This window comes from Ruegeria lacuscaerulensis, from assembly GCF_013034745.1.
Lineage (GTDB): Bacteria > Pseudomonadota > Alphaproteobacteria > Rhodobacterales > Rhodobacteraceae > Ruegeria > Ruegeria lacuscaerulensis_B.
Map to the genome: position 1 here is coordinate 397217 of NZ_WQGP01000002.1, position 55686 is coordinate 452902.

Annotated in this window: 60 protein-coding genes (1 of these 60 running past the window's edge); 28 read left to right on the forward strand and 32 right to left on the reverse strand. The window is 58.9% G+C overall.

Going from position 1 to position 55686, the window contains the following annotated elements:
* A protein-coding gene (locus tag GOV79_RS05475) for a sarcosine oxidase subunit beta family protein (protein WP_170788871.1) crosses the window boundary here: on the reverse strand, positions 1–484 show its beginning. 761 nt of this gene lie to the left of the window's left edge; 484 of the gene's 1245 nt are visible here — the first part of the coding sequence; it begins with the start codon at positions 482–484; its stop codon lies beyond the left edge, outside the window.
* A 196-nt stretch (positions 485–680) separates the two neighbouring features.
* On the opposite strand from GOV79_RS05475, the gene ccmI reads away from it, so the two are divergent.
* Genes ccmI through GOV79_RS05490 form a run of 3 tightly spaced genes read left to right on the forward strand, consistent with a single transcriptional unit; the run spans position 681 to position 2611 of the window.
* Positions 681–1901, forward strand: coding sequence for a c-type cytochrome biogenesis protein CcmI (gene ccmI, locus GOV79_RS05480; RefSeq protein ID WP_170788872.1), 1221 nt, complete (start codon positions 681–683; stop codon positions 1899–1901).
* A complete protein-coding gene (gene ruvX / locus GOV79_RS05485; protein WP_170788873.1) occupies positions 1898–2362 on the forward strand; it encodes a Holliday junction resolvase RuvX in 465 nt (154 codons plus the stop codon). Before ccmI ends, ruvX begins: the two co-directional genes overlap by 4 nt.
* A 15-nt stretch (positions 2363–2377) precedes the next feature.
* Positions 2378–2611, forward strand: a complete 234-nt coding sequence (locus GOV79_RS05490) for a DUF1289 domain-containing protein (protein WP_170770376.1) — start codon at positions 2378–2380, stop codon at positions 2609–2611.
* Positions 2612–2860: 249 nt separating this feature from the next.
* Here the strand turns inward: GOV79_RS05490 and GOV79_RS05495 are convergent, their stop codons facing one another.
* The 6 genes from GOV79_RS05495 to GOV79_RS05520 form a co-directional block, all read right to left on the reverse strand.
* Positions 2861–3589 carry a SpoIIAA family protein gene (locus tag GOV79_RS05495; protein ID WP_170788874.1) on the reverse strand — a complete coding sequence of 243 codons (729 nt, stop codon included), beginning with the start codon at positions 3587–3589 and terminating at the stop codon, positions 2861–2863.
* Between the two features lie 36 nt (positions 3590–3625).
* The gene (locus GOV79_RS05500) at positions 3626–4405 is read right to left on the reverse strand and encodes a phytanoyl-CoA dioxygenase family protein (protein ID WP_170788875.1); all 780 of its coding nucleotides are present in this window, start codon (positions 4403–4405) and stop codon (positions 3626–3628) included.
* On the reverse strand, positions 4405–5229 hold the full coding sequence (locus tag GOV79_RS05505) for a sulfite exporter TauE/SafE family protein (protein WP_170788876.1): 825 nt from the start codon (positions 5227–5229) through the stop codon (positions 4405–4407). The genes GOV79_RS05500 and GOV79_RS05505 overlap by 1 nt, the downstream gene beginning before the upstream one ends.
* Positions 5230–5268: 39 nt before the next feature.
* Entirely contained in the window at positions 5269–6264 is a 996-nt protein-coding gene (gene dusA / locus GOV79_RS05510; protein ID WP_331252361.1) for a tRNA dihydrouridine(20/20a) synthase DusA, read from the reverse strand.
* Positions 6265–6428: 164 nt separating this feature from the next.
* The gene (locus tag GOV79_RS05515; protein ID WP_170788877.1) at positions 6429–8486 is read right to left on the reverse strand and encodes an adenylate/guanylate cyclase domain-containing protein; all 2058 of its coding nucleotides are present in this window, start codon (positions 8484–8486) and stop codon (positions 6429–6431) included.
* 188 nt (positions 8487–8674) lie between these two features.
* On the reverse strand, positions 8675–9277 hold the full coding sequence (locus GOV79_RS05520; RefSeq protein ID WP_170788878.1) for a TetR/AcrR family transcriptional regulator: 603 nt from the start codon (positions 9275–9277) through the stop codon (positions 8675–8677).
* 142 nt (positions 9278–9419) lie between these two features.
* Between GOV79_RS05520 and GOV79_RS05525 the strand changes: the two genes are divergently transcribed.
* The 6 genes from GOV79_RS05525 (at position 9420) to GOV79_RS05550 (ending at position 16914) form a co-directional block, all read left to right on the forward strand.
* Positions 9420–9884, forward strand: a complete 465-nt coding sequence (locus GOV79_RS05525) for a (2Fe-2S)-binding protein (protein WP_170788879.1) — start codon at positions 9420–9422, stop codon at positions 9882–9884.
* Between the two features lie 3 nt (positions 9885–9887).
* Positions 9888–12074 (forward strand): xanthine dehydrogenase family protein molybdopterin-binding subunit, encoded by a 2187-nt coding sequence (locus GOV79_RS05530; RefSeq protein WP_170788880.1) that lies wholly within the window; start codon positions 9888–9890, stop codon positions 12072–12074.
* Between the two features lie 111 nt (positions 12075–12185).
* Entirely contained in the window at positions 12186–13505 is a 1320-nt protein-coding gene (locus GOV79_RS05535; RefSeq protein ID WP_170789004.1) for a glutamine synthetase family protein, read from the forward strand.
* A gap of 59 nt (positions 13506–13564) precedes the next feature.
* The gene (locus GOV79_RS05540; protein WP_170788881.1) at positions 13565–14245 is read left to right on the forward strand and encodes a type 1 glutamine amidotransferase; all 681 of its coding nucleotides are present in this window, start codon (positions 13565–13567) and stop codon (positions 14243–14245) included.
* On the forward strand, positions 14245–15603 hold the full coding sequence (locus tag GOV79_RS05545; RefSeq protein ID WP_170788882.1) for a glutamine synthetase family protein: 1359 nt from the start codon (positions 14245–14247) through the stop codon (positions 15601–15603). The genes GOV79_RS05540 and GOV79_RS05545 overlap by 1 nt, the downstream gene beginning before the upstream one ends.
* 6 nt (positions 15604–15609) lie before the next feature.
* The gene (locus tag GOV79_RS05550) at positions 15610–16914 is read left to right on the forward strand and encodes an NAD(P)/FAD-dependent oxidoreductase (protein WP_170788883.1); all 1305 of its coding nucleotides are present in this window, start codon (positions 15610–15612) and stop codon (positions 16912–16914) included.
* 110 nt (positions 16915–17024) lie between these two features.
* Here GOV79_RS05550 and GOV79_RS05555 read toward each other — a convergent pair whose 3' ends face one another.
* On the reverse strand, positions 17025–17894 hold the full coding sequence (locus GOV79_RS05555) for a formylglycine-generating enzyme family protein (protein WP_170788884.1): 870 nt from the start codon (positions 17892–17894) through the stop codon (positions 17025–17027).
* A gap of 214 nt (positions 17895–18108) precedes the next feature.
* Here GOV79_RS05555 and GOV79_RS05560 point away from each other — a divergent pair, with 214 nt between their 5' ends.
* Positions 18109–19323 carry a DegT/DnrJ/EryC1/StrS family aminotransferase gene (locus GOV79_RS05560; RefSeq protein ID WP_170788885.1) on the forward strand — a complete coding sequence of 405 codons (1215 nt, stop codon included), beginning with the start codon at positions 18109–18111 and terminating at the stop codon, positions 19321–19323.
* Between the two features lie 3 nt (positions 19324–19326).
* On the opposite strand, the gene GOV79_RS05565 is transcribed toward GOV79_RS05560, so the two are convergent.
* The 4 genes from GOV79_RS05565 to GOV79_RS05580 all read right to left on the reverse strand — a co-directional run bounded on the left by GOV79_RS05565 (position 19327) and on the right by GOV79_RS05580 (position 23159).
* Positions 19327–20082, reverse strand: a complete 756-nt coding sequence (locus GOV79_RS05565; protein ID WP_170788886.1) for a trypsin-like serine peptidase — start codon at positions 20080–20082, stop codon at positions 19327–19329.
* Between the two features lie 7 nt (positions 20083–20089).
* Positions 20090–20644 carry a polyhydroxyalkanoate synthesis repressor PhaR gene (phaR, locus tag GOV79_RS05570; RefSeq protein ID WP_170770347.1) on the reverse strand — a complete coding sequence of 185 codons (555 nt, stop codon included), beginning with the start codon at positions 20642–20644 and terminating at the stop codon, positions 20090–20092.
* Between the two features lie 134 nt (positions 20645–20778).
* The gene (locus tag GOV79_RS05575; protein ID WP_170770646.1) at positions 20779–21225 is read right to left on the reverse strand and encodes a phasin family protein; all 447 of its coding nucleotides are present in this window, start codon (positions 21223–21225) and stop codon (positions 20779–20781) included.
* Positions 21226–21356: 131 nt separating this feature from the next.
* Complete coding sequence (locus GOV79_RS05580; protein ID WP_170788887.1) at positions 21357–23159, reverse strand: PHA/PHB synthase family protein; 1803 nt, start codon at positions 23157–23159, stop codon at positions 21357–21359.
* Between the two features lie 111 nt (positions 23160–23270).
* Here GOV79_RS05580 and phaZ point away from each other — a divergent pair, with 111 nt between their 5' ends.
* Positions 23271–24542, forward strand: coding sequence for a polyhydroxyalkanoate depolymerase (phaZ, locus tag GOV79_RS05585; RefSeq protein WP_170770343.1), 1272 nt, complete (start codon positions 23271–23273; stop codon positions 24540–24542).
* 5 nt (positions 24543–24547) lie between these two features.
* Positions 24548–25132, forward strand: coding sequence for a DUF6151 family protein (locus GOV79_RS05590; protein WP_170788888.1), 585 nt, complete (start codon positions 24548–24550; stop codon positions 25130–25132).
* Here GOV79_RS05590 and GOV79_RS05595 read toward each other — a convergent pair.
* The 4 genes from GOV79_RS05595 to GOV79_RS05610 all read right to left on the reverse strand — a co-directional run bounded on the left by GOV79_RS05595 (position 25123) and on the right by GOV79_RS05610 (position 28273).
* Positions 25123–25839, reverse strand: coding sequence for an alpha/beta fold hydrolase (locus GOV79_RS05595; RefSeq protein WP_170770339.1), 717 nt, complete (start codon positions 25837–25839; stop codon positions 25123–25125). The two genes, GOV79_RS05590 and GOV79_RS05595, sit on opposite strands and share 10 nt — an antisense overlap.
* 69 nt (positions 25840–25908) lie before the next feature.
* Entirely contained in the window at positions 25909–26523 is a 615-nt protein-coding gene (locus tag GOV79_RS05600) for a hypothetical protein (protein WP_170789006.1), read from the reverse strand.
* A 20-nt stretch (positions 26524–26543) separates the two neighbouring features.
* Positions 26544–27527 carry an alpha/beta hydrolase gene (locus GOV79_RS05605; RefSeq protein ID WP_170788889.1) on the reverse strand — a complete coding sequence of 328 codons (984 nt, stop codon included), beginning with the start codon at positions 27525–27527 and terminating at the stop codon, positions 26544–26546.
* Positions 27524–28273 carry an alpha/beta fold hydrolase gene (locus GOV79_RS05610; RefSeq protein WP_170788890.1) on the reverse strand — a complete coding sequence of 250 codons (750 nt, stop codon included), beginning with the start codon at positions 28271–28273 and terminating at the stop codon, positions 27524–27526. The genes GOV79_RS05605 and GOV79_RS05610 overlap by 4 nt, the downstream gene beginning before the upstream one ends.
* Positions 28274–28489: 216 nt before the next feature.
* Between GOV79_RS05610 and thrS the strand changes: the two genes are divergently transcribed.
* From thrS to GOV79_RS05635, 5 genes are all read left to right on the forward strand, one after another.
* Positions 28490–30448 carry a threonine--tRNA ligase gene (gene thrS, locus GOV79_RS05615; RefSeq protein WP_170788891.1) on the forward strand — a complete coding sequence of 653 codons (1959 nt, stop codon included), beginning with the start codon at positions 28490–28492 and terminating at the stop codon, positions 30446–30448.
* 220 nt (positions 30449–30668) lie between these two features.
* Positions 30669–30971, forward strand: a complete 303-nt coding sequence (locus tag GOV79_RS05620; RefSeq protein WP_170770331.1) for a BufA1 family periplasmic bufferin-type metallophore — start codon at positions 30669–30671, stop codon at positions 30969–30971.
* A 72-nt stretch (positions 30972–31043) separates the two neighbouring features.
* Positions 31044–31901 (forward strand): MNIO family bufferin maturase, encoded by an 858-nt coding sequence (gene bufB, locus GOV79_RS05625; RefSeq protein WP_170788892.1) that lies wholly within the window; start codon positions 31044–31046, stop codon positions 31899–31901.
* On the forward strand, positions 31898–32656 hold the full coding sequence (locus GOV79_RS05630; RefSeq protein WP_170788893.1) for an HvfC/BufC N-terminal domain-containing protein: 759 nt from the start codon (positions 31898–31900) through the stop codon (positions 32654–32656). The genes bufB and GOV79_RS05630 overlap by 4 nt, the downstream gene beginning before the upstream one ends.
* Complete coding sequence (locus tag GOV79_RS05635) at positions 32656–33174, forward strand: DoxX family protein (RefSeq protein ID WP_170770325.1); 519 nt, start codon at positions 32656–32658, stop codon at positions 33172–33174. The genes GOV79_RS05630 and GOV79_RS05635 overlap by 1 nt, the downstream gene beginning before the upstream one ends.
* A gap of 1 nt (position 33175) precedes the next feature.
* Here the strand turns inward: GOV79_RS05635 and GOV79_RS05640 are convergent, their stop codons facing one another.
* The 3 genes from GOV79_RS05640 to GOV79_RS22490 are packed head-to-tail and all read right to left on the reverse strand — an operon-like array spanning position 33176 to position 34068.
* Positions 33176–33544 carry a hypothetical protein gene (locus GOV79_RS05640; protein WP_170788894.1) on the reverse strand — a complete coding sequence of 123 codons (369 nt, stop codon included), beginning with the start codon at positions 33542–33544 and terminating at the stop codon, positions 33176–33178.
* A 41-nt stretch (positions 33545–33585) separates the two neighbouring features.
* Complete coding sequence (locus tag GOV79_RS05645; RefSeq protein ID WP_170788895.1) at positions 33586–33903, reverse strand: ArsC/Spx/MgsR family protein; 318 nt, start codon at positions 33901–33903, stop codon at positions 33586–33588.
* Between the two features lie 30 nt (positions 33904–33933).
* Positions 33934–34068 carry a hypothetical protein gene (locus GOV79_RS22490; protein ID WP_269149773.1) on the reverse strand — a complete coding sequence of 45 codons (135 nt, stop codon included), beginning with the start codon at positions 34066–34068 and terminating at the stop codon, positions 33934–33936.
* Positions 34069–34118: 50 nt separating this feature from the next.
* Between GOV79_RS22490 and GOV79_RS05650 the strand changes: the two genes are divergently transcribed.
* Positions 34119–34325, forward strand: coding sequence for a cold-shock protein (locus tag GOV79_RS05650; RefSeq protein ID WP_008758035.1), 207 nt, complete (start codon positions 34119–34121; stop codon positions 34323–34325).
* Between the two features lie 76 nt (positions 34326–34401).
* Here GOV79_RS05650 and GOV79_RS05655 read toward each other — a convergent pair whose 3' ends face one another.
* Complete coding sequence (locus GOV79_RS05655; RefSeq protein ID WP_170788896.1) at positions 34402–34674, reverse strand: hypothetical protein; 273 nt, start codon at positions 34672–34674, stop codon at positions 34402–34404.
* Between the two features lie 87 nt (positions 34675–34761).
* Entirely contained in the window at positions 34762–35673 is a 912-nt protein-coding gene (gene thyX, locus GOV79_RS05660) for an FAD-dependent thymidylate synthase (protein ID WP_170788897.1), read from the reverse strand.
* 178 nt (positions 35674–35851) lie between these two features.
* Between thyX and GOV79_RS05665 the strand changes: the two genes are divergently transcribed.
* The 3 genes from GOV79_RS05665 to GOV79_RS05675 are packed head-to-tail and all read left to right on the forward strand — an operon-like array spanning position 35852 to position 37700.
* On the forward strand, positions 35852–36280 hold the full coding sequence (locus GOV79_RS05665; RefSeq protein WP_170770314.1) for a VOC family protein: 429 nt from the start codon (positions 35852–35854) through the stop codon (positions 36278–36280).
* The gene (locus GOV79_RS05670; RefSeq protein ID WP_170788898.1) at positions 36277–36981 is read left to right on the forward strand and encodes a DUF1194 domain-containing protein; all 705 of its coding nucleotides are present in this window, start codon (positions 36277–36279) and stop codon (positions 36979–36981) included. Before GOV79_RS05665 ends, GOV79_RS05670 begins: the two co-directional genes overlap by 4 nt.
* Complete coding sequence (locus GOV79_RS05675; protein WP_170788899.1) at positions 36978–37700, forward strand: DUF1194 domain-containing protein; 723 nt, start codon at positions 36978–36980, stop codon at positions 37698–37700. The genes GOV79_RS05670 and GOV79_RS05675 overlap by 4 nt, the downstream gene beginning before the upstream one ends.
* Here the strand turns inward: GOV79_RS05675 and GOV79_RS05680 are convergent, their stop codons facing one another.
* From GOV79_RS05680 to GOV79_RS05690, 3 genes are all read right to left on the reverse strand, one after another.
* Positions 37701–38198 carry a MarR family winged helix-turn-helix transcriptional regulator gene (locus tag GOV79_RS05680; protein ID WP_170782692.1) on the reverse strand — a complete coding sequence of 166 codons (498 nt, stop codon included), beginning with the start codon at positions 38196–38198 and terminating at the stop codon, positions 37701–37703.
* Positions 38199–38276: 78 nt separating this feature from the next.
* Positions 38277–38534 carry a succinate dehydrogenase assembly factor 2 gene (locus GOV79_RS05685; RefSeq protein ID WP_331252364.1) on the reverse strand — a complete coding sequence of 86 codons (258 nt, stop codon included), beginning with the start codon at positions 38532–38534 and terminating at the stop codon, positions 38277–38279.
* Positions 38531–38923: a helix-turn-helix domain-containing protein gene (locus tag GOV79_RS05690; RefSeq protein WP_170770305.1), complete on the reverse strand. Its 393-nt coding sequence runs from the start codon at positions 38921–38923 to the stop codon at positions 38531–38533. Before GOV79_RS05690 ends, GOV79_RS05685 begins: the two co-directional genes overlap by 4 nt.
* Before the next feature lie 91 nt (positions 38924–39014).
* Between GOV79_RS05690 and GOV79_RS05695 the strand changes: the two genes are divergently transcribed.
* Both GOV79_RS05695 and GOV79_RS05700 read left to right on the forward strand, forming a co-directional pair.
* Positions 39015–40217, forward strand: coding sequence for a pyridoxal phosphate-dependent aminotransferase (locus GOV79_RS05695; protein ID WP_170788900.1), 1203 nt, complete (start codon positions 39015–39017; stop codon positions 40215–40217).
* A 16-nt stretch (positions 40218–40233) separates the two neighbouring features.
* The gene (locus tag GOV79_RS05700) at positions 40234–40629 is read left to right on the forward strand and encodes a hypothetical protein (RefSeq protein WP_170788901.1); all 396 of its coding nucleotides are present in this window, start codon (positions 40234–40236) and stop codon (positions 40627–40629) included.
* On the opposite strand, the gene GOV79_RS05705 is transcribed toward GOV79_RS05700, so the two are convergent.
* A complete protein-coding gene (locus GOV79_RS05705) occupies positions 40626–41987 on the reverse strand; it encodes an MATE family efflux transporter (protein ID WP_170788902.1) in 1362 nt (453 codons plus the stop codon). The genes GOV79_RS05700 and GOV79_RS05705 overlap by 4 nt on opposite strands.
* Positions 41988–42089: 102 nt before the next feature.
* Complete coding sequence (ppk2, locus tag GOV79_RS05710) at positions 42090–43013, reverse strand: polyphosphate kinase 2 (protein ID WP_170788903.1); 924 nt, start codon at positions 43011–43013, stop codon at positions 42090–42092.
* A 127-nt stretch (positions 43014–43140) separates the two neighbouring features.
* Here ppk2 and GOV79_RS05715 point away from each other — a divergent pair, with 127 nt between their 5' ends.
* Entirely contained in the window at positions 43141–44034 is an 894-nt protein-coding gene (locus GOV79_RS05715; protein ID WP_331252367.1) for an alpha/beta fold hydrolase, read from the forward strand.
* On the opposite strand, the gene GOV79_RS05720 is transcribed toward GOV79_RS05715, so the two are convergent.
* Positions 44014–44622 (reverse strand): carboxymuconolactone decarboxylase family protein, encoded by a 609-nt coding sequence (locus GOV79_RS05720; protein WP_170788904.1) that lies wholly within the window; start codon positions 44620–44622, stop codon positions 44014–44016. The genes GOV79_RS05715 and GOV79_RS05720 overlap by 21 nt on opposite strands.
* Before the next feature lie 154 nt (positions 44623–44776).
* On the opposite strand from GOV79_RS05720, the gene GOV79_RS05725 reads away from it, so the two are divergent.
* The 4 genes from GOV79_RS05725 to GOV79_RS05740 all read left to right on the forward strand — a co-directional run bounded on the left by GOV79_RS05725 (position 44777) and on the right by GOV79_RS05740 (position 49029).
* Positions 44777–45331: an NYN domain-containing protein gene (locus tag GOV79_RS05725; protein WP_170788905.1), complete on the forward strand. Its 555-nt coding sequence runs from the start codon at positions 44777–44779 to the stop codon at positions 45329–45331.
* A 109-nt stretch (positions 45332–45440) separates the two neighbouring features.
* The gene (parE, locus tag GOV79_RS05730) at positions 45441–47399 is read left to right on the forward strand and encodes a DNA topoisomerase IV subunit B (RefSeq protein ID WP_170788906.1); all 1959 of its coding nucleotides are present in this window, start codon (positions 45441–45443) and stop codon (positions 47397–47399) included.
* Between the two features lie 16 nt (positions 47400–47415).
* Positions 47416–48636 carry a restriction endonuclease gene (locus tag GOV79_RS05735; protein ID WP_170788907.1) on the forward strand — a complete coding sequence of 407 codons (1221 nt, stop codon included), beginning with the start codon at positions 47416–47418 and terminating at the stop codon, positions 48634–48636.
* A 111-nt stretch (positions 48637–48747) separates the two neighbouring features.
* On the forward strand, positions 48748–49029 hold the full coding sequence (locus GOV79_RS05740; protein WP_170770289.1) for a DUF1496 domain-containing protein: 282 nt from the start codon (positions 48748–48750) through the stop codon (positions 49027–49029).
* An 18-nt stretch (positions 49030–49047) separates the two neighbouring features.
* On the opposite strand, the gene GOV79_RS05745 is transcribed toward GOV79_RS05740, so the two are convergent.
* From GOV79_RS05745 to GOV79_RS05765, 5 genes are all read right to left on the reverse strand, one after another.
* Positions 49048–49818, reverse strand: a complete 771-nt coding sequence (locus GOV79_RS05745) for an alpha/beta hydrolase (RefSeq protein ID WP_170788908.1) — start codon at positions 49816–49818, stop codon at positions 49048–49050.
* Positions 49819–49876: 58 nt separating this feature from the next.
* A complete protein-coding gene (locus GOV79_RS05750; RefSeq protein WP_170782701.1) occupies positions 49877–51022 on the reverse strand; it encodes an iron-containing alcohol dehydrogenase in 1146 nt (381 codons plus the stop codon).
* Positions 51019–52401, reverse strand: coding sequence for an aldehyde dehydrogenase family protein (locus GOV79_RS05755; RefSeq protein WP_170770283.1), 1383 nt, complete (start codon positions 52399–52401; stop codon positions 51019–51021). The genes GOV79_RS05750 and GOV79_RS05755 overlap by 4 nt, the downstream gene beginning before the upstream one ends.
* Before the next feature lie 93 nt (positions 52402–52494).
* Entirely contained in the window at positions 52495–53856 is a 1362-nt protein-coding gene (locus tag GOV79_RS05760) for a glutamine synthetase family protein (protein WP_170788909.1), read from the reverse strand.
* A gap of 56 nt (positions 53857–53912) precedes the next feature.
* On the reverse strand, positions 53913–55598 hold the full coding sequence (locus GOV79_RS05765; protein WP_170788910.1) for a Na/Pi cotransporter family protein: 1686 nt from the start codon (positions 55596–55598) through the stop codon (positions 53913–53915).
* Between the last annotated feature and the right edge of the window lie 88 nt (positions 55599–55686).

Genomic DNA, 55686 nt, shown 5'->3' on the forward strand with positions numbered 1-55686 from the left:
GATTGATGATCGGCACCAGCTCTTTGACGCGCTCGGGCGTGATCCACTCGGTCTTCACTCCTTGCAACGCGTTGGCATGGGCCGTGCGTTGATAACCGCGGATCTCGTGCTGTGTCTGCGCCAACATGATTACGCCGCGCGGGCTGAACATGATATTGTAGTTCAGATCCTGGCTCAGATCCTCGTAGAGGCTGCGTGCCTTTTCGTACAACGCCGCCGACGGATCCTGCAAATAGTTCGACCGGATGATGGTCGTGTTCCGGCCGGTATTGCCGCCACCCAGCCAGCCTTTTTCGATCACGGCGACATTCTGAATGCCGTAGTTTTTACCTAAGTAATACGCCGTAGCCAAACCATGACCACCGGCACCGACGATGATCACGTCGTATTTCCTCTTAGGCTCGGGCGAACGCCAAGCGCGTTCCCACCCGGTGTGATAGCGCAGCGCTTCACGCGCCACAGCAAAGGCTGAATAGTGTTTCATAAGCGAATCCATCCGGTTCGGTGATTGTGCGAAGGTATGCCGCGTAACGACACTATACCCCTGCCGTTCAACGCCGTAATATCGCACTATTGCGACATAGCGCCCAATATTGCGTGTTGTAATCGTCTCGCGGCCATTTGTCCCTTTTTTCTACGCGCCTGCAGGTCTAAGTCAGGGCAGCTATACTGGAGCTGTCATGACTTTCTGGGCCCTCTTGATCCTCACCGCGCTGCTGATTGCCGCGTTCCTTGGCTATGCGATGTTCAGGGGGCGTAAAAACCGTGAACCCGCCGCAACCTACGACCTGCGTGTGTATCGCGAGCAACTGGCAGGTGTTGATCGCGATCTGGCGCGGGGCGTCGTCAGCGAAGCGGACGCAGAACGTGTGCGAACCGAAATCTCGCGCCGCATTCTGGCCGCTGACGCGCAGATGCAGGCGCAAACGGATCAGGATGGACCGCCGCTCTGGGCCAATGTCGTCGCAATCTCGGTCGTTGCTGCCGTTTTAGTAGGCGGCGGATTCTGGATGTATCGCCAGATGGGCGCGGCCGGACTACCGGATCAGCCACTGGAGCTGCGCAAGGAGATGGCCGAAGCCTTACGGGCCGACCGCCCCAGCCAGGCTCAGGTCGAGGCCGACCTACCCGCCGCTCCACAGCCGCAACTGGACGAAAGCTACGCTGCCCTACTGGAGCAATTGCGTGAAACAGTCTCGACACGCCCCGACGACCTGCAAGGCCATATCCTGCTGGCGCAACATGAGGCAAACGCAGGGAATTTCCGGGCTGCCTACGCCGCGCAGCAGCGGGTGATCGAACTTTCCGGTGACGCCGCTCCGGCGGATGCCTATTCGCATCTGGCCGAGATGATGATCCTGTCGGCCAATGGCTATGTCTCGCCTGAGGCGGAAGAGGCGTTGAAGCAGGCATTGCAGCGTGATCCGCGTCATGGCCCTGCAAACTACTATCTGGGGCAAATGATGGTTCAGGTCGGACGTCCTGACATCGGCTATCGCATCTGGATCGACGCCCTGCGCGTCGCCCCACCCGGCGCGCCTTGGGTCGAGGCCATCTACGCCCAGCTTGACGATCTGGCTTTCCGGGCAGGCGTGTTTAACCCGCCAAATATCCCGGCACCGTCCGGCCCTAGCCGTGAAGACATCGACGCCGCCGCGGCTTTGACGCCAGAGGAACGGCAAGAAATGATCCAAGGCATGGTCAACCAGCTGTCAGATCGTCTGGCCACCGAAGGCGGTCCGGTCGAGGATTGGGCGCAGCTTATTGCCGCTTTGGGGGTTCTGGGTGAAGGCCAGCGCGCGATTGATATCATGAAAGAAGCCGTGGACATCTTTGCAGGCGATACCGAGGCGCTGGAACTGCTTGACGCAGCCGCGTTTCAGGCCGGGATCGCGCAATGATCCACGACGCGTTTGAAGATTTCGCATCGGCTCTTGCACCAATGACGGCGCTGATGGGGCTGGATCTGGGGGAAAAGACCATTGGGGTCGCGGTCTCGGACCGGATGCGCGGCGTGGCCAGCCCTCTGGAGACTGTTCGACGCAAGAAATTCACGCTCGATTCCGCACGCCTGCTAGAGCTGATTGCAGAACGTGAAATTGGCGGAGTTATTCTGGGCCTGCCAAAAAACATGGACGGATCCGAAGGCCCCCGGTGCCAGTCGACCCGCGCTTTTGCCCGCAATATGATGCGTCTGACCGATGTCCCCATCGGGTTCTGGGACGAACGCCTCAGCACTGTTGCGGCAGAAAAAGCACTGCTTGAGGCGGATACGACACGAAAACGTCGCGGACAGGTTATTGATCACGTCGCCGCCGGTTATATCTTGCAAGGAGCGCTGGACAGGCTGCGCTTTCTGTAAGGACGGATGACGCCTATGACAAACATGGTCTGGAAACGGAATGAGGTCGAAAGCCCTTGTGTCCAGATTTGCGTCGTGCACCCGACAGAGCGGATCTGCACCGGCTGCTATCGCACCATCGACGAGATCTCGCGCTGGTCCAAGATGGACAGTTCCGAACGTGCCGAGATCATGGAGTCCCTGCCCGACCGCAAGCCGCAGCTTGCAAAACGGCGGGGCGGACGGTCGGCGCGTCTGAACAAATCCTGACCCTACCTCCCCGGTTCCCGACCCCTGTGCCGCGCCAGCGCCGTTGCAGGTTGGTCTGAACTCCGAGGGGGTCAAGTTCGAAGACATTTTGTGAGTGAGTGGCAACCCACAACGGCGCGTTTCGGCATTTTTGTTGCCCCGCGTGGTCGACGGGGCAAACATTGGGACACTAGATTTATTCTGACTGGTCAATCAAGAACAACATGTCGCCAAATGGGCTGACTTGGCGTCAATCCGCCGATCCTGACACTAGCCAGCGGCAAGCCAGGTCTTTGCGTTATCTATCTCTTCTGCCGGGAAAAACTGGGTACGCGCACCCAGCACATGGCTTGCGACGCGTTGCGCCAGATGTTGCCATGCCTTGTCGCCCACGATAGCCGCGCGATCCAGCCGTCCGATATGGCCGCTTGCCAGTCGGAAATGCGCAGCTAAAGCCGTAAGGCCCCGCCAGCCGTCAAAAGCGCTGAGGTCGATCAGCAGACGAAACCCGGTCTTGTCGCGCAGCAGATCGTCCAGATGCGCCCCGGCCTTTTGGTATTCGTCGGGGTCCAGCTTGCCCAACAGGCTGATCTGAACACAGGGTCCGCCCAAATCGGTAACATGGATCGAGCCCAAGGATTCGCGCAACCACCGCCGCGCCTCTTCGATATCGGCCAGTTCGAAAACCTGCATTGGACAGGGCATGATCGGCGCGGCCAGACGAGTGCTGGTCTGCACCCACCCCTGATCAGCCACCACGGCGATCCGATCAAAGCCGCGCCAATGGCTGAGACCCAGCTTGGTATCCGACCACGCCGCCCCCAGGTCATAGCCCTTGAACTCGGGCTGAACGACGGCCATCAGGCGCACGTTCTCATGCTCTGCCAGCGCCGATTCGATCGCTGGAACAAGCGTTTCGCTGTAATCGGTGCTGGTGACTTCGCCGGACAGCTCGACCTCAATCTGCGCGCCGTCCGAACTTGTGTGAACCGTAATCATACCCCTAAACCTCCAAACCAAAACAATGGCGGCAGGTTACGGAGATTCGATCCACTCGGCCACACCCCCTGCGCATTCGGGGCGGAAATAGGCAATCATCCGACCGTCCGGCCCGGCATTTGCACCATCCGGCCACGGCGCGACCCCGTGCAGGCAATGGCGATGCAGCAAATACGCCTCGCCAGGTTTGGCGGGCAGTTCGATACGCGGGCAGGTGTCGAACACCTCGCGTCGGGTGGTTTGGTAGATGTCGGTGATATCCACCTCGTGCAGCCTGTCGCGGGGGTGATCCATCAGCCCTTCTGCAAAAGCGGTGCGCAGGATTTTGTGGCTGCCCTCCCACAGAACCATGGGTGAGGCATCAGCACTGGCATCGGTCAGCGGTATTCCCAATATCCACGCGTGCGGCTCATCCACGCGGCGGCGGCGGTCCGGTCCCGTCGGGCGCAGACCATCCACATGCGCCGCATCCCGATTGCGTCGATACCGCGCTGCGGCCTCATTCTCGCCCCGGCGCGGTTTGGGATAGCCGGGATAGATTATCGAGACCTGACCTTTGTGCAGCGGCAGCGTTCCGTACTGTTCGACAATAAACCCCATGGCCTGCCCGGACAGGATATCCGACTGCCCGACCCGTCCCTGCGCATCATTGTCCAGCGCATCGACGCCGATGAACCAAGTGCCCTCGCAATCCACCCATTGGGCATGGGCCGGGTCCGCCACCGAGGCGCGCGCCTGTGGTAAAGCGTGCCGCACCCAGTCAGCCAAAACCGGATCATACGGAAACTTCACCCAGCCCCTCTCGTGGAAATCCATCAAAGCCCCACCGCCTTGCGCAGCATGTTCAGCGCGACCAATGTCAGAAAGACCGCAAAGACCCTTTTGAGTGGTTTCGGGTCCATCGCATGGGCCAGTTTTACGCCCCAAGGCGCCGTAATCATGGTCATTGCGACCACGATGGCGAAAGCAACCAGATTGACCGCGCCAATGGTCAGCGGCGGGCGGTGTTCGGGCGCGATGCCCAGAAACAGAAAGCCGATGACCGACGGCACGGCGATGATTACACCAAACCCGGCAGCCGTCGCGACCGCACGGTGAATTGGCGTGTTGAACAGGCTCATAAGCGGCACGCCGAAACTGCCCCCTCCGATGCCCATCAGGACCGACAGGAACCCAACGCCCGGAGACAGGACCGCACGCCGCACGCCCTTGGGCATCGCGTCACCTAGCCGCCATTCCGACTTGCCCAACCCCAAATAGGCCCCTATTACCATCCCAAGTACGCCGAACAGCGCCTGCAAAGCCTCGGTTCGCAGGGCCGACGCCACCATCACGCCGAGGATTGCGCCCAGCGCGATGCCCGGCCCCCAGCTTTGCAGGATCGACCAATCCACCGCACCTTTCTTGTTATGGGCCAGAACCGAGCGGATTGACGTGACAATGATTGTGGCCAGCGAAGTTGCAAGACACAGCTGCATCAGTTGCGGACCGCCATAACCAAGCGTTTGAAACGCATAGAAAAAGGCCGGAACCAGAACGATCCCACCGCCAACACCCAGCAATCCGGCCAACACGCCCGCGAACGCTCCGATCACAAGCAAAAGTGCCAGCATCTGAACCAGCAATATCGTCTCTGGCATCTTTCCCCCATCCCGACCCAAAGGCCGCGTTTTGAATTCTCACGCGTCAGTCAAAGGCGCAACGCGGTCGAGCGCCTGCAACATGACCTCAGGCCCTGCCCCGTCCTGCACGGCCCCTTCGGACAAGGCCCGTCGCCAGGCACGCGCGCCGGGACGCCCAGCGAACAGACCCAGCATATGGCGGGTGATCTGATGCAAACGCCCCCCCGCGGCAAGGTGTTGCTCGACATAAGGCACAATTTTTTGAACCACATCGACCGGATCGGCGGCCTGCCCGACTCCGTAGATCAGCGGGTCCGCCTCTGCCAGAATATCGGCGGGCTGGTGATAGGCAGCTCGGCCGATCATGACACCATCCAGCCCTTGATCCAGATGCTCTTGCGCCTGTTTCAGCGAGATGATGCCGCCATTGATCGACACATGCATATCGCTGAACTGCGTCTTCATCCGGTGCACCAAATCATAATCGAGCGGCGGGATATCGCGGTTTTCCTTGGGGCTGAGCCCCTGCAGCCACGCCTTGCGCGCATGAATGGTGACGCGTTCGCACCCTGCCGCGCGGATGGTCTGAAGAAAGGCGGGCAGAACCTGCTCCGGGTCTTGATCATCAACGCCGATCCGGCATTTGACCGTGACCTCGACATCGACCGCCTCGCGCATCGCGGCCACGCATTCGGCCACGCGGGCCGGGTCTTTCATCAGCACCGCGCCGAATGTGCCCGATTGCACGCGGTCCGACGGGCAGCCGCAGTTCAGATTGATCTCATCGTACCCGACCTCGCCCCCCAGACGCGCGGCTTTCGCCAGTTCGGCGGGGTCCGACCCACCCAGTTGCAGCGCTACGGGATGTTCCTGTGGGCTATAGTCCAACAGATGCAGCGCCCCGCCGCGTACCAAAGCGGGGGCCGTGACCATCTCGGTGTAAAGCAGGGTCTCGGCGCTCAGCAGACGGTGCAGATACCGGCAATGGCGGTCTGTCCAATCCATCATGGGGGCCACGCTCAGGCGCGCTGCATTTCGTATTTCGTTCGTCACCAGGTTCGCCTTACACGCTCAAGAAAGGCACCTTTACAAAACATTTGGTGCCGAATTGCCGATTCGAGTGCGGCACCCTTTATCACATACGCTCGAAACGAACAGCAGCAGGCGACGAAACGCGGCCGCATTCGATCAAGGCCGGTCAACAGCCGAAAAGCGCGTCAGTTCTTTTCCGTATGGGTCACAGCGCGCCACCCCTTGGGCAAAGGGGCGCTCAGCAACTCATGCGCGCGGGTTTTCATGACTACCGACGCGGGGTCGCCGCCACGCAGTTGATCTGCCGCCTCAAACGCTGCAATCGCCTGCTCGAACCGTTTGGCCCGGTAATGTGCCAGCCCTTGTTCGTAGGCCACAATCCAGTCGTCAGGGGCGTCGAACCCATCTCGCATGCCGATCAGCTCATAAACCACCAGCTCCTGATCCCGCCCAAAGAGGGTCAGTGTGTCCAGTTCCCGCACGACAATCGCATCGCCCGACTCGCGCCGCGTTTCCGGGCCGATCAGGATCAAAGTACCAAAAGACCGGTTCGCCCCTTCCAACCGGCTGGCCACATTCACCACATCACCGATGGCCGTATAGTTGAGCCGCTGCTCCGAACCGATATTGCCCACCAGAGCTTCACCGCTGTTCAAACCGATGCGCACACGCAGGGGGTGCCCAGCGTCGTCCACGATACCGGCCTCATCGACAGCGGCGATCAGGTCCAACGCGGCGCGGCAAGCATTTTCGGCGTGATCGGCATCGGTACGCGGAGCGCCCCAGAACGCCATTACCGCATCCCCCATGAACTTGTCGATGGTGCCGTCATGGCGAGTAATCGCGGTAGATGCCGCGCTGAAAAACGGCTCCATCAATTGTACGATGCGCGGACCCAGCTTTTCGGACAGCCCAGTGAAGCCGGTCACATCGCAAAACAGGACTGAGATCCGTTTGATGTCCCCACCCGGTTGCGATTTGATGCCCTCGGCAACCAGCATGCGCACCAGATCGGTCGGGACATATTTGCGAAAAGCCGACAAACCGGCCGCCATGCTCGCAGTTGCAGCAGACAGATTGGCCAGTTCGGACAGCTTTGAGGGCCTGCGCGAGATTTCTTCGACGTCAAATCGTTCGATTTTGTTTAGGTCTTCGGCGATGCGCGCCAGCGGTTTGGCCACAATGCTGCGCGCCAGCCAGATCGTCGACCCGATGGCCAAAGTCACCACGACGATAAGAATATACAGCAGGTTGATCAGCGTCTTGTCGATCCCCGACAAGAACGCAGATTCCGGGATCACCGTGGCCACCCGCCAGCCATAAAACCCCAGCGGGGTCAGTGCGACCGCGTAGGGAACCCCGTCGATCACCACCCTCTGGTTCTGGCTGCCCGCCGCTTTGGCCTTGGAGCCGCCTAAAAGCTGTTCGCCCGAGATCATGGCAACTTCGTAAAGTTCGCCTTCGCCCATCCGCGCAGGCGTCACCTCATCCGCTTCTTGATCAGGAACAGCGATGACCTTGCCATCCGCGTCCAGAATAAAGGCCGCCCCGAACTCACCGGGGTTCAAAGTGGCCAGAAAGCGCGAAAGCCGGTCCGTTTCGATCGCGACGGCCAAGACACCTTCGCGTCTGCGGTTAACATCGACAGGTCCAGCAAACGCGTAAACGGTTTTGTTGCTGCCCGGCAAATCACGTGCTTCGATCCACCCCTGAGAGTTCAGACCCATGAAATTCCCAAACCACGCGTGGTCACGGGGGTCATAAGTGGTCTCCGAAAAGGTGCGCGCCTCAAACTGAATGTCGCCGGGGATGAAAATATACTGGTCCTTTCGCAACATGCGGTCGTGGATTTGGTCGTCAATTTCGACCATCTCAAGCCCACCATCACCCAGACGATGCGAGGCAAAGAAATTGCCGTCCGGCCAGCCAAAGAAAATCCACGAGATGTTGGGCTGTGCCTGCAATTGCGACAGAAACACGAATTCGCGCTTATCGGCCTGACGGGTCTCAATAACGTTTTGCACAAAGATCGTACGTACCGCGGCCCAGGCGGCCTCGGCCGAGCCCAGCGTCGCGCCCACCTCGGTACGCACGGTATTGGCGATCTGCGTGTTGATTTCTGCAGCCAGCATGCGGCTGTTATCGCGCGCCGTCGTCCACCACAAGGAATGGACCACAAACGTCGAGACGCCGATCGAGAAGGCAACCAGGATTGAGACAGCGATGCCGACGCTAAGTCGCATGAACGCTCCGAAAAAGTAACGTTTGACACAGTATTCCGTTCAGAACGGAAAAGAAGCAAAGCTTACTTTGATTTTGCGCGAAAATCTCACGCAAGTGTTAAAGATGCGTCATCACGCGTCATCGGCAAACCTGCAAGCAGAGGTAGAAACACCCGCGCAGGATTGCCACGCCGCAACCGCGCTGTGGATCACTGGCCATAGCGGCTCAGGATCATCTCAACGCTGCTGTTGATCGTGTCGGTCATTTCGGCCTCGCTCAGGACACTGCCGGTGAACACCATCGGCCAGAACGCCCGCGCCTTGATCAATCCGATGAACTCCTGACCTGCGGCGTCGGGGTCGTCGATTTGCAACTGGCCGTCCTCTGCCGCGTCCCGCAACATCCGAATGAACACCGAGGTCTTGTCCAGTTTGCCCTGCGCTGCCGCCGCAAGTTCGGGGCTGCGCAAAACTTCGCTGATCACCATACGCGACATTGCCATCACCTCGGGCAGCATCAGAATACGCCCTTCGGCCCAAGCCAGTTCAGTCAGTTGCTCGCGGATATCGCGGCCCTTTTCATAGCGGATATCCAGCACACCGGCGAACCGGTTCGACAGCTCCACAACGATGGACCGGAACAAATTTTCCTTGCTTTCGAAATACTTGTACAATGTGCGCTTGGACACTTCGGCGCGAGCAGACACACGGTCCATACTGGCCGCCGCGAACCCCTTTTCCTGGAACTCGGCGACGGCAGCTTCGATGATCTGAGCGTGTTTGGCCGCATTCGGCGCGCTTATGTCGTTCATATCTGCAAGCTATAAGCCCATTGACAGAGCAAGGTCAAACACTAGGTAAACGCATGGGTTTACAGAGATTGGAACGTCACCTATGGTAAACCCGCAAGTTTACCGATTCAGGTAGCCAGCCCAACATGGAGTATCTCCCCTCATGTCACTGACCTTGAAACTGAACGGCCAGACCCACACGGTCGACGCCGAACCCGGCACGCCCCTTCTGTGGGTGATCCGGGATGAATTGAAGCTGACCGGAACCAAATTCGGCTGCGGCGTCGCGTCCTGCGGTGCGTGCACCGTGCATCTGAATGGCGAGCCCGTGCGCTCGTGCCAGACCTACATCGAAGACGTCGAAGATGCTGAGGTCACGACGATTGAGGCCGTGGGCGACGACAAAATCGGCGCCGCAGTCCAGCAGGCCTGGGTCGAGCTGGACGTGGTCCAGTGCGGCTATTGCCAGTCGGGTCAGGTGATGTCGGCTGTCGGGCTTTTGTCCGAAAACCCCAAACCCTCGGCCGAGGAAATCGACGAGTACATGTATGGCAACGCCTGTCGCTGTGCCACCTATCAACGCATCCGCGCCGGCGTCCAGCGCGCATCCGAGATTCTGGAGGCCTGATCTATGACCATCAACACCTCTCGCCGTGGATTTCTGAAAGGTGCCGCTGCTGCCGGTGCCGTGCTGCTGGTCGGTGCCCGCCCCGATGGCGCTCTGGCGGCAGCTTCGTCCGAGACCGCTCAGTTCAACCCATTCGTGAAAATCGACGCGGATGGCACCGTAACCGCCATCGTAAAGCATTTTGAAAAGGGTCAGGGCCCGGCCACCGGCCTGCCGACGCTGATCGCCGAGGAAATCGGCCTGACCATGGATCAGATCGAATATGAATTCGCGCCCTCTGATCCGAATGTCTATAACAACCTGCTGTTCGGCCCGTTCCAGGGCACAGGCGGATCGACCGCGATGGCGAATTCCTGGCTGCAATATCGTCAGGCCGGTGCTGCCGCACGCGAGATGCTGATCAACGCCGCCGCCCAAAGCTGGGGCGTGGATTCGTCGGGCATCACCATCGAGGAAGGCATCGTCAAGGCCGGTGAAAAATCCGCTCCGATTGCGGAGTTCGTGGCGGCCGCTGCTCAGCTTGAGGCCCCGGCCGAGCCACGCCTGAAAGACCCGTCCGAATTCCGCCTGATCGGCAACGCAGCCGTGCGCCGCAAGGACTCGGCTATCAAGGGCAACGGTCAGGCGATGTATGCGATGGATGTGCATCTGCCGAACCAAATGGTCGCGATGATCAAGCGTCCTGAATCCAAGGGCGGAATCGCACTTGGCTTTGATGACAGCGCATCGAAAGAGGTCAAAGGTTATATCAGCGCCGCTGTTCTGCCCAATCAGGCAGGTGTTGCGGTCTATGCCGAAAACACTTGGGCCGCGATCCAGGCGCGCGACGCGCTTGAGGTCGACTGGGACATGTCGGGCGCAGAGACCCGCGATTCAGATCAGATCAGGTCCGAGATCATGGCCGCGCTGGATGCAGAGCCCACTTACAACGTGAACAAGGCGGATGTTGCAGCGGTTTCAGCAGCCATCGATGGCGCGGATAAGGTGGTTGAAAAAACCTTCTACTTCCCACTGCTGGCTCACGCACCGATGGAGCCGTTGAACTGCACCATCGAACAAACTGCTGAGGGTGACATCGTCCTGCATGACGGCGCACAGATGCCGACGGGCCCTCATATGGCCTATCAGCAGATATTCCAGCTGCCACCCGAGAAGATCCACATCAAGACCATGCTGGCTGGTGGTTCCTTTGGCCGTCGCGCCACGCCCGATGCGGACTATCAGGTCGAAGCCGCGCTGGCCTTTGTAGTCACCGATCGCTCGCGCCCAGTGAAACTGGTCTGGACGCGAGAGGATGACATTCGCAGCGGTTACTATCGCCCCGCCTTTGGCCATAAAGTCCGTGTGGGTCTGGATACGGACGGCAATATCGTTGGCTGGCAACATCAGATCGCCGGGCAATCGGTGATCAAGGGCACCGCGTTCGAGGCCGTTCTGGTGCATGACGGCGTCGATCACAGCTCGGTCGAAGGTGTGGCTGACAGCCCATATGCCATCCCTGGAATGGCCGTTGGCCTGACCGACACACCCAAGGCGACAACGGTTTTGTGGTGGCGCTCGGTGGGTCATACCCATACAGCCTATGCGATGGAAACCATGATGGACCTAGTGGCCGAAGCCGCAGGTCGTGACCCGGTTGAATTCCGTCTGGCCCACCTCTCCGACAGCACAAACCCCGATCAACAACGTAAGGCCGCCGTTCTGAAACTGGCGGTCGAAAAGGCGGGTTGGGGCAACGTACCCGCGGGACGCTCTCAGGGGATAGCGGTGCATAAATCCTTTGGGTCTTATGCGGCTGAAGTCGTTGAAATCTCGGGCGATCCGGAAAACGGCATCAAGATCGAAAAGGTCACCTGTGCCGTGGATTGCGGCATCGCGGTGAACCCCGACGTGGTCAAAGCGCAGATGGAAGGCGGCATAGGCTATGGCATCGGCCATGTGATGCGCGACCAGATCACGCTGACAAGCGGGGCGGTCGATCAGTCCAACTTCCCGGATTACGAGCCGCTGCGCATCAGTGATATCGCCGCCATCGACGTGCATATCGTGCCGTCCGCCGAGGCGCCGACTGGCGTGGGCGAACCCGGAACGCCCCCGTCCGCACCGGCGCTGGCAAATGCGATCCACGCGATGTCAGGCGTTCTGGTGGCCGAGCATCCGATGGCTGAAAACGGTGTCAGCTTCGCCTGACCCCCTGCCCCGCGCCGCCTGAACCCGGCGCGGGCTTAATTTGATCAAATTTCGTGACAAGGCGCGCCGTGTCGACTAAACCTCGGGAGAACCACAATGATGGAGCCCCCGATGGACCTGAGCGCCTTGCACAGTTTTCGCGTTGCAGCCTGTGACCTAAACGGTCAGTTGCGGGGCAAACGCGTGCCGCCCTCGTATTCCGACAAGCTGGACAAAGGCTCCGTGCGGATGCCGTTCTCGGCGCTGAATGTGGATCTGTGGGGCGCGGATATTGACGGCAGTCCGCTGGTGTTTGAAACTGGTGACGCCGATGGTGTGCTGCTGCCCACCGATCGCGGCGCGGTCCCGATGCCCTGGCTTGAGGTGGAGACCGCACTGGTGCCGATGTGTCTGTACGACGACCACGGCACCCCGTTCACCGGAGACCCCCGCCACGCGCTGAGCGCTGTGCTGGACCGTTATACCCAGCGCGGCTGGTCGGTAATCGCGGCGACCGAGCTGGAATTCACTCTGCTCGATTCCTCGGGCGCGCAGCCACAACCGCCGATGAACCCCATTACCGGGCGCAGGCTGGTGGATGAGGCTGTTCTGTCCATGGCCGAGATGGACGCGTTCGATGCCTTTTTCACCGAGCTTTACGATGGCTGCGCCGCGATGGGCATACCCGCCCAGACCGCCATTTCCGAAAGCGGCATCGGCCAGTTCGAAATTAACCTGAACCATCAGGATGCGATGCGTTGCGCCGACGATACATTGCTTTTCAAGGTATTGACGCGCGGACTTGCCCGCAAGCACGGGTTTACCGCAACGTTCATGTCCAAACCCTATGCTGATGATGCGGGCAATGGGATGCATGTGCATTTCTCGGCCGTGGATCAGGCCGGTCGGAACGTCTTTGACAATGGCGGCCCCGAGGGGACGGACACGCTGCGCCACGCAGTTGCAGGGTGTCTGGCGGCGATGCCCGGTAGCACGCTGATCTTTGCGCCGCACGGCAATTCCTACACCCGGCTCGTGCCCGGTGCCCACGCGCCCACCGGTGCAAGTTGGGCTTACGAGAACCGCACCGCTGCCCTGCGCATTCCCGGCGGTGCCCCTGCCGCCCGCCGGATTGAACATCGCGTGGCCGGTGGCGACATCAACCCCTACCTGATGCTGGCCGCCGTTCTGGGTGCCGCGATGAACGGGATCGAGGACGCAGCTCAGCCGCCCGCCCCGATCACCGGCAACGCCTATGAAATCGGTGGCCTGCCCCAACTGGCGGGCGATTGGGAGGCCGCGATCACTACCTTCGAATCCGACCCCAAAGTGGCGCGCATCTTCCCTGCTGATTTGATCCGCTTTCTGGCGATGACCAAACGGCAGGAAGTCCGACGCTTCGCCGAGCGTCCCCCCGAAGAGCACTGGCTAAGCTACGTCGAGGCCGTCTGACCCCCCTTGCCCGGCCCCTTTGGGTTCGTTAGAATGAATTTGATCAAATTTGGTGACTCATGAAAATCGGCATCCTTGTAACCGGCCACCCCCCGGACGAACTGTACGGTGAGTTCGGCACCTATGACGGCATGTTCCGTGCCTTGCTTGGGGGGAACGGGTTCACGTTCGAAACCTACAACGTCGTTGATGGAGAGTTTCCCGCCAGCACGGATGCGGCTGAGGGCTGGGTCATCACCGGCTCGCGCCATGGAGCGTATGAGGATCACGCGTGGATACCCCCGCTGGAAAATCTGATCCGCGCGATCCGCGACAAAGGCCAGCCGCTGATTGGCGTCTGCTTTGGCCACCAGATCATCGCACAGGCGCTGGGCGGAAAGGTTGAAAAGTTCACCGGAGGCTGGGCCGTTGGGCGCACCGACTATGACCTTGATGGCCAGACAGTTACCCTGAATGCGTGGCATCAGGATCAGGTCGTCGCCCTACCCGACGGCGCGCGCGTCACCGGTACCAACGATTTCTGTCGCAACGCCATGGTGGCTTATGGCGACACGATCTGGACCGTACAGGCCCACCCCGAATATGGTGACCGTTTTATCCAGGGCCTGATTGAGACACGCGGCAAGGGCCTTGTGCCTGACGAATTGATGCAAGCGGCCACTGACCGCCTGCCTGCCAATGACGACAACCCCAAGATCGGGCAATTCATGGCGGAGTTTTTGAAGAAAGAGAGGGCCTGATGGCCGACTGGACAGACCAACTGCCGCAGGCAGCCCGCAGCTATTTCGACGGCCACCGATTGGATGAGGTCGAATGCATCATCTCGGACCTGCCCGGCATCGCGCGCGGCAAGGCGGTACCCGCCTCGAAATTTGCCAAGCAATCCTATTTCCACCTGCCCGACAGCATCTTTTACCAGACCATTACCGGCGATTGGGGTGAGGCCGCGGGTGAGGATGGGTTTATCGAACGGGACATGATCCTGAAGCCTGATTTCACGACCGCATCCGCTGCACCGTGGACGGGCGACTGGACGTTGCAAGTGATCCATGACGCTTATGACCGTGACGACAACCCGATACCGTTCAGCCCGCGCAACGTGCTGAAACGCGTGGTGCAACTGTATCACGACAAGGGCTGGAAACCGGTCGTCGCCCCAGAGATGGAGTTCTTTCTGGTTGCCCCCAACGTGGATCCCGCGCAGGAAATCAAGCCGATGATGGGCCGCTCGGGCCGTCCGGCGGCGGCGCGGCAGGCGTACTCGATGACAGCCGTGGACGAGTTCGGACCAGTGATCGACGACATCTATGATTTCGCCGAACACCAAGGGTTCGAGATTGACGGCATTACGCAGGAAGGCGGCGCGGGCCAGCTGGAGATCAACCTGCGCCACGGCAATCCCGTGAAGCTGGCCGATGAGGTGTTCTATTTCAAACGCCTGATCCGCGAGGCGGCGTTGCGCCACAACTGTTTTGCTACTTTCATGGCGAAACCGATCGTGGATGAGCCGGGTTCGGCCATGCATATCCATCATTCGATCATCGACATGGAGACCGGGCAGAACATTTTCTCGGGCCCGCAAGGGGGCGAAACGGACGCATTCTATCACTTCATCGCCGGGTTGCAGAACCACCTGCCCTCGGGTCTGGCGGTGATGGCGCCCTATGTGAATTCCTATCGCCGCTATGTGAAAGATCACGCCGCGCCGATCAATCTGGAATGGGCGCGCGACAACCGCACCACGGGCATCCGCGTACCGCTGTCGGGGCCCGAGGCGCGCCGGGTCGAAAACCGCATCGCCGGGATGGACTGCAACCCCTATCTGGGCATCGCCCTGTCGCTGGCCTGCGGCTATCTGGGCCTGGTCCAACAGGAACGCCCGCGCCGTCAGTTCTATGGCGACGCTTACGAAGGCGACGGCGATATCCCGCAGGTCATGGGCAATGCTCTGGACCTATTCGATGAAGCGACCGCCTTGCATGAGGTTCTAGGCCCCGAGTTTGCCCGCGTCTATGGCATCGTCAAACGCGCCGAGTATGAAGAGTTCCTGCAGGTTATCTCTCCGTGGGAGCGTGAGCATCTGCTGATGAATGTCTGAACTGCGATGAACCTGCTTTATTCCAACGACCGCAAGGCTGAATATCCAGCCAGCTGGTACGCGGCCACGGTCAATCCTATCGACCGGTTTCCCGCGCTGACTGGCAATGAAAAGGCGGATGTCTGCGTGGTCGGCGGCGGCTATACTGGCCTGTCCGCAGCGCTGCATCTGGCCGAGGCCGGGTTCAGCGTGGTGCTGCTTGAGGCGCATCGCGTGGGCTTCGGTGCGTCGGGCCGCAATGGCGGTCAGTTGGGCAGCGCACAACGGATGGATCAGGAAGACCTTGAGCGGCTGGTTGGTGATGACGATGCGGTGAAGCTGTGGGATCTTGCCGAGGATGCGAAGGCACTGGTCAAATCGCTGATTGCGAAACACCAGATCGACTGCGACCTGAAACCGGGCGTTGCCGTTCTAGGCCTGTCCAGCGGAGAACAGCAGGAATTGCACGATCACGCGGCTCACTTGTCTGACCGCTATGGCTATGACCAGATGGAGCTGCTGGACGAAGGCGCGGGCCACGGTCTGTGCCCCTCGCCCGCCTATCGCGGAGGCTATCTGGATATGGGTGCGGCGCACCTGCATCCGCTGAACTACGCGCTTGGACTGGCGCAGGCGGCGGCCAAGGCAGGCGTGCGGATTTATGAGGGCACCGAGGTGACGGGAGTCGAGGAAACCTCGCCCGCCATCATCCACACCGCGCAGGGCAAGGTCACTGCCGATCACGTCATTCTGGCCTGCAACGGATATCTGGGGGGCCTGAACAGCAAGGTCGCTGCGCGGGTCATGCCGATCAACAATTTCATCGCTGCGACCGAACCTTTGGGCACAGATGCTGCCCGTGTTCTGACCCGAGACGTAGCGGTGGCCGATACGAAATTCGTGGTGAACTATTTCCGCCTCAGCGCCGACAACCGGCTGCTATTTGGTGGCGGCGAAAGCTATGGTTACCGCTTCCCTGCGGATATCGCCGCCAAGGTCCGCAAGCCGATGGTCGAGATTTTCCCGCATCTGCGCGACGTCAAAATCGACTATGCCTGGGGCGGCACGCTGGCGATCACCATGCGGCGGATGCCGTATCTGGCGCGGGTTGCGCCCAATATCCTGTCAGCCTCGGGCTACTCTGGTCACGGGGTCGGAACTGCCACCCATGCGGGGCAATTGATGGCGCTGGCCATTCAGGGACAGGCCGAAGGCTTCGACACCATGGCGCGCGTCCCCGCCCTGCCCTTCCCCGGAGGCCCCTCCCTGCGCAGCCCCCTGCTGGTTCTGGCGATGACATGGTTTGCGTTGCGCGATCGGTTGGGGGTGTAATTGCGGATCGGTTAATTGAGTTTCAGTAAGCTACCGAAATCGCGTAGCACCCGAAATCCGGCAGACATTGTGCCTCCGTCCAGATGAATCTTGCCTCGAACTCCCGCGCGTTAAAAATCCATCGCAGTCCAGAAGGCCCCACCTCGACCTACCCTTCTAGCGCAGTCCCTAGTCATGGCTTCTTGAAAATAGATGCTGGATGAATTCCACGCTTCGTGCCTTTTGCTCCAACAAGACATCGTGGCTTCTGATACATTTCCCGACATATGCCGCAATCCCCACGCATTTTCGGCGTCTAGTTCATCCACTCGAACCGGATGGCCTCGCCCCGCCAGATCGGGGCGCTTCACACCCAGCATCTCTTCGGTCGGCTTGCCGTGAAAGTTGACCTGATCGGTGGTGACTTCCTCACCCTGAGCAAAGGGCGTCTGCGTCCCAGCGCGGGCCGCGTATTCCCACTCTGCCTCGGTTGGCAGGCGATAAACTTCGGCCCCCACTTTCTGGTTGAGCCACTTTGTATATGCAAGCCCGTCCAGATAAGACACATCGACGACCGGGTAATTACCGCGAATGTCTATGCACGGCCCATCAATGCGCGGTGTGCAAGCACGCGGGATATGCCCCCCGCAACCTCCGTCGTTGACGCAGGCCATCCATTGACCATGGGTCACCTCGCTGCGGCCCATTGCGATGGGCATGTCGATCGTCACCGGGTGAACCGGCCCTTCGTGGTGGGCAATATAGGGCTCTTCCGGTGTCGCAAGGCGAAATCCCTTTTTGTCCCAATGGAAGTTGCGCTTGGATTCTCCCGGTGGAGCACCCATCAGGAACTCTCCCAACGGCAACACGATCATCTCGGGGCAGACGTCGCATTCCTGAAACATCTCAAGCGGCGCGACTTCGGTTCCGTCGGACAGGACGTATTGCGCCTGAGCTGGCAGAGCGAGAATAGACAGTGAAAAAGAAAGTCTAGCAAGCATGATGGGAACAATCCGGACCGTGAAATGCAATGTGTAGATTGTCCCATTGCCACCCGGATTCCCCTACGGATGCAAGACGCAATCCGGCGGTCGGGATGCAATTGCCCTCAAATACAACAGTTCGGTGAAATTTCGCGGCATGGTAACGTAGGGGCTTGGATTGAAGTTCTTTTAGCTTTATCTTTTCCAAAGATAGAATTTGGGAAAATCAAATATGACGCTTCCTCCTAACGTTCATGACGCCGAACCCATCCCCGCAGCCGCACGTGAGGCCATTGACGCCCTGATGCAGTCGGGCGACCTCTTTCGCTATACCGCGCCGCAAGATGCGCCGGTTGCGCTACTGGAAAGTGAGTTCGCGGCCCTCTTGGGGTCGAAATACGCGCTGGCGGTATCGTCCTGCTCGGCGGCCTTGTTCCTGTCGCTCAAGGCGTTGGGCCTGCCGCGGGATGCGCGGGTGTTGATCCCCGGATTTACCTTTGCGGCCGTGCCGTCCTCGGTCGTCCATGCGGATTGCATTCCGGTTTTGTGCGAAGTGGGCGAGAATTATCGCATCGACATGGCCGATTTCGAGGCCAAGTTGGACAGTGTTCAGGCCGTCATCATCAGCCATATGCGCGGCCATACATCTGACATGGACGCAATCATGGCGTTGTGCGATGCGCGCGATATTCCCGTGATCGAGGACGCGGCCCATTCGCTGGGCACCACCTGGCATGGGCGTAATATCGGCACGATTGGCAAGGTCGGCTGTTTCTCATTCCAGTCCTACAAAATGATCAACGCGGGTGAAGGTGGTATCCTGATCACGGACGACGCCGACCTGGTGGCCCGCGCCGTGATCATGTCGGGCGCGTATGAGCATAACTGGAAAAAACACAAAGGCCCGAATGGCGACAACTCGCCCGAATTGGAGCAAGCCTTTTCTCGCTGGCAGAACCAATTGCCGCTGTATAATTTGCGGATGAGCAACCTCAGCGCCGCCGTGATCCGGCCGCAGATCCCTGAGCTGGCGCGCCGCGTCAAAGACGGGCTCGCCAATCACGACTACGTGGCCGACCGTCTCAACACCTCACCCTATATCGACGTTCCCGCCCCGCTTGCACCGGAACAACGTGCACCGGATTCGATCCAGTTCAACCTGGTGAACCTGAGCGATGATGATATCCGGGCCTTTGCGGAAGCCTCTGAGGCGCGTGGCGTCAAAGTTCAGGTCTTTGGCCTGAGCGAGGACAACGCCCGCGCCTTCTGGAACTGGCAGTTTCTGCCCGAGCAGGTCGATCTTCCCCAAACACGCGAGATGCTGATGAAAGCGTGCGATGTGCGCCTGCCCGTCCGCCTGACACGGGAAGAGCTGGACGTGATTGCTGACATTCTGCTGGCCTCGGTCGGCGAGGTCACCGCCCCCGAGATGGCGTTCGGCACCTGAGCGTCAGCGCGAGGGTACGTAGACAACTCGACTGGACAAAAACAGCGCCGCGATCCCTTCGGGGGTTGCGGCGACGCGCGATAAGACACCAGCCACAGCCAGCCCCGATGGCGTGTCAATCAATAAGGGCGCGCCGGAATCCCCCATCATTACAGGGCAACGCGCGGTCATCAGCGCATCAGTCCGCCGAACAACCGGACATGGGTTCGCACGGCTGAGGACATGCGGCCGCACCCCAGCATAACCCGCGACCGATCCGGTCAACATATCCTGCTCTGTCAGAGGAAAAGAACCCAACGTCCGGCCAATCGGGTTCTCCAGTTCAAGCACCGCCCAATCCAGTTCAGGTCCGTAATTGAATGCAGTGCCTTGGCCTTCGGGCAGGACATAGCGCTTGGCGGTCGAGACCGCGGAGGCCTCCCCTCGCTGATACCCAGCAGCAAAGCGGATACTGGATGGCGGGATCCAGCGCTGACGCGCGGCATTGTAAAGGCAATGCGCGGCGGTCAGAACCAGATCATCCGCGACCAAAACGCCGGTGCAATGAGATCGCTGGGCCCTGCTGGCAAAATTGACTCGTCCGATTGCGCGCCATGGCGGTTCAGCCGCATCCAGTATTTCGCGGGCACGGATATCTGCGCAACCATCATCCGCAGCAGACCCAAGCGTGCAGATCGGCGACCACGGCTCAGAAAACTGCCCTTGCGCATAAACGAGCGTTGCCCAACACAGCACAACGCCCGTCAGCACCCAGCGCATGGCAGGTTCAGTTCAGTTTGGATAGTTTCTGCTGAAGCTCGGCAAGCTGCTTTTTGATGTCGTCCAGATCTTCTTTCGGTTCGGATTTGGCCTCATCTTCCTTGTCGGGGCCAGACCACTGGCCAGACAATCCGCCGGTCATCGCCTTCAGAAAAGCCTGTTGCTGCGCCTGCATCGCCTCGAACCCGGGCATCTGGGACATCGGGTTCATGGCGTTCATGTTTTCCATCATCTTGGACTGGCTTTCGCGCAGCATATCGAACGAGCTTTGCAAGAACTGCGGCATCATTCCACCTCCCGGCAGCATGTAACTGCGGACCAGATCGTTCAGCACGTTCACCGGCAGCACGTTTTCGCCCCGGCTTTCATGTTCCGCAATGATTTGCAGCAGATATTGCCGGGTCAGGTCGTCCCCGGTCTTCAGATCAATGATCTGCACTTCACGCCCATCGCGAATAAATACCGCGATATCTTCCAGCGTGACATAGTCACTGGTCTCAGTGTTATACAGCCGACGGCTGGCATAGCGTTTGATCAGCAACGGTTTTTCTTGTTCTGACACCGTTAACCCTCCCCAAGGATGATGCGTTGCAGCAGAGATTATGCGAGTGCAGAACAAAAAGAAAGGGCAGGTCTTTCGACCTGCCCAACGCGATTGCACCAGATGGGAGGAATGGGTGCGCCTCGCGGCCTTACTTACTTGGCAGCTGTTGCTTTCTTGGCAGCAGCAGTCACCTCGTTGGTGGCTTTCTTGACAGCAGCAGTTGCGTCTTCTGCAGCGTCTTTACCGGCAGCCATCAGAAGCTCGACGGTTTCGCTCTGAACTTTTTTCGCGATTTCAGCGAAAGCAGCCAGGTTTTCAGCGGCAACTTCAGCCGACGCGCTTGCGAAGTCGGTTGCGGCTTTTGCGTAGTCGGCAGGCTCTGCCTTTGCTTTCGACATCTCGGTCAGTTTGGCCAGAGTGTCTTTGGTCCATTTGTTCGAGATTTCTGCCGATTTCTCTGCAGCTTCCAGAGCAACACCCGACAGTTTTTCGTTCAGGGTTGCGGTCGACTTGAAGGCACCTTCCAGAGCGGAAGTGTCAACGGGGAATGCGCCCATGATGTCTTTCAGGGTCGCGGTGAAGTCAGGGGTCTTTGCCATTGTCCAAATCCTTTTTGCCGAACCGGGCCCGCCCCGGTTTTCATCAGCTTGAGGACAATATGATTGCTGCATCGCAGCATTGCAAGATTTTTTTGCTGCAACGCAGAAAAAACTTCGGATTCCATTATTAATCAACCAGTTGCTTTGGCCAAAACATAGGTACCGGGCGCGGGACATAGAGACGGGTGGTTCGAATCGCCCGGCTCACGCGCCGGAATCTGCTTGCCGGACCGCTTTCTCAACCACGCTTCCCAAAGCGGCCACCAGGACCCTTCATGGAAATCGGCATCCTTCATCCAGCTGTCAGCGTCCAGCTGCATGTCCGGGTTGGTATAATGCCCGTATTTCTTTTTGCTGGGCGGATTCACGATGCCTGCGATATGACCCGATTCCGACACCACAAAAGTTTTCGACCGTGACCCCATCTGCTGCACGCCGCGGTAACAGTCTTTCCAGGCCGCGATATGATCAGTCTCGCAGGTAATTGACATTAACGGCACGTCGACATCCCGGATATGCAGCTTGTGCCCCAGCAGTTCAAACCCGTCCGTGACAAAATCATTGCTTTGACACAGCCCACGCAAATACTCGACCGCCATGCGGCCCGGCAGGTTGGCCCCATCTCCGTTCCAGTACAGCAAATCAAACGCCGGAGGTGTTTCGCCCATCATATAGCTGCGGATTGCGGGGCCGTAGATCAGGTCGTTGGAGCGCAGGAAGGACATGGTTCGCCCGATGACCCAGGCTTTCAGCACGCCATCCTTGCCGATCTGGTCTTCGATGCCGTTGACGAAGTCGTTTTGCAGAAACGGGGTGAACTCTCCCTGTTCGCCAAAATCGGTCAGAGTGGTGAAGAACGTGGCCGATTTGATCGACTTGTCCCCGCGCTGCTTCAACAGCGAAAGCGTCAGGCTTAATGTGGTGCCCGCGATGCAATAGCCGACCGCATTGACTTGCTTGACCTTGCAAATGCCCTTCACCTGCTCGATCGCGGTCAGGTAACCTTCTTCGATATAGTCCCCCATGCCGATTTCGGCGTGGGACGCGTTCGCATTTGCCCAACTGACGACAAATAGGGTGTAGCCCTGCTCTGTTACCCATTTGATCAGGCTGTTCTGGGCCTTGAGGTCCAGAATGTAGAATTTGTTGATCCAGGGCGGGAACAGGACAATCGGCGTTTCATGCACTGTCTCGGTTGCCGGTTTGTACTGGATCAGCTCCATCAACCGGTTGCGATAGACCACCTCTCCCGGTGTCGTGGCGATATTGCCGCCCACTTCAAAGGCGCTGTCATCCGCCAGTCGAACAACCATCTCGCCATCATTGGCCTCCAGATCGGAAACAAGGTTCTCCAGCCCTTTGATCAGCGACTGACCTTCAGTCTCCACCGCTTTTTCCAGCGCATCGGGGTTTGTGGCCAGAAAATTTGTCGGAGACATCATGTTGATGATCTGTTGCGAAAAAAAGTGAAGACGCTGCTTGTCTTTGGCATCCATGTCATCGACCGAGGCCACTGCTTCTGAAATCGCATCGGCATTTGTCTGGTATTGCTGGCGGACGAAGCGGAAATAAGGGTTAGTCTCCCAAAGCGGATTGGCAAAACGTTTGTCTTTGGCTACTGGTGCCGCCCCCTCAACTTCGCCCGTTGTCAGCGCCTGCTGCGCTTCGGCAAAGTTCATGACAGACTTGCTCCAATAGGCAATCTGGTGTTCCAACAGCTTGGCGGGATTTTGCCAAGCCTCGGCCATATATGCCGTTGCTGCTTTTGCGAAAAGCTCTTGATTCGGGCCGTCCAACGCGGGGGAATGCGCCTTCTTCCCGGCCATGACCTCGACCAGCCGCTTCGACAGCTCTTCGACTTTGTTCATATTTTCTTTAAGCCGTTCAAGATGTTCTGCGGACAATTCCTGCGCCTGGTCTTCACTTGTTGTCATTTTAACAATTCCCCCGTAATCTTGCTGCTATGCAGAATAACGTCGCGGCAGCCGCAGCGCAAAGCGACGAATGGTCCGAAGTTTAGGGCTGTCACTCAGGAGGTTCGCCCGATGCGCTACATGATGACCTATGATCTGATGGAAACCATGCGCAACACCAATCAATGGATGGGTGCGACCGCCAGTGCGATGGCCTCTTACCCGTTGTTTTCGATGGTGCCGAACCCTGCGTTCAGCATGATGGCAGCCTGGGGCGAGGTCACGGAACGCACATTCCAGCGCATGATTGTCAAGCCTGACTGGGGCATTCGCACCTTCACCTGCGAAGATGGCAAGGACCATCTTGTCGACATCGTGCCGGTGGTCGAGCGTGCGTTTGGCGACCTGATCCACATCCGCGTCAACGGTCGCGAAGAACAGCCGCGCAAGGTTCTGCTGGTTGCCCCAATGTCGGGCCACTATGCGACGTTGCTGCGATCGACAGTCAAAAGCCTGCTGGTCAATTGCGAAGTTTATGTCACCGATTGGCATAATGCGCGCGATATCCCTGTGTCCGAAGGCAAGTTCGATGTCGAGGACTATACACTCTACCTTGTCGATTTCATGAAAGAACTTGGCCCGGAAACACATGTTGTTGCCGTATGCCAGCCCGCGCCCCTTACCCTGGCTGCCACGGCTTACCTGGCCGAGGTGGAACCCAAGGCACAACCCAGCACTCTGACACTGATCGGTGGGCCGGTCGATCCAGACGCGACTCCGACGGATGTCACCGATTTTGGCCGCCGCGTTACAATGGGCCAGCTGGAAGAAACCATGATCCAGCGTGTGGGCTTTAAGTACAAAGGTGTCGGCCGCATGGTCTATCCCGGCCTGTTGCAGTTGGCCTCGTTCATGTCGATGAACGGAGAGCGCCACAGCAAGGCCTTCACCGACCAGATCCAGCGTGTCATGCGGGGCGAGGCCTCGGATCATGACGCGCACAACCGTTTCTACGATGAGTATCTGGCAGTGATGGACATGACGGCCGAGTTCTACCTGTCTACCGTCGAACGCATCTTCAAAAACCGCGAAATTGCGCGGAATGAATTTGTGGTGGCCGGGCACAAGGTGGATATAGGCAAGATCACCGATGTCGCGGTAAAATCAGTTGAGGGCGCGAATGACGATATATCGGCCCCTGGCCAATGTATCGCGGCCCTTGATCTTTGCACCGGTCTGCCCGATGCGAAAAAGGCCAGCCATGTGGAACCCGGCGCGGGGCACTACGGTATTTTTGCGGGCCGCAGCTGGCGCGACAATATCCGCCCGCTGGTGATCGACTTCATGAACGCCAACACACGCAAACCGCGCCGCCGGGCTGCCAACAAGAACAAAGTCGCCTGAGGCGCATGGTTCAAAGCCCGGCCAAGGACACTACCTTCGCCTGCACCTGCGGTGCTTTGAGGGGGCGCATTTCAGCCGCAGGGGTCGCTTCGTCCACACATGTGGAATGCTTTTGCCACGATTGCCGGGCCGCGCAGCTTTATTTTGGACAACCCGACCCTGCCCCTGGCCCGGTCGACGTGCTGCAAATGCTGCCCGAGGAGATCGTTTTTGAACACGGCGCAGAACACCTTGCGCTGATGCAGCTCAGCCCCAAAGGGATGTTGCGCTGGTACGCCAGTTGCTGCAACGCCCCGCTGGCCACCACTTCACGTACACCGAAAATTCCTTTCGCCGGGTTCATCGTGAACCGCATCCCGGACCCAAGCGACCTAGGGCCCGTACGTACACGCGGCTTTGTTCCTCGCCCCGGCGGAAAGCAAGCGCATGAAGGCTTGGGCCCTGCGGCAATTGGTCTGGTGACGCGCGTGCTGAAGTCCCGTTTGTCTGGCAGTTGGAAGAACACGCCTTTCTTCGATGCCTACACCGGGGAAACGTCGGCCAAACCGACCGTCCTAACGAAACCCGAGCGCGCAGCCCTCTACAAGTAGGCCAAACGCGCCGGAATGTTCAGCCAAGCCTCCAAGGCTTCGGTCACCGCGGCGGGGGCCTCGAGCGGCACCATATGGCCCGCCTCCTCGATCACACGCAGTTCGGCATTCGGGATCATCTCAGCCATGAAACTATGTTTGCGCACTGGAGTGATTTGGTCATGGGCCCCACACAAAACCAGAGTTGGCACGTTGATATGCCGCAACCCCCCTTGCTGGTCCGGTCGGCGCTGCATGGCTCGCATTTGACGTTCGAACATATCCGGCCCTTGATCAATGGCCATGGCCATCACTTCGTTCAGGACGGGCACCCGCTCCGGCCCCGGCGCCAACGTGTCCGAACCGATCATGCGAGTCATCACATCCTCAAGCCGCCCGGATTTTGCCCCAACGATCAACTCTTCACGTCCCGCCGCGATCTGAGGGGTATCGGCCTGTGCATCGGTCGCCATCAGGCACAACCGAGAGACCCGGTCAGGCGCGCGGCGCGCGATCTCAAGCGCCACAACCCCGCCCATGCTGAAGCCGCCCAATGCAAACCGATGCGGCAACTGGTCCAGCAAGCCTGAGGCGATCTCTTCTATCCGTTCGCCGACCGACAGGGGCGCAACCGTCACCGCGCGGTAATGAGACAGGTACAAAATCTGAGCCCCGAACAGGCGCGCATCGCACATGAAACCGGGCAGTAAAACCAACGGCTCAATCACACAGAGCCTCCACAATAATCAACTTTTCCTGCAGGATGAGCGTTTTTCAGCACCCGAGCAAGGGAAAGTTCAGGGATAGTCGATGCCCCGAAAGGGTGGGAAATCCGCATAGCGCGCTTGCCGCTTTTCCCGGGGCTCATCAGGTTCTGTCCCCGCCCGTAATAGGCATCCGCGTGGCGCGATATAGCTATCGATCCGGCGATGCGGATTAGGTCTCCAGACCAGATTGAACGCGCAGAGCTTGGGAAAGAACCAGATCTCGGAATAGTCCAGATGATCATGCATCCACCACGCAAGATCGCGCCAATCGCGTCCGGTTCCATATTGATCCGCGAACCACGGAATCACGATCGACGCCCCCGCAATCCGGTTCTCGCCCGTGCCCCGATCCCAGATATGGCATTCCATCGGGTTATCATTGCGGGCACAGTTCAGTTTGTTTTCGTTGCCGAACCGGTTCAGCGACGGCGCGCGATAACCCGAGCGTACGGCGACGCGCCCAAAGGTCTCTTCCAAAGGGTCCAGCAGGGTTTGGCAAAAAGCGCGCCCCGTTTCGATGGCTAGATCAGGTTTTTCGGGGATGTTCTGTATCCCATGAAAATTCCCGATTTCGGAATATAGGAAGTCCCGCATGAAGAAATGCCGCGACAAGCGCACCCGGCCCAGCGTCTCAAGGCTCCACATACTGGCCGGTTTACGCATCGCTATTCGATCCCCACCGAGCGTAGCCACGCGAGCATGCCATCCACGGTGACTTCGGTCTGCCCCGGCGACATCAGCCGCCCGGCCACAACATGCGACGCAGGATCGTCATCTGCTCCCATCGTAACCAGATGAACCGTCGCAGGCCCGCCCCACGCCTGCGCCACTTCATGAGTCCGATCCGGTCGTACCACCTGATCGTCATCCGAGAACCAGAACAGCGCCGGAACCTGTGCTTGCGCAAAATCCTGCGCGTTCACCACATCGACCAGCCGGGTCATGGGAACAACGGCCTCCCACGGATAGCTCAGCGACCAGTATTTGTTCCGCTCCGGGTCGGTATCAGACACATCGCGGGTTTCCCCCATCAACAGCGGCAACCACTGCCGTGCCCAGGGCAGGCCGGGTATCCAAGCCCCCGGCGTATTGACCCCGAAATTCGGCGAAACAAAGATCATCGCGCCGACACCCTGCACCATCTCGGCAGCCAGCGCGGCAGCCGCAGCCAGCGTCCCCCCAGTCGAGGTCGAGATCACAACCACCCGGTCGCCAACCGCGCGTGCCGCAGCCAGACCTTCGACCATGTCCAACATCCAACCCGAGGCCGTCGCCTCAGCCATGGCCGTACCGCTGCGACCATGGCCTTGCAGACGCGTGTAGACCAGATTGGCACCCAACGCCTCTGCCAACAGATCCGGCACCGGGCGGATTTCCTCGGATGAGGCCGAGAATCCGTGAACATAAAGGATCGACACCGGTGTTCGCTGTTCCTTGAATCCCTCTTGCCAGATCACCCGCTTTTCGACACCGGGAACGATGTCTTCGAAGGCGGATTCGACACTCTCGAAATAGACCTGCACCCCCTCGCCAAATTTGCGCGGCTCAAACGTGGGATGAAGGTCAACCTCTTCGCGCGGCCCCAACCAAAAGATCAGTCCGCCCAGAGCTGCCAGCACGACAATGAAACGCAGAACCAACCGGGTCATTCGGGGGCAAGCACATCAAGCACGGCGCGTTCAATAATCTCCAGGCAAGGCCCGTCCGAGAATCTGTGATCCGCATCCTTGACCAACAGCAACCGCATATCCGGTCCACTGGCATGGTCCAGCAACCGCACAGCCGTCTCGATTGACACCGCTGTATCCGCCGTGCCCTGCAAAAATCGCACGGGAAATGGCAAAGCCAACGGATCGCGCAGAACCAATCGCGTGCGCCCATCTTCGATCATGCGCTTGGTAATGATGTAAGGCTCCATGTAATCCGAGGGCAATTCCACATGCCCCACCGTCTCCAGAGCCGCCTTCTGTGAATCGCTGAACGAGGCCCAATAGCCATCTTCGGTAAAGTCCGGCGCGGCAGCGATTGCAACCATCCCGACAATTCGTTCCGGCATTGCCTTTGCCAACAACAACGCCTGCCAGCCACCCATGGACGACCCGACCACAATCAAGGACCCTTCGGTCAGCGCCTTTACCGCGGCAACGGTATCCTCATGCCAATCGCCAATGCAGCCTTCCTCAAACGTACCGGAACTCTCCCCATGCCCCGAATAGTCGAACCGCAAAAACGCCTGCCCACGTGCCTTTGCCCATGCTTCAAGATGCACCGCTTTGGTGCCCTCCATATCCGACTTCAACCCGCCCAGAAAAACCATTGTCGGACCAGTGCCTTCGCTCTTGTGATAGGCCAACCGTCGCCCCTGCGCTGTGTCCAGAAAACTCGTCGCTGTCATGAAAACCTCTTTTCTTTCCGACATCATGCACGCCCCACCCACAAGTGCAATTCCCCGATCCGCCCTTCATCTGGCCAAAAATATCCCGGGGAGCGCGAGGGGCAGCGCCCCTCGCTCCCGCACTTGACACACGCGCACCCACCTGCCAAAGCAGCCAAACGCAAATAACCCGCAACCGGGCGTTCAGTGGGCGCCAAACCGACGAGGAGAGCCGACATGGCCCTGGATTCAAAATCCGTCTCACTCACCTTCCCCGATGGCAATGCACGTTCCTATGACGCAGGCGTCACACCTGCGCAGGTGGCTGCCGATATCTCGACCTCGCTGGCCAAAAAAGCAATCTCGGCCACGGTCGACGGCAAGCACTGGGATTTGCAATGGCCTATTGAGTCCGACGCCCAAATCGCCATCCACACCATGAAGGATGAAGATCAGGCCAATGAGCTGATCCGCCACGATCTGGCGCATGTCATGGCCCGCGCGGTGCAGGAAATCTGGCCCGCGACCAAAGTCACCATCGGCCCCGTGATCGACAATGGCTGGTACTACGACTTTGACCGCGAGGAACCCTTCACCCCCGAAGATCTCGGCCTCATCGAGAAAAAGATGAAAGAGATCATCAACAAGCGCGACCCCGTCACCACCGAGGTCTGGGACCGCGACCGCGCGATCGAATTCTACAAGGCCAATAACGAGCCCTATAAGGTCGAGCTGATCGAAGCCATTCCGGGCGATGAACCGCTGCGGATGTACTGGCACGGCCACTGGCAGGACCTGTGCCGCGGTCCGCACCTGCAGCACACCGGCCAACTGCCCGGCGATGCGTTCAAACTGATGAGCATCGCGGGCGCCTATTGGCGCGGCGACAGCTCGCGCCAGATGCTGCAACGCATCTACGGTGTGGCCTTCACCGGCAAGGAAAAGCTGAAAGCCCACCTGCATATGCTGGAAGAGGCCGCCAAACGCGACCACCGCAAGCTGGGCCGCGAGATGAACCTGTTCCACATGCAGGAAGAGGCCCCCGGCCAGATCTTCTGGCATCCGAACGGGTGGAAAATCTACACCACCCTTCAGGACTACATCCGCCGAATGCAGGAGCGTGACGGCTATGTCGAGGTCAACACCCCGCAAGTTGTCGACCGCAAACTGTGGGAGGCCTCGGGTCACTGGGACAAATATCAGGAAAACATGTTCATCGTCGAAGTGGATGAAGAACATGCCCGTGAAAAGGCGATCAACGCGCTGAAGCCGATGAACTGCCCCTGCCACGTGCAGGTGTTCAATCAGGGTCTGAAATCCTATCGCGACCTGCCCCTGCGCATGGCTGAGTTCGGATCGTGCGCACGCTATGAACCTTCGGGAGCATTGCACGGCATCATGCGGGTGCGCGGTTTCACGCAGGACGATGGCCACATCTTTTGTGCCGAAGATCAGATCGAATCCGAGACCGCCAAGTTCATCGCTTTCCTATCCAAGGTCTATGCCGATCTGGGCTTCCACGACTGGACGATCAAACTGTCCACCCGTCCCGAAAAGCGGATCGGGTCCGATGAAAGCTGGGATCTGGTCGAAAAAGCCTTGGGCGATGCCTGCAAAGCCGCCGGGTATGACTATGAGATCCTCGAAGGCGAAGGCGCGTTTTATGGCCCCAAGCTGGAATTCACTCTGACCGACGCCATCGGTCGGACCTGGCAATGCGGTACGCTGCAGGTTGACCCCAATCTGCCCGAACGTCTGGATGCCAGCTTCATCGGCGCAGACGGCGCCAAGCACCGTCCGTTCATGCTGCACAGGGCAACGCTGGGCTCGTTTGAACGTTTCATCGGTATCTTGATCGAAGAGCACGCCGGCAAGCTGCCGTTCTGGCTGGCCCCGCGTCAGGTTGTCGTGGCCTCGATCACTTCCGAGGCGGATGATTATGTGGCCGAAGTGGTGGAAACGCTCAAAGCCGCCGGGGTTCGGGCCGAAGCGGATATCCGCAACGAAAAGATCAACTACAAGGTCCGCGAGCATTCTGTCGGTAAAGTGCCCGTGATTTTGGCCGTCGGTCACCGCGAAGTCGAAGACCGCACCGTCAGCGTGCGCCGTCTTGGCGAAAAACAAACACAGGTTCAATCACTTGAGGCTGTAACAATTGAGCTATCCAAGGCGGCGACCCCCCCCGATCTGCTGTAACATTCGGCGTCAATTCGCCTGCGATCCGGCCCTAAAACAAGGGCCGAATTGAAATATTTTCCATTTTCGATTTCAAAAACAATATGTTAACCTGCAAGAGGGCATGACAGTGCCTGACGGGGTTGTGAGACACGGGCTCGTGAATTTAACTGTCGCCTCTGAACGACTACCTTTGTCATTGTCAACACAGACATACGCAGTCACCAAAAGGATTACCGAGATGTCGAACACAGCTAAGTCCCTCGTTATCGCAAGCGCCGTTGCAGCCGCCGTATCGGGCATGGCCACCACCGCAACCGCACAAGCCAAAGAGAAATGCTATGGCGTTTCGCTGGCAGGCGAAAACGATTGCGCCGCAGGCCCCGGCACCACCTGCGCCGGTACCTCGACCGTTGATTATCAGGGCAATGCCTGGACTCTGGTCGACGCAGGCACTTGCGCCGATATCGAGCTGCCTAAAACCGCAGACGGTTCGGACCGCAAAGGCTCGCTGGAGCCGCTGGACCGCGATCTGCCGGCATAAGCCCGCGCTTAGGAAAACCGAAGGGGCGGGCCTTGTCGCCCGCCTCTTTGTCGTGAACCGGAGACTATAACGATGCTGGACAATGCTATTCGTTCAAACAGACTGCCCGCCGCGCCGGGTGTCGGATATAAGCCCCAGCATTTTCAGCAAATTCTGGATCACGCGCACCCGGTGGCATGGCTGGAAATCCATGCCGAGAATTACATGGGCGATGGCGGACGCCCGCTGGCGCAACTGCGCCATTTGTCCGAACAATTCCCCATCTCTGTCCACGGTGTCGGCCTGTCCATTGGCGGCGAAACCCCGCTGGACCCCGATCATCTGGCCCGGTTGAAACATTTGGTTGGCTGGCTGAACCCTGCCAGCTTTTCGGAACATCTGGCCTGGTCGACCCATGACAGCCATTTCCTGAACGACCTGCTACCCCTGCCCTACACCGACGCAACTTTGGACCGGGTTTGTGAGCATATTGATCAGGTGCAAGAGGTTGTCGGGCGGCAGATGCTGCTGGAAAACCCCTCCAGCTATTTGGCGTTCGAGGAGAGCACCTGGTCCGAGCCTGATTTCCTACGTGAAATCGCGCGTCGCACGGGCTGTGGCCTGTTGCTGGACGTGAATAATGTGTTCGTGTCGGCCACCAATCTGGATTTCTCGCCGCAAGGCTATATCGACGCCTATCCGCTGGACAAAGTGGGTGAGATTCATCTGGGCGGCCACGACGAGGATGAAGACGACCACGGTCGCCCCCTGCTGATCGACAGCCATGGGCGCGAGGTTGTGGACCCTGTATGGACGCTGTTAGATTACGCTCTGGACCAGTCCGGCCCCCAGCCCATCTTGATCGAATGGGATACCGACGTTCCCGACTGGCCTGTACTGCGCGCCGAGGCCGATAGGGCTCAGGCGGCTTTGGACCGCGTTCCAGCATGAGCGTTTCTCAGACAACCTTCCACACGGCGCTTTTGGACCCGTCACAGGCGGTGCCCGACGGCCTTGTGGACGCGTCGGAACACCCTGCGGGACGTCGTTTCAGCGTCTATCGCAACAACGTCGCCGTGTCGCTGACCGAGGCAATGCATCAGGCCTTTCCGGTGATTACCAAACTGCTGGGCACGCAGAATATGGATGGTCTATCGGGTATTTTCCTACGTCAGCATCCTCCGACCTCGCCCATGATGATGTTCTATGGCGAAGCATTCCCCGAGTTTCTGGCCGGGATGCCGCAGCTTTCGCATCTGGGCTACCTGCCCGACATCGCTCGGCTGGAACTGGCTCTGCGTCAGTCTTACCACGCCGCCGACAGCACCCCAGCCCCAGCGGATGCGCTGGCAGTTGCGCCTGATGAGGTGATGCAGGCCACGCTTGAATTTGCGCCGTCGATGCGGGTGATCCGCTCGGAATGGCCGATTTATTCGATCTGGCGTTTCAACACGCTAGAAAACGCACCCAAGCCACAGGCTGGGGCCGAAGGCGTGTTAGTAACACGACCGGAATATGATCCCGCTCCGCATCTGCTGCCTGCCGGTGGTGCGGATTGGATTGCAGAGATGATGGCCGGTCAGACGATCGGTCAGGCGTTTGAAAACACCTCTGCAACCACCCCCGAGTTTGACCTTGGGGCTACTCTGGCGCTGCTGCTTCAAGGCGGCGCTCTTACTTCTGTGACTATCGAAAGGCTGGCATAATGACTGCCCTGATCTCTCTTCACAATAACGTCCTGGGACGGCTCGACAGTTCGGCCAATTGGCTGACCCCGACCCTGGCGCGGCTTGTTTTTGTTGCTGTATTGCTTGTGTATTACTGGAACTCGGCCACCCTGAAGATTGACGGGTCGATCTTCTCGGCGTCAGCCGGTGCCTTTGGCCAGATCTTCCCCAAAGCGGCTGAAGCCGTTTTGTACGACGTCACCCAGATGACCTTTTTCCAGCGCATCGTGATCTTCTTCGGCACCGTGGCCGAATTCGTCCTGCCTGCGCTTCTGCTGGTTGGTCTTCTGACACGCGTTGCTGCCCTGGCCATGATCGGGTTCGTCTGGGTCCAGACCATCGTTGATGTCGCCGGTCACGGCGTGAAACTGGGTGGATTGTTCGACAACGCCATCACTTTGATGGATCAGCGTGTGATGTGGACCTTCCTGTTCCTGGTCATCGTGATCAACGGCGCAGGCCCGATTTCCATCGACCGCGTCCTGCGCTTAAAATGATCTAGAAATGCGCCTTGGGCTCGTCCGGTTTACCTGCGGCCAGCCCGAGGACCCCTGCCACCCCAGCGAATGCGACGGGGAACATGGTAAAGGCATTGAAACCAAACGCGTAATACATGCCGCCTGCTGAGACCAGCAACAATAGCCCCCCAACCAGTGCCCGCGCCTTGGCCATGGCGCCACCGGCAATCGCCAGCAGAGGCGCAAGGATCGAGGTCGTCTGGATCAGTTGCGCGTTGTCGACCTGCTCGGCCAACCCGTCGATCTCACCGAACCGGTCGATCAGTTCGACATAGCCATAGCCGACAAAGCCGACCAACATGCCGATTAGCCCGGCAATCACACCCAAAATCATCGCTGCGTTACGCATCCTTCGCCCTCTTGCTTGCGCCCTTGCAGATAAGCATCCGCTCAGCCGACGCCAAGAGCCGCCTTCGTCGCCGCCGTCCAGCCGAGAAAAAGCTCCCCGTCACGCTCGATCAGCGGGCGTTTCATTAAGGTCGGATGATCGCGCAACAGCTCCAACGGTGCACGCGCGCGTTCGTCTTCGCTTAGGCCCCGCCAAGTCGTGGACCGGGTGTTGAGCAAAGCCTCGCCGAAATGTATAAGAGCCTTTGAGAGCACTGTTTCAGGCACGTCATCAGCGCGGACGTCGATGAATTCGACATCCTGCAATGACTTCAATGCCTTACGGCAGGTGTCACAGTTCTTAAGTCCATATAGACGCATTTTCGGGGGCTTCCTGTGCTTGTGCGAATTTTAGGCAATTTCGCCAACGTGTTCCGGTAATTCTTGATTTTTTACTTCACCGTGCAATGTTGAAAAAGACGAAATACGCAATTCGGGCCGAAGCGTGTGGGCGCGGCGGTGATGAAAGGCGGTGGCGTCAATCACTTCCCCCACCAATTTGTGGGACAACGTGTAAGTAGAAGGAGACACGGGAAATGCCAACTGGCACCGTGAAATGGTTTAATACCACTAAAGGCTATGGGTTTATTGCCCCTGATGAAGGTGGCAAGGACGTATTTGTACATATCTCGGCTGTTGAACGGTCAGGTCTGACCGGGCTCGCAGACAATCAGAAAGTCTCATACGAATTGCAGGACGGACGCGACGGTCGCCAGATGGCCGCCGATTTGAAACCGTTGTAAGGCCCCCTCCCGACGGGAAGACAAAGCAGGGCAACGGCCAATTTCCGGCCGTTGACCAATAATGGTTCGACCAATGTTAACCGCGCGCCGGATCTGCGTCGACGTGCGTTAACCAGTCTTGACCCATCGCAACGATGCAGGACGTGCCGGTCGAATAAGTGACAACCATCGTCCAATCACCTTTCTCGCTAGTCCAGACTTCCATGATCTGCTCAGGGCTGCGCACCCCAGAGGCTGCGCGTTGCGAGTCGAACTGACGTTCCAGCTTGTCATGCAACCGGGACGTCGGCTCACACAGCACCTCAGCAATAGGGGATTTGGCCAAAGCCGGAGCGCCAAGCAACGACATCAAGCACGCGTATCGGATACAGGAAAGAAAAGCCATGAAGCCAGTGTAACAGCTTCATGACAATACGTATAGACAAACGATATGCGTTTAGTTTTCGCGAATGACCGCTTCGAACTCGCGCCATTCGCGGGCGGTCATGCCCGAGGTTTCCTGCGTCACGGCCTCTCCGGCGAGCATCCGCCGCAGGCTGTCGACCATCTGTGCCGACAGATTCACCGCGCCCAGACGATAATCTTCAAAGGCTTTGTAAGCGAATGGCACCCAATCGGCGACGATCTTGCACATCATATCGGCATATACCCGGATTTCGTACTGCGCATGCGGGTCGGCCCGTAAACGCAGGAAGTGGAAAAGGTTGTGCAGGTCCACCTTCCAATACCACTGGGTGTAGATATTCGCCGGCAGGTTCATTCGCGCCAGTTCACGCGCCAGACCCTGCTGACCGTCCTGACTGATCATCGCCTCGTAATTGTCATAGCACCGGGCGCTGTCAGCCTTTAGTATCTCCAGAACCCGCGCGGACTCTTCACCTTGTAAGGCTTCGCCCCGACCCTGGTTATTCACCTCGGACTGCGCCGCCACATGGTCGGGCGCGGGAATATAGAACTCCCGATCCAGGATTGAGTAGCGCGCGGAGTATTCATTCACATTCGCCGTCCGGTGCCGGATCCATTGACGGGCCACAAAGACAGGCAGCTTCACATGCAACTTGATTTCGCACATCTCGAACGGGGTCGAATGCCAGTGACGCATCAGATAGCGGATCAGGCCTTCGTCATTCTGCACCGACTTAGTGCCTTTGCCGTAAGACACCCGCGCCGCCTGACAGATCGCGTTATCATCGCCCATATAGTCGATTACGCGCACAAAGCCGTGGTCCAGGACTTGATGAGCGGTGTACAAATGATCTTCCATCCCCGGAGCCACAACACGACGCGTTTGATGCGATTGCGCCCTTTGCGCTTCGATCTCGGCCAGTTGGTCAGAGGACAGCGGCATGAAATTTCCTTTCCATCGAATGAGTCGGCGACCACTATATCTCGGCAATGCAGCGACCGGAACCGCGATATGTACGCTTGTTTGTGCATTTTCCAAATTGTGTCCGCCGCGCCTCTCGACAGACTATGTTAGCGCGCTAAGGTGCTTGTCATCACCTGAACAAAAAAAGGAAACCGCAATGGGGCTGACATACCTCCACACCATGGTCCGTGTGAAAGATCTTGAGAAATCCATGGCGTTTTACGAACTGCTGGGGCTGCAAGAAACCCGCCGGTATGACAGTGAACAGGGCCGGTTTTCGCTGATCTTCATGGCGCCTCCGGGGCAAGAAGATCGCCCGATCGAACTGACATATAACTGGGATGGCGACGACGGATTGCCTAGCGATAGCCGGCATTTCGGTCACTTGGCCTACGGTGTCGATAATATCTACGAAATATGCCAACTACTTCAGGACAATGGCGTCGTGATCAACCGGCCGCCGCGTGACGGGCGCATGGCGTTTGTGCGCTCGCCCGACAATATCTCGGTCGAGCTGCTGCAAAACGGTGACGCGCTTGATCCGGCCGAACCCTGGGCCAGCATGGAAAGCACCGGCCACTGGTGATCCGCTGGCTGACAATAGCGGGACTGACCTTACTGGCCAGCCCTCTGCGGGCCGAGACCTGCAGGCTGGCGCTCGCCTTGGCGATGGACATATCGACCTCGGTAGACGCATCCGAAGACACGCTGCAACGGCAGGGCCTGGCCGCAGCACTCGTCGCACCCGAGGTGACCGAGGCGTTTTTCTCGTCCCCCATGCCCGTCGCGCTGACCGTCTATGAATGGAGCGGGCGCAGCACGCAACGCGTTATTCTGAATTGGTCGATGATCCGCACGCGGGCAGACTTGCTGGCAGCGGCGACGACGGTGCAACAGTCGGTGCGGTCCGACAGCGGGTCAGCCACCGCGATGGGATATGCGCTGGCCTTTGGCGCGACATTGATGCAGCAAGCCCCGCCCTGCCTGTTCCAGACCATCGATCTGTCTGGGGATGGGTCGAACAATGACGGGTACGGACCAGACTCGGCCTATCGCCACTTTCCATTTCAGGACATCGTGGTGAACGGGCTGGTCATCAACGCCGCCGATTTTGAGGGTGAGCTGTTCTTGATCCCGTTTTTTGAGAACAATGTGCTGCATGGCCCCGGCGCTTTTTTGGAAGTTGCGCAAGGGTTTGAGGATTTCGAGCGCGCCATGCGCCGCAAACTTGAGCGGGAATTGCAGGGCCTGCAAATCGGCGCGCTATCTGGTGATGCGTTGAAATGATCCGCTACCTTGCCGCTGCCGCAACCCTTTTGGCAACGCCTGCGATGTCTGAGTGCAGGCAAGCGCTGGCCCTTGGGCTGGATGTCTCTGGTTCGGTCGATAGTACCGAATACCGGTTGCAGCTTGGTGGTCTGGCCGCTGCCCTGCAACGACCCGAAGTCAAGCAACTGCTTCTTTCGGGCCTTGGCCCTGCGGTGCGGCTGGCGGTATTCGAATGGAGTGAGCCCGGTCATCAACGCATGTTGCTAGACTGGACAGAAATCCGATCCGAGGAACAATTGGATGGTATTTCAGACCTGTTGAACTCCGTGACGCGCAGCTCGGCGCCGCAGGGAACGGCGGTCGGATCGGCGATGCAGTTTGGCGCCGGTCTGCTGTGGCAACAACCTGAGTGCTGGAAGCACACGCTGGACCTGTCTGGCGACGGCAAACACAACATTGGACCCCATCCCCGCGAGGCCAAACAGGCGCTGCAAGCCAGCGGGATCACCATCAACGGTCTGGTGATCGGCCCGGATGACGCCAATGTTGGGGACAAGCGCGACGTGCAGATCAGCGAGTTGTCCGCCTATTACAATGCGTGGGTCATTCTGGGCCCCGATGCCTTTGTCGAGGTTGCCGTAGGGTTCGAAGCCTATGAGGACGCGATGGCCCGCAAGCTGATCCGCGAGCTTGAAGGCCTGGTCCTGTCCGATGCCGGGCCCTACACCCGGCCCTGATCAGTAAATATAGCGGATCTGATCCGTCCAGTAGCGTTCAACCCGGCGGAGGGAAGTGGTGATGTCCTCAATCCCTTCCAGCTCCAATACGCCACGTGATTGCAACCCACCTGCGTGGCGCGCGAACAGTTCGGATACGATATCGCGGATCTCACGCCCCCGCGGCGTCAGACGCACGCGCACCGAGCGGCGGTCAATCTCGCAGCGTTGGTGGTGCATATAGCCCATCTCAACCAGCTTTTTCAGGTTGTAGCTGACATTACTGCCCTGATAGTAGCCCCTGCTTTTCAATTCGCCCGCCGTGACCTCATGATCGCCGATATTAAACAGCAACAAGGCTTGCACGGCGTTGATCTCAAGCACGCCGACACGCTCGAACTCGTCCTTGATGACGTCCAGCAGCAGGCGGTGCAGCCGTTCCACCAGCGCAAGCGCCTCAAGATAGCTGGTCATGAAGCCCTTGGCCCCGTGCGCGGAGACCTGCATTTCCATACTCATCCGATCCTCCGATTCAATCGCGCCGTTTCAGGCAGCATGAATCGAAAAACCGAATATTCAGTTAAGCAGATTTCGCCCTTACTTTTGAAAGGTTTGCGCAATATCCGAAATCAGATCTGCGTAGGGATCGGGCGTGGAAACCTGTCCTGTCACCCATTGATACAGGTCCTGATCATTCTCGTGCAGCAGGGCGTCGTACAGGTCCAACAACGCCTCTTCCATGCTGCCAAGATTGCGATCGGCATAGGCCGACAGGATCAGGTCCATCTCTTTGATGCCCCGGCGCATCGAACGCATTTTCAACCGCTTGATCCGCGTGTCCCGCTGCTCGGTCACTGGACTTGCTCAGCCATCTGTCGCAGACGCTTTTCCAGTTTCGCGGCTCGTTCCGCGCTGGCTCGCATCTCGCCCCGGATCGAGCGTAGCTCGGCCACGATATCCACAAGTTCGGGCATGGGTTCTTCAGCTTCCGAGGGCGCATCCATGCCCTCGCCTTCCCCGGTCAGCAGCCACATGATCGAGACATTGACCATCCCGGCCAGCATCGACAGGCGGTTGGCGCGCGGCTCGGACAGGTCGTTTTCCCAATCCGCGAGGGTTGCTTTTTTCACGCCCAACCTGCGGGCCAGTTGTGACTGTGTCATCCCCGCAGCTTCACGCGCACCTGCCAGACGGTCGCCGAATGTCGCTGAATCCGGGCCGTACCAGTCGTTTTCGTCGTTCATCGGGGTCTCCAATTCCACAATTCATATCGCTTGATCGTCGTTCGGGCGCACCCTATGACAGACAGGTTGATCATTCAAACCGAGGGCCCCCATGAGTTTCCTGTCTGCGACACTGTCACGCGTAAAACCGTCGCCTACAATCGCCATGACGGCCAAAGCGGCCGAATTGAAGGCCGCGGGACGCGACGTTATCGGCCTGAGCGCCGGAGAACCCGATTTCGACACGCCGCAGAACATCAAGGATGCCGCCGTAGCCGCGATTGCGGCGGGCAAAACCAAATACACCGCACCCGATGGCATCCCCGAGCTGAAACAGGCCGCCTGCGCGAAGATGAAGCGCGACCACGGGCTGGACTATACGCCTGCGCAGATCTCGGTGGGCACGGGCGGCAAGCAAACGCTCTATAACGCGCTGATGGCGACGATGAACGACGGCGACGAAGTGATCATCCCTGCGCCCTATTGGGTCAGCTACCCCGACATGGTGCTACTGGCCGGAGGCACGCCGGTTGTTGTGGAAACGACGCTCGAGAACAGCTTCAAACTGACCGCCGACCAGCTTGAGGCCGCTATCACGCCAAACACCAAGTGGTTCATCTTCAACTCTCCCTCCAACCCAACGGGCGCGGGCTATAGCCGGGCCGAACTGAAGGCATTGACCGATGTGCTGATGCGCCATCCACATGTTTGGATCATGTCTGATGATATGTATGAGCACCTGGCCTATGACGGGTTCGAGTTCTGCACCCCGGCCGAGGTTGAACCCGGCCTCTTTGAGCGCACTCTGACTTGCAACGGCGTGTCCAAGGCCTATGCCATGACCGGTTGGCGGATCGGCTATGCGGCGGGTCCGGTCGAGTTGATTGCCGCGATGCGCAAGATTCAATCTCAGTCGACCTCGAACCCCTGCTCCGTCAGTCAATGGGCGGCAGTCGAGGCGCTGGAGGGCACGCAAGACTTTCTGGCCCCCAATGCCGAGACATTCAAACGCCGCCGCGACTTGGTAGTGCGGATGCTGAACGAGATTGACGGTGTATCCTGCCCCACTCCCGAAGGCGCGTTCTATGTCTACCCCTCGATCGCAGGGCTGATCGGCAAGACTACTCCGGCAGGCACGGTGATCTCATCTGATGAAGCCTTTGCCACGGCATTGTTGGAAGAAGCCGACGTGGCCGTCGTTTTCGGGGCTGCCTTCGGTCTGTCCCCAAACTTCCGCGTCAGCTACGCAACCTCGGACGCTGCGCTGACCGAGGCCTGCACCCGCATTCAGCGGTTCTGCGCCGCACTGACCTGATCGGAGGCTCTGAGCCGTGGATTTGCCCGAATATTACTTTCGCGTGCGCGAGAATGGGGCGGCGGTTTTTCGGATCGACACCGAAAACCGCCAACGCCGGATCGAGATGGACCAGATCGCGGTCATCAACATCCGCAACGGTGAGGTCAAGCCGCAGGGGCAGCGCACCCTGACCGAGACCGACCAGGCCGCTATCACGCGTTGGATCGAGGACCGCACAGCCCTTTTGGCACAGCGTGATATGGATGACATTCACCGGGCCGTGGACTACCTAAACCTGACGACTCAGTGGGCGCAGTCCAAAGCGACAGACGCGCAGCTTGAGGATGTCACCGACCGGCTATTACTGGCGATGCACGATCTGCGCAGTGTTCTGGTGCGTAAAAAGGCGGATCGTCTGACCAAAGACTAACCTGCCACCGGGACCGAGCGGACCGACCGCATCCAGAACCGCGCCATCAGTAACACCGCTGCGAAGGCTAACCCAAGCACAAGGCCCAGCCACACGCCGATCCCGTCCATCCCCTGGACAAAGCCGAAGTAATACGAGGCCGGAATCCCCACGACCCAATAGCTGAGTCCTGCCATCACCATTGGCACTTTGGCGTCCTGCAATCCACGCAACAGGCCCAGCGCAATCACCTGTGCGCCATCGACCAGTTGGAACAGCGCCGCCATGGCCAGCAACCCGGTTCCGATCAGCAGGATTTGCGACCGCTGCGGGTCATCCGCCTCCATAAACAGGGAAATCAGCGGCTCGGCGCAGGTCAGGAACAGGATCACGGTCAGCACCGACATCACCAGCGACATCGCCGTCACAGCAATCGCGCCTTTTTCCAGATGTGCCCGGTCTTTGCGGCCCAGCGCATTACCTGCGCGGATCGTGGCCGCGTTGGACAGACCCAGATGCACCATGAACGTAGCCGAGGCCAGATTCAGCGCGATACCATGCGCCGCCAGCGGCACTTGTCCCAGCCAGCCCATCATGATTGCCGACATGGCAAACAGGCTGACCTCGGCCAATGTGGTCAGACCGATGGGCACACCGAGACGCAGGACGCTGAAGAAGAACTCCCAATCCGGGCGCCAAAAGCGCTGAAACAGGCTGTGTTCGGGCAAGACACGCACGGCGTAGATGACCACGAAAACCAGCGAGACAACCTGTGTCACGACCGAAGCGATGGCCGCACCGATCACGCCCAATTCGGGCGCACCCCAATTGCCGAAGATCAGCGCATAGTTGGTGAAACCGTTGACCACAGCCGCCGTCACAGTGATCCACAGCACGATCTGCGTGCGTTCCAACGCCGCCAAATAGGATTTCAGGACCATCACGATCAGCGCCGGGAACAGGCCCCAGCCCGCGACCCGCAGATATTGCGCGGCGGTCCGGGCGACCTCGGGGTCCTGATCCAACGCAATCAGGATCGGGTAGGACCACCACAGCAGTGGCATCATCAACGCCGCATAGATCAGCGACAACCACAGCCCCATGCGGGTCGAGCGGCGGATGCTGGTCTCATCCTCCTCGGCGGCGGCGGTGGCGACTATGGGCATCACCGCCCAGCCGAACCCGGCCCCAAACAGAAACAGCACGAAGTAGTAACTACTGGCCAGGGTTACAGCCGCCAGAGCTTCGACCCCGTACCAGCCCAGCATGATGGTATCGGTCAGACCGATAGCAAACTGCGCCAGATGCCCGCCCACCAACGGTAGGCCCAGCACGGTAATGGCCCGGAAATGGCCGCGATATGTCATCACCTTGTTCATCGCCCCAGCCTTATGCCCGGCCCGAGGCCGGGACAAGACCAGATCAGCGAAATTTCAGGATGAGACTCTCGGTCCGGGGCCAATCAACAGCCCCGGATGACACTAACGCGCATCAGGGTGCAGTGCGCTGCCAAGGATGTGCTCGGACCGATGGATGACGTGATGCGCCTGTCCAACGATCAAGGGATCAGGCTCGCGGACCACATCATGGTTCTTGCCGGGGTAGTCCAGCGTCGACAGGAAATGCCGCATTGTGTTCAGGCGCGCACGCTTCTTGTCGTTCGACTTGATGATGGTCCATGGCGCGTCGGCGGTGTCAGTATAGAAGAACATCGCCTCTTTCGCCTCGGTGTAGTCGTCCCATTTGTCAAGGCTGGCCTTGTCGATCGGCGACAGTTTCCACTGTTTCAGCGGGTCCGTCTCGCGGCTTTTGAACCTGCGTTGCTGTTCGGGCTGCGTGACCGAGAACCAGTATTTGTAAAGCTGAATGCCCGAGCGGACCAGCATCCGCTCAAGATCCGGAGTCTGACGCATGAATTCCAGATATTCGTTGGGCGAGCAGAAGCCCATCACCCGTTCCACGCCTGCGCGGTTGTACCAGGACCGGTCGTAGAACACCATTTCACCAACGGTGGGCAATTCCTGAACATAACGCTGATAATACCACTGACCCTTCTCTTCCCAGGTGGGTTTGTTCAACGCAACCACTCGGGCCTGACGTGGGTTTAGGTGCTCCATGAACCGCTTGATTGTGCCGCCCTTACCCGCAGCGTCACGGCCTTCGAACAGCAACACGAACCGCTGGCCGGTTTCTTGCGCCCATATCTGAACCTTCAGCAGCTCAGCCTGCAACTCGGCCTTTTGCGCCTCATAGATCTTGCGCGCCATCTTGCGGCCATAAGGGTACTTGCCGCTTTCAAACGCGTGGCGAATTTTCTCGGGGCTGGGCTCAGCCGGGCCGGTCGTGGGCCCCGGAACGCCGTTGGCGGAGGATTGTGTCTTTTCGATCCGCGCCGCTGTTTCCATGCAATCTCTCCTTGAAAAGCTGTCTGACCCAGTGACTAGCAGAGACCGCCATTTCGCGCTTTGATTGGTATCAAATTGCTGTAACCTTGTGGTTCTGTTTTTGGCTATGGCAGCAGAGGGTTAACGCGTGGACAGCAGATTTGTCGAACTGGACGGACAGCCGTTCTTTCTACGCAGTTGGGGCGATCCCAGCCTGCCGCCCTTGCTGATGCTGCATGGCTTTCCTGAATATGGCGGCACATGGGCTGATCTGGCCCCGCATCTAGCTGAACACTTCTATTGTATTGCCCCGGATCAGCGTGGTTATGGCCAAAGCTGGGCGCCCGAGGGGGTCGGGCACTATACCCTGTCAAAACTGGTCGGGGACATGGCGGCGTTGATCGATATGCTGGGCGCACCTGTCACGGTTCTGGGCCATGATTGGGGGGCCTCCGTCGCCTATGGGCTGGCCATGTTCCAGCCCAAGCTGGTGGGCCGTCTGATCATCGCCAATGGCGTCCACCCGGTGCCGTTTCAGCGTGCGATGGCGTCGGGCGGCGCGCAATCAGCGGCCTCGCAATATATCAACGATCTGAGGGCCGAAGACGCCGCCCAAAGATTTTCTGCCGACAATTTCGCGCGGCTCGAGAGGTTCTTTCGGTACGGGATGGGGCTGGATTGGCTGTCGGATGCACAAATGCAGGCCTATCGCACCGAATGGGCCCGGCCCGGCCGGTTGGACGCAATGCTGAACTGGTACCGCGCCTCTCCGCTGGTGGTGGCGAAACCCGGCGAACCGCTGACGAATCTGCCCGAGCTGCCGGTCGAGCGCCTTTTGGTCCGCTGCCCGCATCTTTTGCTGTGGGGATCTGAGGACAAGGCCCTGCTACCCGAGGCCACTGAGGGGCTGGAAGAGTTCGCCCCCGACCTGACCCGCATTGACATTCCCGGCACGGACCACTGGCTGCATCATCAACGCCCCAAGGCGCTGGCGCAGGCCATTCTGAACTGGACCCGAGCCTTAACGGTGTCCCCAGTCTGACGGATCGTCCGAGTTGTTGGGGGACAGCCCCAGAATATCCCCATCGGTGGAACAGCCCAGCCCCAGAACCGTGCGATTGGCGTAAGAAAAATAGGCGCAGACCTGATTGATCTCGAGGATTTCTCCATCCTCCCACCCTGCAGCGTGCAGAGCCTCAATATCACTTTCTGTCAGCTCCCCAGGCGCCTCGGTCAGTTTGCGCGCATAGCCCATCGCCGCGATCTGCGCCGGATCTAGAGGGGCTGTCTGCGGTGTCCGAGCTTCAATCGCGGCACGGATAGCATTGCCTCGGTCAGGGTCAGCCAAAAGCCGCTGCAGGCCACTGAAATGATGCTCGACACAATAGTCGCAGCGGTTGAGCGCGCTGACCCACACGCCCAGGACCTCAAGAAACCATTTCGGGATGGTGTTGGCCGAATGATGCAAGACATTCTTGTACATCGCCATGTGGCCTTCCATCGAATGCGGGCGCAAGGAATGCACCATCATGATGTTGTCCACATTATTGCCCGGCCCCGTCACCCGCTCATACAGTTTCTTCAGCTTTCCCGAGGCGTCCTCGAACGGTATGGTCTTGATCCAGCTCATTGAAACGATGTCCTTTTTCCTGACTGCCACCGGGCTGCGGACAGGTTTGCTGATTTCCCAATTAACAATCAACCGGTATTGATAAGAGACCTGAAGAGATTGAATTCGAAAACCCATTTTCCCGTTTTGCAAGAACGCCACTCAGATATCTAACATGCGCCTGCTTATTACTTGTTTTCTGCTTTCCACCATCGCGGCCCTCTACGCAGCGCTGGACCCAGCCGCGTCGGATTGGGTATTGCTGGCCGCCCCGTGCGCTTTCGGCAGCGCGATATTGATCCTTTGGGGCGGTCTGAAACGCCTGCGCACCCCGCGAAAATGGGCGGTTGTCGACGGATCAAACGTCATGCACTGGAAGGATGGCGAACCCAGCCTCGAAACGGTGCGCGATGTTGTCGAGAAACTGTCTCAGGCCGGATATACGCCCGGCGTCGTCTTTGATGCCAATGTGGGCTACAAAGTATCTGACCGTTATCTGGATCACCGCGTCCTTGCCCGACGTCTGAGCCTACCCAAAGACCGCGTTCTGGTTGCCCCCAGCGGCACACCGGCAGACCCGCTGGTGCTACAGGCCGCGACCGACTATCGGGGATTCGTCGTGTCGAATGACAGGTTCCGCGACTGGTCCGAGGACTTCAGCCAAATTCTACAACCTGAACACACCATCCGAGGAGGCTTTAAGAATGAAAAACTCTGGCTTTCTCTTTGATCCGACCTTGGTTGCACACCGCAATCCGCCCACAACACTTCGCGCCCCTCTTCCCCCGGACCACATCACCTGCCATAATGGGTAAAACCCAAAAACAAGAGCAGCACCGATGCCAGACGATCTGTTGACGCCCAGCGCCACCTCCACATACGACGCCTCTTCGATTGAGGTGCTTGAAGGGCTGGAACCCGTTCGCAAACGCCCCGGCATGTATATCGGCGGCACGGATGAGCGCGCGCTGCATCACATGGTGGCCGAGATCCTCGACAACTCGATGGACGAAGCGGTCGCGGGGCACGCCAACCGGATCGAGGTGGAACTGCACGCAGATTACGCCCTGACCGTGCGCGACAACGGGCGCGGCATCCCGATTGATCCGCACCCCAAATTCCCGGACAAGTCCGCGCTGGAAGTCATTCTGTGTACTCTGCATGCGGGCGGTAAGTTCTCGGGCAAGGCCTATCAGACCTCGGGCGGTCTGCATGGGGTTGGTGCCTCGGTGGTGAACGCCCTGTCGGACTCGATGGTCGTACAGGTGGCGCGGGACAAGACGCTGTTCGAACAACGGTTCTCCCGCGGTATCCCCTTGGGACCGGTCGAGAAAATCGGTGCGGCTCCCAACCGGCGCGGCACCACCGTGACATTCCACGCCGATGCCGAAATCTTTGGCCACCACAAGTTCAAACCGGCGCGGTTGTTCAAATCCATCCGGTCCAAGGCCTATCTGTTCTCGGGCGTGGAAATCCGCTGGAAGTCCGCCATCGACGATGGCGAAACTCCGACAGAGGCCACGTTCCATTTCCCTGGCGGCCTGTCCGATTACCTCAAAGAGACGATGAACGGCTCGTCCACTTATGCCGAGCAGCCCTTCGCAGGCACCGTGGACTTCACCGAGAAGTTCGGGACACCGGGCAAGGTCGAATGGGCGATCAACTGGACACCTTCTCGCGATGGGTTCATCCAATCCTACTGTAACACCGTCCCCACCCCCGAAGGCGGTACACATGTGGCGGGGTTCTGGGCCGCGATCCTCAAGGGGATCAAGGCTTACGGCGAGCTGATCAACAACAAGAAAGCCGCGCAGATCACCCGCGAAGACCTGATCACCGGCGGCTGCGCGCTGGTGTCCTGCTTTATCCGCGAGCCGGAATTCGTGGGCCAGACCAAAGACCGTCTGGCCACGGTCGAGGCGCAGCGCCTGGTCGAGAATTCGGTCCGCGACCATTTCGATAACTGGCTGGCCGCGGACACGAAATCCGCCGGCGCGATACTCGACTTTGTGATACTCCGAGCCGAGGAACGTCTGCGCCGACGGGCCGAGAAAGAGACACAACGCAAGTCCGCCACTAAAAAACTTCGTCTCCCCGGCAAGCTGGTGGACTGCTCTAGTTCAACACGTGACGGGACCGAGTTATTCATCGTCGAGGGCGACTCGGCGGGCGGCTCGGCCAAAATGGGGCGAGACCGCAAAACCCAGGCCCTGCTGCCCCTGCGCGGCAAAATCCTGAACGTGCTGGGCGCGGCCAGTTCCAAGCTGGGCACCAATGCCGAGATCAACGATCTGACCCAAGCGCTGGGTGTGGGCCTTGGCACCAAGTTCAACGTCGACGACCTGCGCTATGACAAGGTCATCATCATGACCGACGCGGATGTGGACGGCGCGCATATCGCCTCACTGTTGATGACGTTCTTCTTCACCCAGATGCGGCCCATGATCGACGCAGGCCACCTGTATCTGGCCTGCCCGCCTCTGTATCGCCTGACCCAAGGGGCCAAACGCGTCTATTGTCTGGACGAGGCTGAGCGTGACGAATGGCTGGAAAAAGGTCTGGGCGGCAAGGGCAAGATCGACGTCTCACGTTTCAAAGGTCTGGGCGAAATGGACGCCAAAGACCTGAAAGAGACCACGATGGACCCCGCCTCGCGCAAGCTGATCCGCGTCACGATTGACGAGGACGAACCCGGCGAAACCGGAGACCTCGTTGAGCGTCTGATGGGCAAAAAACCCGAACTGCGGTTCCAGTACATTCAGGAGAACGCGCGGTTTGTGGAGGAGTTGGATGTATGAGGTGAAAAGGTAAGAAATGGCGCAAACCAAAGAACAACGAGAGGGAAAACTACAAGAACGCGTTGTAGCAGCGCTGGAAAGACACATTAACCCGAACGCCAAAATCGAGTCAGACGTGAATCTCCCTGTGCTTGAAGAGGGAGTGTCAGGCAAGCGGCAATTCGACGTCTTGATCCGCGAGGGTAACGAGCCGCGAGAAACTCTTAGTGTTGTGGAGGTGCAGAAAAGAAAATCAAAGGTTGGGCCAGACCAATTTAATGCATGGCTGGAAAAAATGCGGGAAGTAGGCGCACAGCACCTTATTTGCGTATCAGAAAAAGGCTTCACTAAGACTGTTTTACAGCGGGCTCGAAAACATGGACCGACCGTTCGTCTTCTGACACTTAGAGAACTAGAAAAAAAAGGCGTTCAATCCAATTTTGAATTTATTGCCAATTGGCTGGAAAATGTAACATATTTAGAGGCCTCTGGGCTTCAAGTACACTTTAATCAACTTGTTAAGCAAACACCGCCCTCAACACCAGCAGGCCCAATTGATCCATTTAAGAAATTTTTCGAGACCGGCGAAGGTCAGCAACTTTCATTTAATGATCTTGCAGATCGTCATTTTTTCGCGTGCGGAAATGCGAATATTTCCGAGTTACCAAAGAACACCGATGTCTCAGTTGTAGTAAACTTAGATTGCACGAAATCAGAAATATTCTTTTTACTCGATTCAGAGCAAAGAATTCCTGTGACGAGAATAATTTTCAATATTAAACTTCGCGTTTCCCAACAACCAATAAATTGGGTTGCAAGCAAATATGAACAAATAAATTTCGGAGAATTAGTTTGGTGCCTTAGAGGACGTGCATTAACCGAAACCGGCGCAGAAGTAGATGTTGTAGTCACTTTGGAAGAAGAAGGCGTTGGCAACTATAGAATCGGCTGGATTCAAACGCTTAATGAAACAGATGTTTTTTTTCACTTGGGGCAGCCGAGGAGTTCAGGCCAGAAAGATCCTTTAGCAAAACGTGGGGTGGGACTTCGACCCGCCAAAACTACCGCCCATGATCTGCGCTCTCCCGTGAATGTCACACCTGGCCCTAAGGTGGATGCGGAACGCACTCTTCACCATACCGAAGGTTTGCCTCCGGCAAAACGGCGGCGGGTCAAGCGCGTGCTTGAAGATACGGACTACACATTGGGTGTTTTGAGAGGGACGTTCTCGCAAGCCGCCACCAAACCCCTTGCCTAACCCGTTGATCTCGTTCACACTTACCCTCAACCCGTCATTCAAGAACGATATTTGAGGCTCCCGAGCGTCCAAGACCCATTTGACCCACTGATTTCTGAACGGGAGGACGACATGAAGACACTACCCCTCGGGCTGGCCTTAGCCCTGCTGGCCACGCAAGCCCCAGCGCAGCAAATGCTCAGCACCGCATCGCCTATTCCGGAAGGTGCCGAGAAGCGGTTTTGCTATTATGAAGGCATGGCCTATTCCGAAGACGCATTTGTTCTGATGGTCGGCGACAACACTGTAACCAGCACCGTCAGTACCGTTCAGGAACGCCTGCTGCGCTGTCATCGTGAAGAGGATGGCTCGCTGAAGTGGAAACCACAGAGCACATTCTCGACCAACAACTGAACGCGTTGGGTGGGCGTTCTAGCCCACCTTTTGCTCCAGCCAATCCGCGATCTGACCTGCTGGCCCCTCCCAGCCGGGCTCCATGAACAGGAAATGGGCGTGGTCTTCGGCTGGCAGGAAGGTGGCTCGCACGCCGTAAAGTTCCGCCAGCGCGCGGCAGGTGTTGGGGTTCACGGCCCGGTCCTCGGTTCCGGATACGATCAGGACGGGGCAGTCGACCTTGTCGATATCCACCTTCATCGCGTGCTGGTCGTCGAACATCCAAAAGAACATCTCGAACATCACCCGCCCGCTTTCCGGGCCAAGCTGGTCGAATACCTCATGCTGCTGTGCCTCGGGCAGTTTGTTCAGCGCAAAAGGGGCCATCAGGTCGAAATCGACGCGCATGGGCTGTTTCCAGAACGCCCCGCCCTCCATCAGTGCGCGCGGTACCGCGCGTTCGTCGTCGGTTTCGGGCAGCGTCCCCCAGGCCGCATTCGGGTTGATCAGGACAATGGCGCTGGCCAGGCCCCGAGACGCCACCTGCTGTGCCACCACCCCGGCGATGGCATGGCCGAGCAGCACCGGCTTGCTATCCAGCCCCTGCACGAATGCGGCAACGTCATCGGCGTAGTCCATGACGCTGGTGTCGGTCAGGCCGGGATCGGGCTCGGCCTTGGGGTCGCCGTCATGGTAGCGCAGCGCAGGGGTGTGAACCGTCCAGCCGCGCGCGCGGAAGAAGCCCGCGTAATTCTCCATACACCACGGCCCGGCAAAGGCCCCGTGGATCAGAACAATCTCTTTGGTCATGAAAATCTCCCTCACCTGCGCGCAGTATGCGGAGTGAGGGAGCGGGTCTGCAACCCTGTTACAGCGCGGCTTTGAACAGCGCGGTCAGGTTGTCTTCGGTCAGTTCAATCGGGTTGCCGCCACAGGACGGGTCGGTGATCGCACCTTTGACCAGTTCCGGGATCGAAGCTTCGGTCACGCCCAGATCGGACAGTTTGCGCGGGATGGCAAAGCTGTCGTTGAACGCCTGCACAAAGGCACGGAAGCCGTCAAAGCCGCCTTCGATGCCCAGATAGGCCGCGGCCTGCTGGAACCGGTCCGCGATAACGGGCGCGTTGAAATCCAGCACGGCGGGCATACAGACCGCGTTGGTGGTGCCGTGATGGGTGTTGAACACCGCGCCGATTGGATGGCTCATCGCGTGGATCGCTCCGAGGCCCTTTTGGAACGCCGTCGCGCCCATTGCTGCCGCGCTCATCATCTGGGCGCGGGCCTCGATATCAGTGCCGTCAGCATAGGCGCGCGGCAGGTAGTCCTTGACCAGCCGCATCCCTTCCAGCGCGATGCCCTGGCTCATGGGGTGATAATGCGGGCTCGAGAACGCCTCGACACAATGGGCAAACGCGTCCAGACCGGTGCCTGCGGTGATGAACTTGGGCATGCCCACGGTCAACTCGGGGTCGCAGATCACGACCGCAGGCAGAACCTTGGGGTGAAAGATGATCTTCTTGGCATGCGTTTCCGAGTTGGTGATAACGCTGGCACGGCCCACCTCGGACCCTGTCCCGGCAGTGGTCGGCACGGCGATGATCGGTGCGATGGCGTCAGCATCGGCGCGAGTCCACCAGTCGCCGATATCCTCAAAATCCCAAACAGGGCGGATCTGGCCGCACATGAAGGCAACCATCTTACCCAGATCCAGCCCCGAGCCACCGCCAAAGGCAATCACCCCGTCATGACCGCCCGCATTATAGGCGGCAACCCCTGCTTCGAGGTTCTTTTCATTGGGGTTCGGGTCCACTTCGCTGAACAGCCCTCGTCCCAGCCCTGCGGCCTCGAGGATATCCAGAGTGGCCGTGGTGATTGGCAGATCGGCCAACCCCTTGTCCGTCACCAATAAGGGGCGTTTCATCCCAGCCGCCGCGCAGGCCTCGGGCAATTCCTTGATCCGGCCAGCGCCGAACTTGATCGCGGTCGGGTAGGACCAGTTTCCAACAAGGCTCATGATGTCACCTTTTTCAGATGGTAGGATTTTGGACGTGTGAGGTTGTGATAGCCGATGACCGACAATCCGCCTCCGCGTCCGGTATTCTTGCAGCCGGTCCAGCACAGACCCGGGTCCAGATAATCCGCCCGGTTCATGAACACGGTGCCGGTTTCGATCCGGTCGCCCACCCGCGCCGCGCGATCCACATCACGGGTCCAGAGGCTGGCAGTCAGGCCAAACTCGCTATCATTCATATGCCCGATGGCTTCTTCGTCCGAGGACACTTTCATGATGCCCACAACCGGGCCGAAGCTCTCATCCCGCATAACGCGCATGTCATGGGTGACATTGGTCAGGATCTGTGGGGTCAGATAGGCTCCCCCATCATCCTCAGCGAAGGTCTCGATATGGGGAACGGCACCATCCGCGACAGCCTCGGCAATCTGCGCGCGCACCTCATCAGCAAAGCGGACGTTGGCCATCGGGCCAATCGTCGTCTCAGCGTCAAGCGGATTGCCCAGCTTATAGCCTTTCACCACCTCAACCGCTTTGGCAACGAAGGCGTCATAGAGGCTTTCATGCACATAAATCCGTTCGATCCCGCAGCAGCACTGGCCCGAGTTGAACATGGCCCCGTCGATCAGCGTATCGACCGCCGCATCCAGATCGGCATCCTCCATGACGTAGCCCGGATCCTTGCCACCCAACTCGGTACCAACGCCAGTAAAGGTGCCCGCCGCAGCGCGTTCCATCGCCTGTCCGCCGCCGACCGAGCCGGTAAAGTTTACGAAATCAAACGCCTTGCCAGCGATCAGATCATTGGTCACGTCATGGCTGAGGAACACGTTCTGGAACACATCCGCGGGCACTCCCGACGCATGGAACGCCTGCGCCATACGCTCACCCACCAGCAAGGTTTGAGTGGCGTGTTTCAGCACCACCGCATTGCCCGCAATCAGCGCAGGTGCCACCGTGTTGATCGCCGTCATATAGGGGTAATTCCAAGGCGCCACCACAAAAACGACCCCATGCGGAATACGCTTGATATAGCGTTTGAAGGTCTCATCCTCACCCACAGCGATATCGGCCAGAGCGTCTGAGGCAATTTCGGCCATATGACTTGCACGTTCATTGAACCCGCCAAACTCACCGCCATAGCGCACCGGCCGGCCCATCATATGCGCAAGCTCTGGCACGATCTCGTCATTCATCGCCCCCACAGCGGCCACACCTGCCATTACAAGATCAATCCGCTCCTGCAACGGCCGCGCCGCCCACTCCACCTGCGCCGCACGGGCCCGCGCGGCGGACTTTAGAGCCGCCTCAGCCGACAACACTTCACGCTCCGCAAAAACCGATCCGTCAATCGGCGAGACACATTGCAACATCTGCCCCATTTTCACTCCATTTTCGAAAGAAACAGGATCCCTGCTTCATCTGGCCCAAAATATCCCGGGGAGCGCGAGGGGCTGGCCCCTCGCTCCCGCCCTCTAAGCCCGCTCAAACCCGCGCGCAATTTCCCAATCCGTCACTACACGCTCGAACTCTTCGATCTCGACCTCCGCCGCACGGGCATAGTGATCGACCACATCATCCCCCATGGCCGCGCGCAACATGGCCGACCCATGCAACGCATCCCGCGCCGCGCGCAAGTTGCCGGGGATCATGCCCGTTTCGCCCTGATAGACGTCTCCCTGTGTCGGGGGCTGCAATTCCAGCGCTTCCTCGATCCCGGCAATCCCAGCGGCCAGCATCCCTGCCATCGCCAGATACGGGTTCGTGTCCGAGCCCGGAATACGGCACTCCACCCGAACTGCCTTGGTGCCATCCCCGCACAGACGGAACCCCGCCGTGCGGTTGTCCACCGACCAGATGATCCGCGTTGGCGCAAACGTACCCTTCATGAACCGCTTGTAGCTGTTGATATAGGGAGCCATGAAATAGGTGTAGTCGGCGGCGTATTTCAGCAAACCCGCCATGTAGTTCTTCATGACATCAGACATCCCGAGCGGATCTTTTTCGTCGAAAAAGATTGGCACCCCATCTGCCCAAAGCGACTGATGCACGTGGGACGAGCTTCCCACTTTCTCATGATGCCATTTCGGCAGGAACGTCGCCGCATGGCCATGCTGCCACGCGATTTCTTTCACTGCGTTCTTGGCAATCGAGTGATACTCGGCCGTGTCCATCGCGGGGGCGTATTTGATGTTCAGCTCTTCCTGCCCGGTCTCAGCCTCACCTTTCGAGTTTTCGACCGGAATCCCCGCGTTCCACAGATGATTGCGGATCGGGCGCATCACATGCTCTTCCTTGGTGGTCTGCAGGATGTGATAGTCTTCGTTATAGCCCGAGATCGGCTCCAGATCGCGAAACCCTTCCTTGCGGATCTGGTCAAAGCTCTTCTCGAACAGGAAAAACTCCAGCTCGGTGGCGCACATGGCGTCATAGCCCATGGCCTTAAGCCGGTTCACCTGCTTTTTCAGGATGGACCGAGGCGCGTGGGGCACTTCCTCATGCGTATGGTGATCCAACACGTCGCACATCACCATGGCGGTGCCCTCAAGCCACGGAACCGGGCGCAGAGTACTTAGGTCAGGCTTCATCACATAGTCGCCATATCCGCGTTCCCAGCTGGTGGCAGCATAGCCATCGGGCGTCGCCATCTCGAGGTCGGTGGCCAACAGATAGTTGCAGCAATGGGTCTCTTCCCAAGCGCCCGCCACGAAATGACCCGCGTGGAACCGCTTACCCATCAGACGCCCCTGCATGTCGACCATGCAGACCAGCACGGTGTCGACCTCACCAGCTTCGGCCTTGGCTTTGAGATCGTTCAATCTTGCTTCATTGCCCATCCCGTTCATCCTTTGTCATCTTCTGGGACCGTCGTCCCAAATTATTCCCAGCGGCCCTAGTCCTCGACCGTTTCGCTATCCATTTCCATCACCAGACGTGTCTCCAGCACCTGCCCGCTTTGGTAGAGGATCGGATAGGCGATGGCGGCGATATGCCCGTGCAGGTCACGCATGGCGCGCAACGTCTCAAGATGCAGATCACTTGAGGCAAAGCTCTCGGTCTGCCCCCTCTCAAGCCGTTTCAGATGCGCCTTGCGGCTATGCCGTGACAGGCGCTTGACCTCGGCCTTGTCCAGCACCAGACGGCGGGCGCAGTCCACATCATTCACCAGCAGCACATGACGAGCCAGCGAGAAACTGGCCAGTACAGCCGCGTGCAGGTCCTTGAGTTCCTTCCAGCCTTGCGCCGAAAACTCGGTGCGTTCAGTGTGTTTGATCTGCGCGGTTCGGGTCATGCGGTTTGACACCACGTCGCCCGCCGCCTCAAGCCGGATCGCGTATTCGACCAGGCCGCGCGCCGCCTTGATCTGCGCCTTGCTCATGTTTTGGCGCGGCATTCGGGCGACAAAGCGTCGGATTTCGGTCAGCTGTGCATTCACCCGTTCATCCTGCTGCCACAGGGCCGAGATCGCATCGCTGTCGTCCTGCTCATAAATATCCAGAACCGGGCGGAACATGCGCTCAACCTGTGTGACCATCTGCAACAGCTCATGCCGGACCGAGGACATCGCAACGTTCGCCCCCGACGCGCTTGGATCGTTCAGTGGGCTAAGCGCGTCCGAGAAGTGGTCCATCGCGTGCGCCTTAACCTCGGGCTCGGGCAGCAGCAGTGTCACCGGACGCTCCATCCAGTTCACAAACCCTGTGGCCAGCACAAAAACGGCAAGATTGAACCCGATATGGGCCAAGATCAACGACTGCCCTGCCCCCGCTACCATCAGCGTCTGATGCGTGCCGGTCACGTTGACCACAATCAGCATCACCAGCGCCGCGCTGCCGCGTAGCAGAAGGTTGGCCAGTGGAATACGACGCGCGGAAACCGTAAGGTCACGGGTCAGCCAGATCGGAATAAAGGCCGAGCCCAGATTGGCCCCAAGAACCAGCGACAGCCCGGCAGCAAAAGGGATGGCTCCGATCTGAACCAGTGTCACGCACATCAGGATCGTCGCAACCGAACTGTGCATGACAAAGGCCAATACCGCGCCCACGATAAAGGCGCTGAAATAGTCGCTTTCCAGATAGCCCGCGATGGCGGGCAAAAAGGCGCTCTCGCGGATCGGATCAACCGCATCGCGCAAGAACTGCAATGAAACCAGAATGAACGCGATGCCCAGAACAATGCGCCCTATCAGCCGCACATTGGCGCGGTCGGACTTGAGGTACAGCCACCCGCCCAGCGCCAGCAGCACGGGCTGCAGCCAACCCAGATCATAAGATAGAACCTGAATGACAAGCGCTGCACCCAGATCCGCGCCCAGCACCCCGGCCAATGCAAGGCCAAAGCTGACCATGCCCGCCGCGGCAAAACCGGTCAGCAAAACTGTAACCGCAGCCGAGCTTTGCAGGATCGTTGCCAGAACCATTCCGGCCGCACCCGCAACAAAGGTGTTCGAGTGTCGCGTCAACAGCGACTGGAACAATGCGCCAAAGCGTCTTTCGATGCCCGTGCGGACCAGCCGCACCGCAAACAGCAGCAACATGGTCGCCGCAAAAATCTCGATCAGGAACCCCGCAATAGCCATTGGCCTATACCCCTCTGACCCGGTTCACGCCAAGGCGCGACCAGAGTGTTCTTGTCTGTTTCAGAGGCAAGCCTAGCATCGGGGATCG

Coding starts and splice junctions, on each gene's coding strand:
- GOV79_RS05525 (WP_170788879.1), top strand. CDS start 9,420: ATGTCACTGACCTTGAAACTGAACGGCCAGACCCACACGGTCGACGCC.
- GOV79_RS05520 (WP_170788878.1), bottom strand. CDS start 9,277: ATGAACGACATAAGCGCGCCGAATGCGGCCAAACACGCTCAGATCATC.
- GOV79_RS05580 (WP_170788887.1), bottom strand. CDS start 23,159: ATGACAACAAGTGAAGACCAGGCGCAGGAATTGTCCGCAGAACATCTT.
- GOV79_RS05675 (WP_170788899.1), top strand. CDS start 36,978: ATGATCCGCTACCTTGCCGCTGCCGCAACCCTTTTGGCAACGCCTGCG.
- GOV79_RS05640 (WP_170788894.1), bottom strand. CDS start 33,544: ATGCGTAACGCAGCGATGATTTTGGGTGTGATTGCCGGGCTAATCGGC.
- GOV79_RS05600 (WP_170789006.1), bottom strand. CDS start 26,523: ATGTGGAGCCTTGAGACGCTGGGCCGGGTGCGCTTGTCGCGGCATTTC.
- GOV79_RS05760 (WP_170788909.1), bottom strand. CDS start 53,856: ATGGGCAATGAAGCAAGATTGAACGATCTCAAAGCCAAGGCCGAAGCT.
- GOV79_RS05665 (WP_170770314.1), top strand. CDS start 35,852: ATGGGGCTGACATACCTCCACACCATGGTCCGTGTGAAAGATCTTGAG.
- GOV79_RS05735 (WP_170788907.1), top strand. CDS start 47,416: ATGGCGCAAACCAAAGAACAACGAGAGGGAAAACTACAAGAACGCGTT.
- GOV79_RS05565 (WP_170788886.1), bottom strand. CDS start 20,082: ATGCGCTGGGTGCTGACGGGCGTTGTGCTGTGTTGGGCAACGCTCGTT.
- GOV79_RS05490 (WP_170770376.1), top strand. CDS start 2,378: ATGACAAACATGGTCTGGAAACGGAATGAGGTCGAAAGCCCTTGTGTC.
- GOV79_RS05605 (WP_170788889.1), bottom strand. CDS start 27,527: ATGACCCGGTTGGTTCTGCGTTTCATTGTCGTGCTGGCAGCTCTGGGC.
- GOV79_RS05545 (WP_170788882.1), top strand. CDS start 14,245: ATGGCCGACTGGACAGACCAACTGCCGCAGGCAGCCCGCAGCTATTTC.
- GOV79_RS05590 (WP_170788888.1), top strand. CDS start 24,548: ATGGTTCAAAGCCCGGCCAAGGACACTACCTTCGCCTGCACCTGCGGT.
- ppk2 (WP_170788903.1), bottom strand. CDS start 43,013: ATGGAAACAGCGGCGCGGATCGAAAAGACACAATCCTCCGCCAACGGC.
- GOV79_RS05515 (WP_170788877.1), bottom strand. CDS start 8,486: ATGCGACTTAGCGTCGGCATCGCTGTCTCAATCCTGGTTGCCTTCTCG.
- thrS (WP_170788891.1), top strand. CDS start 28,490: ATGGCCCTGGATTCAAAATCCGTCTCACTCACCTTCCCCGATGGCAAT.
- ccmI (WP_170788872.1), top strand. CDS start 681: ATGACTTTCTGGGCCCTCTTGATCCTCACCGCGCTGCTGATTGCCGCG.
- GOV79_RS05645 (WP_170788895.1), bottom strand. CDS start 33,903: ATGCGTCTATATGGACTTAAGAACTGTGACACCTGCCGTAAGGCATTG.
- GOV79_RS05575 (WP_170770646.1), bottom strand. CDS start 21,225: ATGGCAAAGACCCCTGACTTCACCGCGACCCTGAAAGACATCATGGGC.
- GOV79_RS05530 (WP_170788880.1), top strand. CDS start 9,888: ATGACCATCAACACCTCTCGCCGTGGATTTCTGAAAGGTGCCGCTGCT.
- GOV79_RS05720 (WP_170788904.1), bottom strand. CDS start 44,622: ATGAGCTGGATCAAGACCATACCGTTCGAGGACGCCTCGGGAAAGCTG.
- GOV79_RS05635 (WP_170770325.1), top strand. CDS start 32,656: ATGACTGCCCTGATCTCTCTTCACAATAACGTCCTGGGACGGCTCGAC.
- GOV79_RS05750 (WP_170782701.1), bottom strand. CDS start 51,022: ATGAGCCTTGTTGGAAACTGGTCCTACCCGACCGCGATCAAGTTCGGC.
- GOV79_RS05650 (WP_008758035.1), top strand. CDS start 34,119: ATGCCAACTGGCACCGTGAAATGGTTTAATACCACTAAAGGCTATGGG.
- ruvX (WP_170788873.1), top strand. CDS start 1,898: ATGATCCACGACGCGTTTGAAGATTTCGCATCGGCTCTTGCACCAATG.
- GOV79_RS05620 (WP_170770331.1), top strand. CDS start 30,669: ATGTCGAACACAGCTAAGTCCCTCGTTATCGCAAGCGCCGTTGCAGCC.
- GOV79_RS05535 (WP_170789004.1), top strand. CDS start 12,186: ATGGACCTGAGCGCCTTGCACAGTTTTCGCGTTGCAGCCTGTGACCTA.
- GOV79_RS05495 (WP_170788874.1), bottom strand. CDS start 3,589: ATGATTACGGTTCACACAAGTTCGGACGGCGCGCAGATTGAGGTCGAG.
- GOV79_RS05560 (WP_170788885.1), top strand. CDS start 18,109: ATGACGCTTCCTCCTAACGTTCATGACGCCGAACCCATCCCCGCAGCC.
- GOV79_RS05540 (WP_170788881.1), top strand. CDS start 13,565: ATGAAAATCGGCATCCTTGTAACCGGCCACCCCCCGGACGAACTGTAC.
- GOV79_RS05755 (WP_170770283.1), bottom strand. CDS start 52,401: ATGGGGCAGATGTTGCAATGTGTCTCGCCGATTGACGGATCGGTTTTT.
- GOV79_RS05550 (WP_170788883.1), top strand. CDS start 15,610: ATGAACCTGCTTTATTCCAACGACCGCAAGGCTGAATATCCAGCCAGC.
- GOV79_RS05745 (WP_170788908.1), bottom strand. CDS start 49,818: ATGACCAAAGAGATTGTTCTGATCCACGGGGCCTTTGCCGGGCCGTGG.
- GOV79_RS05690 (WP_170770305.1), bottom strand. CDS start 38,923: ATGAACGACGAAAACGACTGGTACGGCCCGGATTCAGCGACATTCGGC.
- bufB (WP_170788892.1), top strand. CDS start 31,044: ATGCTGGACAATGCTATTCGTTCAAACAGACTGCCCGCCGCGCCGGGT.
- GOV79_RS05725 (WP_170788905.1), top strand. CDS start 44,777: ATGCGCCTGCTTATTACTTGTTTTCTGCTTTCCACCATCGCGGCCCTC.
- GOV79_RS05500 (WP_170788875.1), bottom strand. CDS start 4,405: ATGGATTTCCACGAGAGGGGCTGGGTGAAGTTTCCGTATGATCCGGTT.
- phaZ (WP_170770343.1), top strand. CDS start 23,271: ATGCGCTACATGATGACCTATGATCTGATGGAAACCATGCGCAACACC.
- parE (WP_170788906.1), top strand. CDS start 45,441: ATGCCAGACGATCTGTTGACGCCCAGCGCCACCTCCACATACGACGCC.
- GOV79_RS05680 (WP_170782692.1), bottom strand. CDS start 38,198: ATGAGTATGGAAATGCAGGTCTCCGCGCACGGGGCCAAGGGCTTCATG.
- GOV79_RS05740 (WP_170770289.1), top strand. CDS start 48,748: ATGAAGACACTACCCCTCGGGCTGGCCTTAGCCCTGCTGGCCACGCAA.
- GOV79_RS05705 (WP_170788902.1), bottom strand. CDS start 41,987: ATGAACAAGGTGATGACATATCGCGGCCATTTCCGGGCCATTACCGTG.
- GOV79_RS05610 (WP_170788890.1), bottom strand. CDS start 28,273: ATGACAGCGACGAGTTTTCTGGACACAGCGCAGGGGCGACGGTTGGCC.
- GOV79_RS05695 (WP_170788900.1), top strand. CDS start 39,015: ATGAGTTTCCTGTCTGCGACACTGTCACGCGTAAAACCGTCGCCTACA.
- GOV79_RS05505 (WP_170788876.1), bottom strand. CDS start 5,229: ATGCCAGAGACGATATTGCTGGTTCAGATGCTGGCACTTTTGCTTGTG.
- GOV79_RS05630 (WP_170788893.1), top strand. CDS start 31,898: ATGAGCGTTTCTCAGACAACCTTCCACACGGCGCTTTTGGACCCGTCA.
- GOV79_RS05765 (WP_170788910.1), bottom strand. CDS start 55,598: ATGGCTATTGCGGGGTTCCTGATCGAGATTTTTGCGGCGACCATGTTG.
- GOV79_RS05555 (WP_170788884.1), bottom strand. CDS start 17,894: ATGCTTGCTAGACTTTCTTTTTCACTGTCTATTCTCGCTCTGCCAGCT.
- thyX (WP_170788897.1), bottom strand. CDS start 35,673: ATGCCGCTGTCCTCTGACCAACTGGCCGAGATCGAAGCGCAAAGGGCG.
- GOV79_RS05655 (WP_170788896.1), bottom strand. CDS start 34,674: ATGTCGTTGCTTGGCGCTCCGGCTTTGGCCAAATCCCCTATTGCTGAG.